General features: G+C 49.6%; 45 protein-coding genes and 3 pseudogenes (1 of these 48 running past the window's edge). 14 read left to right on the top strand and 34 right to left on the bottom strand.

Going from position 1 to position 57671, the window contains the following annotated elements:
* The 5 genes from GK091_RS24320 to GK091_RS24300 all read left to right on the top strand — a co-directional run.
* Positions 1 to 390, top strand: partial view of a hypothetical protein gene (locus GK091_RS24320; protein ID WP_164043133.1) — the final stretch only. Its footprint begins 393 nt before the window's first position; 390 of the gene's 783 nt are visible here — the last part of the coding sequence; the start codon falls outside the window, past its left edge; the stop codon is at positions 388 to 390.
* Between the two features lie 137 nt (positions 391 to 527).
* Positions 528 to 1031, top strand: a complete 504-nt coding sequence (locus GK091_RS24315; RefSeq protein ID WP_164043131.1) for a hypothetical protein — start codon at positions 528 to 530, stop codon at positions 1029 to 1031.
* A gap of 163 nt (positions 1032 to 1194) precedes the next feature.
* Entirely contained in the window at positions 1195 to 1605 is a 411-nt protein-coding gene (locus GK091_RS24310; protein WP_164043129.1) for a hypothetical protein, read from the top strand.
* A 144-nt stretch (positions 1606 to 1749) separates the two neighbouring features.
* On the top strand, positions 1750 to 1998 hold the full coding sequence (locus tag GK091_RS24305; RefSeq protein WP_164043127.1) for a hypothetical protein: 249 nt from the start codon (positions 1750 to 1752) through the stop codon (positions 1996 to 1998).
* A 52-nt stretch (positions 1999 to 2050) separates the two neighbouring features.
* Entirely contained in the window at positions 2051 to 5380 is a 3330-nt protein-coding gene (locus GK091_RS24300; protein ID WP_164043125.1) for a reprolysin-like metallopeptidase, read from the top strand.
* Positions 5381 to 6384: 1004 nt separating this feature from the next.
* On the opposite strand, the gene GK091_RS24295 is transcribed toward GK091_RS24300, so the two are convergent.
* Positions 6385 to 6702, bottom strand: a complete 318-nt coding sequence (locus GK091_RS24295; RefSeq protein WP_164043123.1) for a hypothetical protein — start codon at positions 6700 to 6702, stop codon at positions 6385 to 6387.
* A gap of 199 nt (positions 6703 to 6901) precedes the next feature.
* Entirely contained in the window at positions 6902 to 7630 is a 729-nt protein-coding gene (locus GK091_RS24290; protein WP_164043122.1) for a hypothetical protein, read from the bottom strand.
* Positions 7631 to 8008: 378 nt separating this feature from the next.
* Here GK091_RS24290 and GK091_RS24285 point away from each other — a divergent pair.
* Positions 8009 to 9221 (top strand): annotated as a pseudogene (locus tag GK091_RS24285) (IS3 family transposase).
* Between the two features lie 66 nt (positions 9222 to 9287).
* Here GK091_RS24285 and GK091_RS24280 read toward each other — a convergent pair.
* The 5 genes and pseudogenes from GK091_RS24280 to GK091_RS29895 all read right to left on the bottom strand — a co-directional run.
* On the bottom strand, positions 9288 to 9545 hold the full coding sequence (locus GK091_RS24280) for a hypothetical protein (protein ID WP_164043121.1): 258 nt from the start codon (positions 9543 to 9545) through the stop codon (positions 9288 to 9290).
* Between the two features lie 255 nt (positions 9546 to 9800).
* Positions 9801 to 10055: a hypothetical protein gene (locus GK091_RS24275; protein ID WP_164043119.1), complete on the bottom strand. Its 255-nt coding sequence runs from the start codon at positions 10053 to 10055 to the stop codon at positions 9801 to 9803.
* Positions 10056 to 10361: 306 nt separating this feature from the next.
* Entirely contained in the window at positions 10362 to 10502 is a 141-nt protein-coding gene (locus GK091_RS24270) for a hypothetical protein (RefSeq protein WP_164043117.1), read from the bottom strand.
* A 6-nt stretch (positions 10503 to 10508) separates the two neighbouring features.
* Positions 10509 to 10670, bottom strand: a complete 162-nt coding sequence (locus tag GK091_RS29900; protein WP_262889220.1) for an IS110 family transposase — start codon at positions 10668 to 10670, stop codon at positions 10509 to 10511.
* Between the two features lie 7 nt (positions 10671 to 10677).
* Positions 10678 to 10947, bottom strand: a pseudogene (locus GK091_RS29895) (IS110 family transposase); the annotation flags it as partial.
* A gap of 200 nt (positions 10948 to 11147) precedes the next feature.
* On the opposite strand from GK091_RS29895, the pseudogene GK091_RS24260 reads away from it, so the two are divergent.
* Both GK091_RS24260 and GK091_RS24255 read left to right on the top strand, forming a co-directional pair.
* Positions 11148 to 11387: pseudogene (locus GK091_RS24260) on the top strand (IS110 family transposase); the annotation flags it as partial.
* Positions 11388 to 12108: 721 nt separating this feature from the next.
* On the top strand, positions 12109 to 12396 hold the full coding sequence (locus tag GK091_RS24255; RefSeq protein ID WP_164043113.1) for an antibiotic biosynthesis monooxygenase family protein: 288 nt from the start codon (positions 12109 to 12111) through the stop codon (positions 12394 to 12396).
* Positions 12397 to 12674: 278 nt separating this feature from the next.
* Here GK091_RS24255 and GK091_RS24250 read toward each other — a convergent pair whose 3' ends face one another.
* The 25 genes from GK091_RS24250 to GK091_RS24130 all read right to left on the bottom strand — a co-directional run bounded on the left by GK091_RS24250 (position 12675) and on the right by GK091_RS24130 (position 47672).
* Positions 12675 to 12899: a hypothetical protein gene (locus GK091_RS24250; protein ID WP_164043111.1), complete on the bottom strand. Its 225-nt coding sequence runs from the start codon at positions 12897 to 12899 to the stop codon at positions 12675 to 12677.
* Between the two features lie 340 nt (positions 12900 to 13239).
* Positions 13240 to 13737 carry a hypothetical protein gene (locus GK091_RS24245; protein ID WP_164043109.1) on the bottom strand — a complete coding sequence of 166 codons (498 nt, stop codon included), beginning with the start codon at positions 13735 to 13737 and terminating at the stop codon, positions 13240 to 13242.
* An 881-nt stretch (positions 13738 to 14618) separates the two neighbouring features.
* A complete protein-coding gene (locus tag GK091_RS24240) occupies positions 14619 to 15632 on the bottom strand; it encodes a bestrophin family protein (RefSeq protein WP_164043107.1) in 1014 nt (337 codons plus the stop codon).
* Positions 15633 to 15667: 35 nt separating this feature from the next.
* Positions 15668 to 16840 (bottom strand): PP2C family protein-serine/threonine phosphatase, encoded by a 1173-nt coding sequence (locus GK091_RS24235; protein ID WP_164043105.1) that lies wholly within the window; start codon positions 16838 to 16840, stop codon positions 15668 to 15670.
* Between the two features lie 65 nt (positions 16841 to 16905).
* Positions 16906 to 17790 (bottom strand): sensor histidine kinase, encoded by an 885-nt coding sequence (locus tag GK091_RS24230; protein ID WP_164043103.1) that lies wholly within the window; start codon positions 17788 to 17790, stop codon positions 16906 to 16908.
* Between the two features lie 40 nt (positions 17791 to 17830).
* Positions 17831 to 21619, bottom strand: a complete 3789-nt coding sequence (locus tag GK091_RS24225; protein WP_164043101.1) for a sensor histidine kinase — start codon at positions 21617 to 21619, stop codon at positions 17831 to 17833.
* A gap of 40 nt (positions 21620 to 21659) precedes the next feature.
* Complete coding sequence (locus GK091_RS24220; protein ID WP_164043099.1) at positions 21660 to 24242, bottom strand: HEAT repeat domain-containing protein; 2583 nt, start codon at positions 24240 to 24242, stop codon at positions 21660 to 21662.
* Positions 24243 to 24253: 11 nt separating this feature from the next.
* A complete protein-coding gene (locus GK091_RS24215) occupies positions 24254 to 24820 on the bottom strand; it encodes a GNAT family N-acetyltransferase (RefSeq protein WP_164043097.1) in 567 nt (188 codons plus the stop codon).
* A gap of 45 nt (positions 24821 to 24865) precedes the next feature.
* Positions 24866 to 27499: a TonB-dependent receptor plug domain-containing protein gene (locus GK091_RS24210; RefSeq protein WP_164043094.1), complete on the bottom strand. Its 2634-nt coding sequence runs from the start codon at positions 27497 to 27499 to the stop codon at positions 24866 to 24868.
* A 20-nt stretch (positions 27500 to 27519) separates the two neighbouring features.
* The gene (locus tag GK091_RS24205) at positions 27520 to 30690 is read right to left on the bottom strand and encodes an nSTAND1 domain-containing NTPase (protein WP_164043092.1); all 3171 of its coding nucleotides are present in this window, start codon (positions 30688 to 30690) and stop codon (positions 27520 to 27522) included.
* Positions 30691 to 30723: 33 nt separating this feature from the next.
* Entirely contained in the window at positions 30724 to 31152 is a 429-nt protein-coding gene (locus tag GK091_RS24200) for an ATP-binding protein (RefSeq protein ID WP_212593002.1), read from the bottom strand.
* A 173-nt stretch (positions 31153 to 31325) separates the two neighbouring features.
* Positions 31326 to 31640, bottom strand: coding sequence for an STAS domain-containing protein (locus GK091_RS24195; RefSeq protein ID WP_164043090.1), 315 nt, complete (start codon positions 31638 to 31640; stop codon positions 31326 to 31328).
* Between the two features lie 53 nt (positions 31641 to 31693).
* A complete protein-coding gene (gene glgX, locus GK091_RS24190) occupies positions 31694 to 33814 on the bottom strand; it encodes a glycogen debranching protein GlgX (protein ID WP_212593001.1) in 2121 nt (706 codons plus the stop codon).
* Positions 33811 to 34152 carry an STAS domain-containing protein gene (locus GK091_RS24185; protein WP_164043088.1) on the bottom strand — a complete coding sequence of 114 codons (342 nt, stop codon included), beginning with the start codon at positions 34150 to 34152 and terminating at the stop codon, positions 33811 to 33813. Before GK091_RS24185 ends, glgX begins: the two co-directional genes overlap by 4 nt.
* A 101-nt stretch (positions 34153 to 34253) precedes the next feature.
* Positions 34254 to 36140, bottom strand: coding sequence for an AGE family epimerase/isomerase (locus tag GK091_RS24180; protein WP_164043086.1), 1887 nt, complete (start codon positions 36138 to 36140; stop codon positions 34254 to 34256).
* A 57-nt stretch (positions 36141 to 36197) separates the two neighbouring features.
* The gene (locus GK091_RS24175; protein WP_164043084.1) at positions 36198 to 36614 is read right to left on the bottom strand and encodes a VOC family protein; all 417 of its coding nucleotides are present in this window, start codon (positions 36612 to 36614) and stop codon (positions 36198 to 36200) included.
* A 10-nt stretch (positions 36615 to 36624) separates the two neighbouring features.
* A complete protein-coding gene (locus GK091_RS24170; RefSeq protein ID WP_164043083.1) occupies positions 36625 to 37194 on the bottom strand; it encodes a DJ-1/PfpI family protein in 570 nt (189 codons plus the stop codon).
* A 23-nt stretch (positions 37195 to 37217) separates the two neighbouring features.
* Positions 37218 to 37643, bottom strand: a complete 426-nt coding sequence (locus GK091_RS24165) for a hypothetical protein (protein WP_212593000.1) — start codon at positions 37641 to 37643, stop codon at positions 37218 to 37220.
* A gap of 55 nt (positions 37644 to 37698) precedes the next feature.
* Positions 37699 to 38091 carry a nuclear transport factor 2 family protein gene (locus tag GK091_RS24160; protein ID WP_164043078.1) on the bottom strand — a complete coding sequence of 131 codons (393 nt, stop codon included), beginning with the start codon at positions 38089 to 38091 and terminating at the stop codon, positions 37699 to 37701.
* A 42-nt stretch (positions 38092 to 38133) separates the two neighbouring features.
* Positions 38134 to 38976, bottom strand: coding sequence for an MBL fold metallo-hydrolase (locus tag GK091_RS24155; protein WP_164043077.1), 843 nt, complete (start codon positions 38974 to 38976; stop codon positions 38134 to 38136).
* Between the two features lie 114 nt (positions 38977 to 39090).
* Positions 39091 to 40809, bottom strand: coding sequence for a thiamine pyrophosphate-binding protein (locus GK091_RS24150; protein ID WP_164043075.1), 1719 nt, complete (start codon positions 40807 to 40809; stop codon positions 39091 to 39093).
* Positions 40799 to 41626: a type 1 glutamine amidotransferase domain-containing protein gene (locus tag GK091_RS24145; protein WP_164043073.1), complete on the bottom strand. Its 828-nt coding sequence runs from the start codon at positions 41624 to 41626 to the stop codon at positions 40799 to 40801. Before GK091_RS24145 ends, GK091_RS24150 begins: the two co-directional genes overlap by 11 nt.
* Before the next feature lie 687 nt (positions 41627 to 42313).
* A complete protein-coding gene (locus GK091_RS24140) occupies positions 42314 to 43105 on the bottom strand; it encodes a response regulator (RefSeq protein WP_164043071.1) in 792 nt (263 codons plus the stop codon).
* A gap of 203 nt (positions 43106 to 43308) precedes the next feature.
* Complete coding sequence (locus GK091_RS24135; RefSeq protein ID WP_164043069.1) at positions 43309 to 45102, bottom strand: tetratricopeptide repeat-containing sensor histidine kinase; 1794 nt, start codon at positions 45100 to 45102, stop codon at positions 43309 to 43311.
* Positions 45103 to 45365: 263 nt separating this feature from the next.
* Positions 45366 to 47672 carry a tetratricopeptide repeat protein gene (locus tag GK091_RS24130; protein ID WP_164043067.1) on the bottom strand — a complete coding sequence of 769 codons (2307 nt, stop codon included), beginning with the start codon at positions 47670 to 47672 and terminating at the stop codon, positions 45366 to 45368.
* Between the two features lie 670 nt (positions 47673 to 48342).
* Between GK091_RS24130 and GK091_RS24125 the strand changes: the two genes are divergently transcribed.
* The gene (locus GK091_RS24125) at positions 48343 to 52005 is read left to right on the top strand and encodes an FG-GAP-like repeat-containing protein (protein WP_164043065.1); all 3663 of its coding nucleotides are present in this window, start codon (positions 48343 to 48345) and stop codon (positions 52003 to 52005) included.
* Positions 52006 to 52192: 187 nt separating this feature from the next.
* Here the strand turns inward: GK091_RS24125 and GK091_RS24120 are convergent, their stop codons facing one another.
* Positions 52193 to 52585, bottom strand: coding sequence for a transposase (locus GK091_RS24120; RefSeq protein ID WP_164043063.1), 393 nt, complete (start codon positions 52583 to 52585; stop codon positions 52193 to 52195).
* Positions 52586 to 52857: 272 nt separating this feature from the next.
* Positions 52858 to 53235 carry a DUF3859 domain-containing protein gene (locus tag GK091_RS24115; RefSeq protein WP_164043061.1) on the bottom strand — a complete coding sequence of 126 codons (378 nt, stop codon included), beginning with the start codon at positions 53233 to 53235 and terminating at the stop codon, positions 52858 to 52860.
* A 597-nt stretch (positions 53236 to 53832) separates the two neighbouring features.
* Between GK091_RS24115 and GK091_RS24110 the strand changes: the two genes are divergently transcribed.
* The 5 genes from GK091_RS24110 (at position 53833) to GK091_RS24090 (ending at position 56993) form a co-directional block, all read left to right on the top strand.
* Entirely contained in the window at positions 53833 to 54222 is a 390-nt protein-coding gene (locus GK091_RS24110) for a hypothetical protein (protein WP_164043059.1), read from the top strand.
* Between the two features lie 75 nt (positions 54223 to 54297).
* The gene (locus GK091_RS24105; RefSeq protein WP_164043057.1) at positions 54298 to 54819 is read left to right on the top strand and encodes a hypothetical protein; all 522 of its coding nucleotides are present in this window, start codon (positions 54298 to 54300) and stop codon (positions 54817 to 54819) included.
* Positions 54820 to 55092: 273 nt separating this feature from the next.
* A complete protein-coding gene (locus GK091_RS24100) occupies positions 55093 to 55509 on the top strand; it encodes a DUF6273 domain-containing protein (protein ID WP_262889228.1) in 417 nt (138 codons plus the stop codon).
* Between the two features lie 191 nt (positions 55510 to 55700).
* Entirely contained in the window at positions 55701 to 56009 is a 309-nt protein-coding gene (locus GK091_RS24095; protein ID WP_164043053.1) for a hypothetical protein, read from the top strand.
* An 81-nt stretch (positions 56010 to 56090) separates the two neighbouring features.
* Positions 56091 to 56993: a peroxiredoxin family protein gene (locus tag GK091_RS24090; RefSeq protein WP_164043051.1), complete on the top strand. Its 903-nt coding sequence runs from the start codon at positions 56091 to 56093 to the stop codon at positions 56991 to 56993.
* Positions 56994 to 57671 lie beyond the last annotated feature (678 nt).

Genomic DNA, 57671 nt, shown 5'->3' with positions numbered 1-57671 from the left:
CTGACCGGACCCGGGGAAACGGACCTGTATGAAGGGAGCATTTTGGGTGAAGCCACTGACGCAACCACGGCCACCCATTCTGCAACCGCTGTTGTGGCATTACTTCAGGGTAGCTGGCAGGCAGTGGACGATCCGAAAAGTCGTTTCGTTATCAAAGGCCCAGTCCTGACGACCTACTACGAGGGTCAGCAACGAGTGACCAGCACATTCACGTATGTTGCCGACTGCGGGGGCACTGCCTGCAATGGTAAGGCGGGTACATACGGCTGTTTCACAACGGCCGGCGAATTCGACATCGATTGCCAGGGGATCGTCAATCTTTCGGCCACCGTGCTGGAAGTCACGCAGGGCAGTACTGGTAAAACCATCCGGTACCGTCGACCTCAGTGATCCGCAAAAAACTGATTAGCCGTTGGTTACCGATTTTACACGGTAACCAACGAATGATACCAGTCAAAACTATTCATTCAGACGGGTCTGGCTGGTATTGAGCTCTCACCCTGTTTTTTTAATTAATCCATCTATTTATGAAGAACTATTTTGTTGTGACGTGCTCGCTACTGCTGTTTAGTACCACCGTTACGTTTGCTCAGATGGGTAACGTAGTGAAGGAGACGTCAACGCTTGCCGGCGACAGGAATGATGGTCCAGCCCAAATACCTCAACATCTTGTCTTTGACCGCATGGTCAAACTGGCTGTAGATCAGCCAGTGACTATTGGTAATGCAGCGATTGGAGGAGCGGCTAGCCTAACCTTGAAAAATAACGCATTAGTCATGGAAAGGATAGTTACGGGAATGCTGATGGACATTCCTCATACGGATACGAAGCAGGTGTGGTCGATACCATTTTCTGGTTCGGCCAAAGAACTGGAATTCCTGCCAGATGGGGATTTGGTCGTGCGTGATTCAGCTAACAAGGTTCTTTGGGCATCAACTGTGTCAGCCTCCATCGGCAAACGGCTCGTAATGGACTTCACTGGCAAACTGCAGATTTTTGATAGGGAAGGGCGAGTGCTATGGGAAAAGTGATCTGTGGAAAGACAACGCCAACCACTTACCCGAGTTTATTCATGTAGTCCAGGCTGGGTGATCAGGTGGTTGCCTAACGGACTAATACCGTCGCCGAAGGGTGAAAAATCAGTACTGTTTACCCCGGCCATTTCCCTTGTTTTCACCCTGATTAAGTTCACTCATGAAAAAAGTCACTCTTCTTATTCTGCTGATTTTGGGCGTAACTGTCAACAGTTATTCACAGGCCCCCGCCCCCCACGACTCGTTTGCCGGTAAATGGAAAGCCGCTCTTCCAGTCTCACCTGACGTTGGCCCAAGAGGGGAAGTACAGGAAGCAACTCTTTGGATTGACATAGTCAGAAAGGAAGGAAAACTCACCATCCATCTGGGCTCTGAAAAAATCATTAACGCTAGAGTGCAGGAGGAGCGTGCTAACGAGCTGTTTATTCTCTTTGACACGGCGATCAATCCGGGGTTCGCTACGCAGCAAATTACGGCCAGGGATGTACCAATGACACTGATCAAAGTCGATGATGACAACCTGCAGGTGGACTTTATGGGATCGCAGGTAACGGCCAAACGAGCAAAATAGAAAAATGACCTTTGGCCGCTCTACTGCCAAAATAATAACACTGTTCTTTTTCTCAGTTACCGTTAGCAATATTCAGATTATCAGCCAACTAAGGCGTAAAACTATCCATTAAGCAAAATCCAGGCGATTAAACCCACTCAAGTAATGCAACCAGCTCAAAATCTACCTAATTCGTTGGTTAAGCCTGCCCGCTCGCCCGACTCGTTCAGTCTACCCCAATCCTTTAAAGCCTTACTGGCCCGGTACAAAGCGCGGACGTACAAAACCTACATCGACCAGATCTGTGCCATAGGAGACAAAGACTGGCCTGCCTTTCCGACGGGGGGCGACCCGGTCCGGACCCGTAACGAAATCGATTGTCATTCAGCAATCACAGGCACCACATCGCTTTAGATTACCTGTTTCAGCTTTATAAACTAACATAAACAATTACCCAACTCTGTATATGCGAAACGCTACCAATTATGTTCGTGGCCAACTGAGTGCCCGCCCGATTCTGTCCGCGTTGTTTGTTTGGCTCCTTTTCAGCGGGGGAGTTGCCTTCGCGCAGGATGGCTTCTTTGTTCCCCTCACAACCGCGCAGGCCCGGCTGGCTGCGCCCGGTCTCGAAGCAATTGAAAAGTACGGGATGTACCAGCTCAAAACGTCCGCCCTGCGCGACTATCTGGCGAAAGCACCCCTCGAAAACCGGGTAACCACCACCCCGCTCCGGCTTGCTATACCGCTGCCCGATGGCACCACCGAACTGTTTGTGATGGCGGAATCACCTGTTCTGGCACCAGCCGTAGCCGCGCAGCACCCCGATATTAAAACCTATACCGGAACGGGTACTACGCACCCGGCCTACACAATTCGGCTCAGTTTAACCTCCAGCGGCTTCGATGCCATCGTTTTAGGCGTCAGTAACGGTGCCGTCTATGTAACAAAGGTTACCGGTGACTCCGGCGACCAGCGTTACGCGACGTATTTTGCCCGTGATGTAAAAAAAAGTGATCCCGTCAAACCCTTTGGTAATCTGGGCAAATGCGGTACGTTAGCCCCTGCCGTAGATGCGCTGCCCGGCAGGTCGGCGGCAAACGCCCGCGCAGCCCTCAACAATACCGGGACAACCCTACGCACCTTCCGGCTGGCCGTAGCTGCCACGAAAGGATTTACGAACACCAAAGGAGGAAAAACCGTAGATGGCTCGTTTAATGCGGTGGTTGGCTATGTAAACCGGCTGAACGCGGTATATCGGCGGGAGTTGAGCGTCGCCTTCACGTTAGTGAGCGGCACCAACACCATATTCACCGACCAGTCGGACGGAGGCTACGTTGATGGAGATGGTGGTGGTAAGGCACTCCCCCGCAATCAGGTTGTTTTGGACGACATCATTAAGGACGCCAACTACGATATTGGACACGTACTGGGTTACGGCGGTGGTTCTGGTGAGGGACTTGCGTCTCTAGAAACGGTCTGCATAACGAGTAGAAAAGCGCGGGCCTACACGGGCGTAGGCGACGGCTCGTTTGCCCCCGTCTTCGATGATCAGGCCTTCAACCATGAAGTGGGGCACCAATTCGGTATGACCCATACCTTCAACAGCTCTCTAGGGGCCTGTACCACCCGCGAATCTACGACCTCCGTTGAACCCGGTGCCGGTACGACGATCATGAGCTACGGCTTCACCTGTCCTGCCTCCTCCAACAATCCGGCTTCGAACGATGACTATGAAACTCCAAAGTATCAGCCGTTTCTGAACTTCCATACCGTCAGCTATCAGCAGGCAGTTGCCTACATTGGCACCCTAGCTTGTTTCACCAGCACCCAACTAAACAACGCGGTACCGGTAATCAGTAACTTCCCTTCGAACGTCACCATTCCACGGTCTACACCGTTCTCCTTGTCGGCGACGGCCGCTGATGCCGATGCGGCAGACAAACTAACCTATTCCTGGGAAGGTACGAACATCGGCCTTGAGGTACCTAACAATACCGTACTAGCTAACACGGCAAAGCCCCCCTTTTTTCGAAGCTACGAACCTGTTCCAAACAGCGTCCGTACGTATCCCCGGCTGGAGGCCATCCTAGACGGATCAAACTATGCCAAAGGCGATAAGCTTCCTTCGGTCGGTGTGGCCACGACCCACGTACTCACGGTGCGCGACAACGTGGGGGGCGTAACATTTCAGGGAGTGACCGTAACCATTGATGGTAACTCGGGCCCATTTCTGGAGACGACCAATCTGTCGGGTACGCACCCCGCCAACTCGGTTCAGACCATTAGCTGGAACGTAGCCAACACAACGGCCCCGCCCGTGAACTGTGCTGCTGTAAACATCTTACTATCGACTGATGGCGGGCAAACCTTTCCCATAGTCCTGCTGGCTGATGCGCCGAATACGGGGACTGCCAGTGTCCGGTTTCCGGATGTACGAACGACCCAGGCCCGGATCAAAATAGCAGGCAGCAACACCATTTTCTTCGATATATCGAATGCCAATTTCACGATCGGCGATCCAGTTGTACTCACGGGAGCACCTATTGTTAAAGTGAGCAGCACGGATCCCAGCGCGTCCGAAGGCGGCTCGAACGGCAACGGGCGGCTGGCAACTCCGGGAGGCCGACGGGCGGCTACTGATCCAGGGTTCATCCAGTTCGAGCGCAGTAGCGGACAGGGAACGCTGGTGGTCAACTACACAATTGAAGGTACGGCCACCAACGGGGTTGATTTTACGACGCTTCCCACCTCAATAGTGTTTGCCGAAGGGCAGACAGTTGTGACGGAAGAATTAGATCCATTAGAGGATGACCTCGTTGAGAACGACGAGACCGTTGTTATCACGCTGCTTGACAGCGATAGCTATGATCCGGATCCCGACAATCTGACAACGACCGTCACCATCAAAGACCGCGTCACGACTTCCTTCGCCATCACGGGAGTGACGACGGTAGGTTGTATACCCGTAGTGGGTGACCCCAACCGTCGTTCGCTCACCTTCCTGCCTCAGTACAGTGGAACCAGTGGCCAACCGATTAGTTTCTCGGTCGTGAACGAAATGCTGCCTACCACCGCAGCGGGTCCCTATATGCTGAGTATCTATGTCGACAACCCAACCATCACGCTCAAAGCTACCCAATCGGGCACGACTGGCGAAGCCAGTTTTGTTTATAACTGGCTGGCTGCCTGCGGTACGACTCCGCCCCCGCCTGGCGGAGCCTTCGCCATCACGGGAGTGACGACGGTAGGTTGTATACCCGTAGTGGGTGACCCCAACCGTCGTTCGCTCACCTTCCTGCCTCAGTATAGTGGAACCAGTGGCCAACCGATTAGTTTCTCGGTCGTGAACGAAATGCTGCCTACCACCACAGCGGGTCCCTACGTGCTGAGTATCTATGTCGACAACCCAACCATCACGCTCAAAGCCACGCAATCGGGCACGACTGGCGAAGCCAGTTTTGTTTATAACTGGCTGGCTGCCTGCGGTTTTAAAGCTGACGTTCAGGAAAGAATGGCCAAAGAGATTGGCACTCAAAATTCAATGGTCATTCGGGTACTAGGCAATCCGATTACCGACGGGCGTGTGTATATAGAAATAACGGGAGCAGCCGGCCAGCCGCTACAGCTGCACATTGTAAATACACGGGGTACGGTGGTCAGTTCACACCGAATAGAGCAGTCCGGCTCCATAGAAAGGTATACGTTCGATGTTGGTCGGCAACCCGTCGGAACACTGCTTTTACGGGTCGCCACCCCTACCCAGGCAAATACCATTACATTACTCAAAGCCGAGTAAGGGCTTCCGGATTTATCCGGCCTAATCAGTGGTCTCTTTCAGCCCATGAGCGGCATTAGTTCTAAACGAAAAAGTCCCCGTATGTTGTATATGGGGACTTTTTCGTATGCTACGGAATAGGGTTGACAGTTATTAAAACCACAAAATCCAGGCACAACTAAAAAATTGTCCATTTAAACGCCCATCTCTTGAAGCAGATGTATGAAGACTCTGTCGTCTCAAGCAGGAGGGTTTACTGAGATTGGTTTTTGAAGGTAGCCGTTGAGGGAGAACACATCGTAGATCTTACTGAGGTTACTTCACAGTTGCACCCAACGGCGTGAAAATTCCCAGTAGTACTCGTTATTAACAATGTAGTACATTTTCTATTTTAAGTTGTATTTTTAGGAATTAGTTATCATAATGCCACTTATATAACAAGAAAACAGTAGTGACTCCAACCAAATTGACTTGTTAAAGGTCATTATGGAAAACTGCAATGTATGAAGACTCTGCTGTTGTCGATGTTGCTATGGACTGCGCTTACAGCCTGCCAAAAAGGTGAACTAGATTTGGCCAGTTATGGCCAGCCAAATGAAGTGGCCGCAGTGATTACTAAGCTAGATCTGTCGTCCTTAGCCGATTGTGCTTGTTGTAGTCCTTATCAAATTCAAATTGGTAAGGACACTTTCCAAGCCGATCAACTTCCTGTTTCCTTCGAGACTCTTACCACGACTGTTTGGTTAAAGTACGAGCGCCAGCAATTAAGTGGCATATGTAGTCAAGTTCGAAATCGGATTAGTATCACCTCAATCAGAAATAGGTAATTTAGTATAATTCTTATTTTGGAGCACCCTATAGTATCTGTTGAGTTCAAGATCTAATTCATTAGCATAACATCAGCTTCATTAACATAACATCAGCTATACAACAAAAACGAAAAAAGTACAAAATAAACTCGTCAAAATTGCGAATTGATTTTGTACTCTACGTAGAATAGTTGCTCAATAATTATCTGTATTGAACTACTTTTTTGTTGTTACAAGCACTACCCCATTTTTTCCTCTTTCGCCAAACCGGCTAACTAAATTGTCGGTTGATGCTGGCGACAAAACGGTTATACTTTCAATTTGTTTGGGACTTATTTTGAGCTTGCCTCTATTATCGTCTAGATAACCCTTCTCAACATTATCAACTATCCATAGCGGTGGTCCATCAGCTCCTTTTAGAAATTTACTGGTAGTCGGTGATGGAGGAATAGCATTACTAACCTTACTACAGCTGATAAAGATAAAAGTAAAACAACCCAGTAAGACAGCTAGAATAGCGCGCTTGAGTTTCATAGCGTAGGGGTTTTAGAGATAGACAAGTATAAGGCCTTAAATATCAGAATAATACTGATTCATTAGGCGGCACAATTAAGTAACTTTTATCACTATTCCCAGACTCGTTGCATAACTATTTTTATGTAAAGATATTATAGTAATAAACTACAAATTTGACCTCTCCTAAATTTATAGAAATAAGTCAAATTTGCATTGGTTAATAATTGGCTAACTTACGACTGTCATAAGCGGTAATAAGTGCAATTAATTTAGCTTGTGTCAGGTCTGTCGTTGTTTCAGAAGTGAGTAAGTCAGATGGGGCATCGGGTAACGCTTTTCGCAGTGATTCCTGAGTGAGTTGAATTATCTTTGGCGAGTTACCAACTCGCTTTACATAGAGCTCTTCTGAGATGATGTACCGTCCATCGAATTTCTCATCACTTGGCATTCCCATCGGATACACGGAGCGAGAAATGGGCTGAAGCCTTTCTTGGTACCGACGCAGAAGTTTAGTTTGCCCATCATACACCACCTGATAATAGGCCATTTGCCATATACCTAAATCATTGTGAGAAATACCAATAAACTTGCGCCCTTCTAAGATAAATTCATCAGGCACTACAGGATAGGTTTCTAATGAATCGCTAGTCTGAAAAAAGATAGTTCCTGTGATGAGATTGTAGGATAGTTTACCTGCTAGTTGATGCCCATTTGGAAATTGCAGACTGCCTTGGTGCCAAACATTGGTTCCTAAAAAAGGAGAGCCTAAGTATCGGATCGTTGATATAGCTTTACCTGTATAAGTTGTAGAGACCAAAAAAGTAGTGAATACATTCCCTTTTTGGTCTTGAGACACCACTCCACCCGTGCCTAATTGTCCATAACTGGGGATCAGTAAGGCCATAGCTAGGCTACTCAATACGACTCGACTCAACCATCTTTCCATTGGTTATTAGATTAACTAGATTTAACAACTGTTGCCATCAAAACTGGCTGCTAACTAGGTAGATAATAGGTAAGCAAGGTAAATTCTTTACCAAGAGCATTAGTTAAAAAATAGTTAAAGATATACTTGAAAATATTATATTAAGTCATGCTTAAACCTGTTATATAAGTGGTTTTATGTTAACCTAGGCTGTTTTTATAGTCTGTTGTTGCTGGATTAAGATTCTGATAGATCAGTCTCGCGTCCATGTCACTGTTAAAATAGCTTATCAAATTGTACTCATACCCGTTCTCATGATTATAAACGTTGGACCTGCTACATTTGACTGGACATTAAGTTAAGCATGATCTAACTTAGTGAACCGCCCGGCGGCCCGGCATGAAAACCAGGAGGCAGTACGACGATAAATTTAAAACGATGGCTGTCGAGCTGTCGGTGGTTAAAGGCTCTTTAAAAGCGACCGCTGAAGAGTTAGGCATTACCCCGCACATTCTGACCCGATGGCGTCGAGAGCGATTAACTCCTACCGGCACCACAATCAGTACGCACCCTCAAGTCAGCCAAGAACAGCAGGAAATTTTGCGCCTGAAAAAACAACTCAAGCAAGCCGAGTTAGATCGGATCGCCGAAGCGACGCGATATCCTAAAAAAGGCGGTCAGCATCTTCTCCAAGAACGACCGCGCGGCGGACCGTGGGAAATATTTGAATTCATAAAAGCGCACCGAGCTGAATTCTCCGTTGAGAGGATGTGTCAAGTACTGAACGTGAGTCGGAGCGGGTATTACTTTTGGCTGGAAGAGCGACCCAGTAAAAGGGCACAAGACAACAAGGCCATTACGGAACAGATAAAGGTTTCATTTTCTAATAGTAAAGGTCGGTACGGTAGTCCAAGGATCACGAAGGACCTGACCGAGCAGGGCCTAAAGGTTTCACGACCCCGCGTGGCCAGATTAATGAGAAGAGCGCGTATCAAGAGTGTTATTCAAAAGAGATATGTGGTTAATACGACCGATTCTAAGCATTCGTATCCAGTGGCAAACAATCATCTGAATCGCAATTTCAGTCCGGTCCTACCCTGACGAAGCTGGGTATCTGACCTCACTTACATTCATACTGCTGAGGGCTGTGTCTACCTGACAATCGTTATGGATTTGTATGATCGGAAAGTCATTGGTTGGGCATTGAGCGAGTCAATGAAGGCTGTCGACACCACCATTCCTGCCTGGCGAATGGCTCTCAAGAATAGGCCCATTACTGATGAGTTAATTTTTCATTCTGACCGAGGAGTTCAATATGCCTGTTATGCATTTGCCAAACTGTTGAAAAGCAGCCCGTTGGTCTTGCAAAGTAGGAGTGGAAGAGGAAACTGCCGCGTCGGCGGTCCGATGGGATAACGCGGTGGCGGAAAGTTTTTTCAAGACCCTAAAATCAGAATTGGTTTACCAGCAGGAGTTTACAACCAGAAAAGCGGCCGAGCGGTCAATATTTGAATACATTGAGATCTGGTACAACCGACAACGAAGGCATTCCGTACTGGGATACCTTTCACCCTTTGAATATAGTAGAGTGCATTTTCAATGTGTCGCTTAAGTTTTTGTCCAGCATATTGTTGCAAGTCCATATCAGGCCTGTTAGCATAATGCAACCGGAACTGACTTATGAAGGAATGGCTTGGGGGGTACCCAAAGAGCTATCGGGATCAACTAACTCTTTCAAAACATCTGTAGTGAGGGGAACTCCGTGTTCGTCTACCAGATTGTTTTTGCCTTCCACGATTAGCTCCTTCAGCTCATCTATATTCTTGACAATTCCCTCTTCCCCAACGGGGTCTTGTTCTCCGATCACCTCCTTGAACTCATCTGTTTGATGGATCAATAGATCGGTTGTTGGTTGTGGCAAGGGTTGCTGGTTCATAGATACTTCGAGGAAATAGGATTTTCGTCTGGTGCTTTATTTAACTTCAGGCCGTACGCGATTGTTTACAATTCGATTTCAGTAAGGAAGCTAAACCTAAGTATAAGGACGTGTTGAGAAATTATAGTTGGTGAGCGAATCAAATCCGCTGTAGCATGATCTGCACGTTGACTAAATACAGCCAACTCACCATAGATAATAGCGTATACTCATAATCTTTGACGACTCGAAGAAAGAACGGGGTCGCCCGTGCGATTAGTCCACGCAATGCTCCGTTCGACCACCCAGCGCTTGGCTACAGGCACAAAGCCTCGGGCCGATTCGGGACGTGAAGCTTTCTCGAACCGGGTCGCCGGTGCGATCAATGCTCCACTCAGCTAATGCTTTGGCAAATACCCCGTTGTAAGCCTGATCGCCATAGACCTTCGCCAGCCGCTCCCCAGTCCGCCAGAGTACAGTGCCGATTAAAGGGACAGCCGCTGGACATTCGGCTTCATGCGCGGCATGCACAGCCACCACCCACAGGCGGCCATCGGTGTCGACGACAAACTCTCGCTTTCGCCCGCACGGGCGGCCCCGCATTGACTCGTTTGTTGACGTCCATACCTCGGTATACGCAAATCATTGGATTTAGCTTAACACTTTGAGCATCAATACATAAAACAGACGGATGCGATTCTCTACCGACTCGTTTCTGGTCTAATTGATTTAAAGCAGTATTGATTCGCTCAAAAGTACCATCCTGCTTCAACTGGTCAAACCGGGCCGATTTATACGGTTTATGCAAGCGGTGACACATAGTTTTCGTCATAGTTTTCACCCCCGCTTGACAACGGCATAAATACAATGGATCAGCTTGTTGCGCACCGCGTTCAGGACCAGCATTTTGTTCTTGCCTTCTTTGACTTTGCGCTGGTAGTAGTCCTGCCACTCGCCCTGGACGCGAATCGAGGACATGGCCGCTCAGTGAAAAAGAGAGTTGAGTCGCTTACGAGCATGGTGGCTAGCACCAGGCCTACCCCGTACACTGGTGCCAGACTTGTAGTCGAAGGGGGCAACACCAGCATGGCAGTCGGATGGCCGATGCCGCCATTTTTTTAGGATCAGTAATGGTTTGCATCTCATTCGTGGCGATCACCACCTCGGTGGCTGTAGCCGGACCAATACCGGGAATAGAGGTAATCAGACCAAAAAGCTCTTTAAGCTGATTGTCCCCTTCAACGAGTTGGTCGATATCTTTGTCAACCGCCTTGCGGTCTTTCTCGATGGCGACCAGCGACGCCTGGCAACCCTTCAGAAGTTGTTTTTGAAAGGTAGGGTTGATGAACCCCTGCTGTTCAGCCAAAGGACCTGCCAACTGACTATAAACCGCGATCAGCCGCTGGCGGGCTGCGCTGAACATGGCCAACTGCTGCACAACGGCGCGGGGCAGCTCCCAGAGACGTATCTGATCCTGAAAGCGATACGGGGCCGCCCGAGCGGGCATATTCAGCGATCCGCTGGGCATCAATGCTGTCGGTTTTGCCTCGTTGCAGACCGCCCGCCCTTTTGATTTGCAGACTGCTTTCTAACCAAATGGGAAAACGAACCGGGCCGCCGGGCGGTAGGACCCGAGTGAGTCACCAGGCACAAAAGCGGCTCAAGTCATTATTTCATTTAGGCGCGATGTCGGCTATTCAAGTGAGCGGTGAGCTACAGACGTATTATCAGCGAAAAGTAGCAGAAGGCAAGAACAAGATGTTAGTTCTCAATGCGGTTCTTTATAAACTGATCCATCGAGTGTACGCAGTGGTTAATCGGGGCGAAAAATATGACAAATCTTATTCCCTTTCCCTTGTTTAATCCATAGAAATCGGGGCGCTCAGTTTAGAAAACTGTTTGGTCATTACTTTGCTGCTTGCCGGGCCGCCGGGCGGTCGATACAAAGTTGGCACGACTCTCAACCTTTCTCAATTCCCCAACACGCTCTAAGTTTGTTACTAGGCCTGATAGTAGTGGACTCTTGTATACCGGTAGAATACTTGTTGAGGGTAAGCCGCTGAAAGACGGTCGGCGTTCGAATGCCCTAACGACGGTCGAGCAACTGAAGGAGTTTAGGGATGAGCTATTGATTGGGCTAGATAGACAAATTCAAGCGCTGAACGGTTACTAATTTTCACTTGATCGAATCTAGCTTTTGCTTTTCCGGCTACTATATTATCTCGGGCAAAGCAGGGCAAATTATCAAACAAAAACAGCGTATTAAGAAAATATGGGCAACCATGATGCCTTTCTTGCTTTAAGCATGCTCAGCTCATGATTGCCTGCCGACGGACCTTATCGTTATCATTGGCATTGAGTGGGGCCAGAACGCTCAACTGGTTAACTAAACCTCAGACGACGAAAATGCCCACCGCCAACTAAACGAGCAGTAGATCCCTCCGCTCCGGGACAACCTGGTTACGGAGATAACCTACCCCTTAGTTTCCTGACCCGTACGCCGAATCAGTTGATTGGCTTGTGGATTACCTACTCCCTAAGAATTCACAGTAAAATAGGCGATCTTTCCAAAAACGTTATTCGTATGTACGCTCGCATCGTTCGCGCTTCGCTAACGGCTGAGACAGCCCAGGAAGCGGTTACCTATTTTCAGAATACCGTACTGCCTGCTCTCAAGCAACACGCCGGGTTTGCCTTCGGCCATTGTTTTTACGCGCCAGCGGATCAGCATGTGTTGATGGTATCGGTCTGGGATTCGGAGGAAGCCTGCCCTAGCGCGGAAACCAGTGGTTTACTCGGCCAGGCGGTCAGTCATCTAAGAGAGTACTTCGCCGGCAAACCCACCTTGGACTATTATCAGGTAGCAGTGTAGAGCGGCTTGTCCGACCTATTGTTTTTAGGGGAAGGTTACGGCAAGGGGAACGGCTCAGCCGTTCCCCTTGCCGTAACCTTGTGGGGCACAAAAGTCATCCAGGCTAAGTAGAAACGTTTATTGTAATAGCTGGCAAGAATACACCACCATTTGGGGGCAACTTACTTTGATACTTGAAATTAAGGGAAGCTCTTATTCAATAGACACCTGGTTCGACAAAGCAGTAGGCCCTACAATAGCTCTGATCGTTAAGTCTAAGCTCTCGTAGGACTAGCGCGCTAATTTGTTCGCAGCAGTTTCACCTGCTGACGCTGGGTTAGAGTGCTGACTTGTAAAAGTAAAACCCCGTTGCTGTTCCCTAGCGGTAAGCGAAACCGCTCTAAAGCACCCGCCTGCTCGATCCACTGGGTATGAACTGACTTGCCTTGTAAATCCACCAGATTGAGTTGTACCGGCTGGTCCGTTACGCCACTGATCTCTACCTTGGCGGTGTTGCCTGTCACGGGATTACCAAACACCCGAACGGGTAGACCCGCGTTCGCTTTACCACTACCTACCGCTATAACCGGCTGGATTACACACCGCCAGCCGGTTATAGCGGTAAGTGCTCAGGGTGATAGCTGGATTATCGGTGTATAGATTAAGGCTATACGGGCCTGGATTTGTCGTTGCCACCAGTTCGTTGGCTACAAAGAAGCTGATCGGATTACCGTTCCGTCCCGAATACTGGGGTGTAAACTGTACCTGATACTGACCTCATCGATTAACTGACAATTCACCATAGTCACCCCCGTGATGGCAAAGCCCCCGGGCCGAATCTGCACGCTCAGCGGAGCCGACGAGCTACTGGTGTAGCCATTTAGTGAACAAGTAGCCGAGAGGGTGTAGTTGCCTGGCTGAGTGAGCGTATAGGTGTTGCCGCTGGCTTGACCCGTGCCGCCTAAAACAGTCCACTTGATAACTCCGCCTGTGCAGCCATTGGTCGTGACGGTAATAGACTGGTTGGTCGTGGTGGCCCAAATAGCCGACGGGGTTGGTATTGGGCCCATTAATGCGCATGTAGCGAACAGTCTGCGCGGGGGCCACCGAGGAAACGAAATAGGTCTTGGTGGGGGTCTGAATGAGTATGTTCATCGACGGTACGAACGCCTTCAGACTGTCTTTCAGCGTGTGTCTGACACTGTCGACGACGGCTTGCGTCCGGGTCTGATCCTGGGCACCCAGAACCGGTTCTTTGTGATCCTGGTAGGCCAGACTCAGGGCTGCCAGGCCCAGTAGACCAATCCAGAAATGGAGTCGCCGGAGGATGAAATTCGGCTTATTGGTAAAGAGGAACTTCATACGGAGTAGTTGAGTCAACCCTCGCTTTCTATCGGGTTAAGTGTTAATAAAGGTCTGGCGAAAAAAGGGTTAGCGCCGAACGGTATCGAACCATTTTTGGTGATTTTGGCCCATTTAGGCCTTTTTATTCGTCATCAGGTATTGGGCATCACCGCCTTGTTTTCTTCTAACAGGGGATTGGCTGAAGCTACCTACCGCACTTGGTGAAGGGCCACACCCTTCAGTGCTATACCAGGAGTGGATGCGTGTAGGGACTACAAAAAACGGATTAATGAACGCATCGTAACTCGTTGAGTTGTCATCCGTCCGACCAGGTCATTTAAGGGATGACTACCCCAAAACTGGTGGATACTTATCTATTCTGTTGGGAATTGTCAACGAACGAAATTATTTGTACACGAACGACTACTTGGTAGCCGATTCCCGCCGAGAAGGACACTAATTGGTGCAGCAGTCGCCCTTAAGGCTAATGTCGCCCAGGGCATGCTGCTGCAAACGCAGGGCAGGGAGTCATTGTTGGCCGTACCGATGCCTAGATGCTGATCAGAGGTGTCTCGCCATCCAGTGCACCCAACATAGTCAATCCATAGCGCCCGCTACCCAGAGACCTGTTCACAACTGGGTGATGTTCCATTATTACCTAGTTAGGCCGTCCCGTCGAACCGCAGGTATAAATGACATAGGCCAGATGGTCGGGTGCCCGATTTTGCCAAACGGGTACTCGACCATCTGGCCTGAATTTAGTGAACTCATCACTCAAGTAGCGTACAAATGCGGTCGATGTGTCCGGAAATAGTCGACAGGTTTGGGTCGTAAGAAGAACGATCTGTGCGCGAGTATTTTGATCGTCAGGACGCTCGGTTATTGCAGATCGTCCAACTCTACATCAGGATATTATCGACAGCCTGGATACGCTGGGGTAGTTCGGTTTCGCCGAGCATCTCGCGCAGGTCAATTTCGATATTGCGACAAATGGCGGTCATCGGTACGTCGTTGATGCTGTTTTCAAAGGGATTTTCGCTCGTATCGCCCACTACCTCCATAGTTAGGAAAACCCAAGCAATCAACGTGTAAAAAGGTACTGTCAGCCATATATAGGAGCCACCGATCTTGCTCATCTCGGTAAGTAAGCCGAAGGGTAGCAATACCAGAAACAGCCATACAAAAATATTGCTGAAGAAGGCGTATTGCCGGGGAAACGGAAATGTTTTGATGCGTTCGGCAGCTCCCTGCTGATTATAAAACTCAACCAGCATCTTCTCCATATCGCTGTGGTAGAATTCCGAAATCAGTCCGCGGGTGCGTAGTTCCCGTAATTGGGCCGATTGGCGTTTGATGATCTGGGTAGCCGGATTTTGCCGGTTGACAAAGAAATCTACCTCATCGTCGTGCAGGAACATGCTTAATTCGCTTTCTAACGTACCAGTTGCATGGGCTTTGTGCTGCCCGACCAGGTCAATCCCTACGTTTCTGTCTTCCTGCCAGATGGGTTGTTTCCGTAGCTGTAGGCGCAGGGCATTCAGGTAGGCAATATGCCGGTAGATAAGCAATTGCTGCTGCCGGTACAATTCAACTGACGACTGGCATTCCGGAGCGTCAATGGTACCAACATAGTCCATAACCATAATGCCCCACGCTCGACTGGCGTTGACCATCCCTCCCCAAATGCGTCGGCCTTCCCACAGGCGTTCGTAAGAGGAGTTATTTTTGAAACCAACATAGAAGGCAACAGCCGTGCCAATAGTGGCAATAGGCACGAATGGTATGGCCAGAAACGTCCAGCCAGCCAGTGCATATAATAGGCAGACTCCAGACGAATAGAACAAAAAAAAGAGTATCTGACGCCAGGCAAAGGAGGCTACAATACGAAAAGGAATATGTTTGGCCGTGTACATGATGGACAGAATAAGATAGAAGAAAATAGGTTTTCTTAGCCGGCGTAATGCAGCGTCAGAGCCGTAATGTCGTCGAACTGAGCATGACTGCCGATGAACTCCTGCAAATGACTTAACACCGAATCATTAATCTGTTTAGGAGAGGCAGCCGTGGTTTGGGCAATCAGGATGTCTTTTACCCGCTGCATGCCGAAGCGCTCGCCCGTTTTGTTGTTCGCGTCGGGTACACCATCGGTGTATGTGAAGAGCGTATCGCTGGGCTGTAGGGTAATGGTGTGAGACACGTAATTATAGTCACCGTCGATGCAAAGCGCCATCCCGCCCTGCTTTTTCAGGACTTCTACTTCACCGTTCTTTCGTAAAATAAGCGGGGGTTCATGGCCGGCATCAATGTATTCAATAACGCCGGTTGTCAGGTCCAGAATGCCCAAGAAGGCCGTTACGAACATCATAGACTGGTTATCTGCGCTTAGGAACGAGTTAATCCGGGCTACCTCTTCGCAGATTGTACCGCAATTTTTGTTCGAGAAATGACTTTTAAAGATCGCTTTTGTAATCGCCATAAACAGCGAAGCCGGAATGCCCTTGTCAGATACGTCCCCAATCAGGAAAAACAGCCGGTTGTCGTCCATCAGGAAATAATCAAACAGATCGCCCCCCACAAACTTGGCTGCTTTCAGGAAGCCATGCAGATCAAAATCGGTGCGATTCGGAAAAGCCGGAAACGCTTTGGGCAGCATGGCCTGTTGAATTTCCTGAGCAATGCTGATGTCATTCTGGATGGCAACCAACTGATCGTGATCCTGTTGCGACCGCACCAGCATATCGATGTGAGCAATGGTTTTGTTGATCGTGATTTCCAGGTCCGAGAAGTTGATCGGCTTGGTCACGAAATCAAAGGCTCCCCGGTTCATAGCCGTTCGGATGTTGTCCATGTCGGTATAAGCCGATACCATCACCGCTTTCTGGTAGGGATTGTTCTTCTCGTTCAGTTTGGAGAGGAAAGTCAGCCCGTCCATCTCCGGCATGTTGATGTCAGACAAGATCATCGTAATGTCTCCGTGTTCCTCTAATTTAGCCAGGGCTTCTGCCCCGTTGTTCGCAAAAACAAATTCAAGATCTTTATCCCGAATACGCCGTCTGAACTGCTGCATAATCAGCATTTCCATGTCGCCTTCGTCGTCCACACTTAGTATTTTAATAGCCATGATACTGAAATAGTTGAGAGTTTTTAAGAAGTTAGTTTTGTGATTGTTTACTGACTTTCAGTGGTTTATTTGCTTTCCTGTTTAGCCTCCAGTGGCAAGCTGATCGTGAATTCAGTGAAATTGTTTGCTTCGGATTCGACACTAAGTGTGCCTCCGTGCAGTTCATGGACGATGTTGCGACTCAGCGCCAGGCCTAGGCCCGTTCCAACGCCAACGGGTTTGGTGGTGAAAAACGGAGTGAACAGCTTTTGCTTTACTCCGTCGGGGATCCCCTCCCCGTTATCCCGGATTTTGATTTCCAGATGGTCATCGTATCGTTGTGTAAACAGGCTAATGATAGGCTTGTAGGCGTCGGATTCTCTTTTACGGCGCTCGTCGACGGCATAACAGGCATTGATGACGAGGTTCAGAATAACGCGATTGAACTCGTAGGGAGCTATCATTATCTGTCCAACAGTAGGGTCCAAATCAAAATCCAGTGATACCACAAACGCATTGTCACCTGCTCTGACTCCCTGGTATGCCAGCTTCGTGAACTCCTCGATCAGGGTGTTCAGATCCGTCAGCTCGAACACCGACGAATCGGCGCGGGTCTGGGCCAGCATCCCCTGCATAATTCTCTCGGCCCGTGTTCCGTTTTCCCGAATACGAACAATGTTGCCCTTAAGTATTATCAGCACGGCGTTTAGTTCATCCACTTCGGGATGGTCATTGAACTGGGGCAGAATACTTTCTACTTCCTCAACCAGATCCACTGACAGGCGGGCGTAGTTGATGATAAAATTGAGCGGATTTTTAATTTCATGCAGTATACCGGCTGTTAGCTGACCAATGGAAGCCAGCCGGTCCAATTCGGCCACCCGCTCCCGCAGTGCATCCGTTTCCAGAGAGGTAACAGGTGGCGAATTGGTCAGGCGGCCAGGTTCGGTTATTTGTTTTGGTGTTTCCATGCGGCCAAGTGGTTTTAAAGGATGACGAATAGGGGTAGCGTTAGGTATGTATGATGGGTAACGTGATCAGTACTTCGGTAAACTCGCCCTCTGCTGTTGTGATGTTAATGTGACCCCGGTGGGTTTCAACAATGTCTTTGACCATAAATAGGCCCAGTCCTGTACCCTCGGAGGTTGGTTTCGTCGTAAAGAAAGGACTGAATAATTTCTCGACTTCATTCTGTGACATACCCTTCCCATTGTCATAGAACCGTACCAGTACCTGTTCCCCCTTCTCTTCGGTCTTTATTTGTATTTCGGGGATGAAGTCCTCATGGTGCTTCTTTTTTTCGTGCAGCGTATAGTACGCGTTGCTCATCATGTTTTCAATTACCTGCCCAAATTCATTGGGTAACAACCGGGTTCGGATCGGTTTCTTTTCCAAATTCATGCTCAGTTTAACCTTGAAATCGGCGTAGCGCATGCCCATTTCCTGACACGAAGTCCGGGCTTTACTCTCGATAAAGCTATTGAGATCAGTTTCCAGAAAATCCCGCGATTTTTCCCGGAGCAGTTTCTGCATATCTTTCAAAATGCGGGTAGTGCTATTGCTATGCTCCTGAATCTTGACCAGATTTTTTTGCAAAACGCTCATTTCGTCGAACATGTCATCAACCGCATCGGATGGCAAAACGCCCTTCTGATTTTCGAGAAGGATGATGAGTTCATTGATCAGGCCGTCTGATAACTGCGAGAAATTATTGACGTAGTTGAGCGGGTTCAGAATCCGATCCACGATTCCTTTGGTGAGTTGGCCCACGGAAGCCAGTCTTTCCTGCCGAATCAGTTCATTCTGCGTATTTTTAAGGTCATTCAGTGTATTCTCCAGATCTTCCAGCAGGCGGGTTTTAATGAAAGCGGCAATCAGGTGTTCTTTAAGGCTGCGGATCAGACTTAGGTCCCGCTGGTTGAACGCGTTGAGCCGGGTTGTATTCTCGAGGGTTATGAATCCTTCAATACGTCCTTCGTTCTTGATGACAATGGTAATTAGCGAAAGGGGCGGGGTAAGGTCATCGACTGCGTTGTTCAAGGGTTCGTACTGAACGTTGTCATTACGATAAATGTCTTCGTATTCCTCTACGGCCTGGAGCAGAAACCGTTTCTCGGCCTGCTCCTGCGTTATCTGAACCGCTTCAACATGTGACAGGTCGTGGTTGCTGCGAAGCGCCCTGAACCGAAACGAATCGGTCTTTTTATCGTAAGCCAGAAAGCTGACACTGGTTACGTTCTTGACAATCGAAAACTTCGATGGAATCGTTTGAAACAGCTTGGTAAAGTCAATCTCGGCATTGATCGACTGCACAACAAGGTCGATCTTCTCGAGCTGATCGTTTGTAACGGCCAGTTCTACCGATTGTTTTTCGAGTTCTTCCTTTTGGAAAACAATTTCTTCGGTTCGTTCCTGGATCAGGGTTTCGAGTTCCTGCTTTTCGCGTACCAGCAGGTTCAGCCGCCACCGGATCAACCAGAATAGCAACAGGCCGGCCCCAATCAGTAGCAAAGCAATGCTCCACCAGTGCGCGTACCAAGGTGGCAGGATGGTGAATGTATACTCGGCTTCCTGGCTCGTAATGCCATACAGATTGCGGGCTTTTACTAGGAAGCGGTATGTGCCGGGCGGTAAATTGGTATAATCTTTTTTGTTGTTGGAAGACGTTGAATCGGACCATTCTTTATCGTAATCTTCCAGTTTGTACGAGAAGGTCAGCGCATTCCCAACGGCATAATTGGCCGCTGAGAATTCAAAACTGATGTCATTGCTGCTGTATGGTAACGTGGGGACCTGATCCCTTAGGGTATGCGACTGGCCGGACGTGGGCGTATAACCAGTGTACAGTTTTTTTCCGCCTGTCGTCTGAATCTGGCGAATCAGCGCCTGATACGGGGTGTTGTACCGTTTGATGATGGCAGGGTCATAGCGTACTACGCCATTGCGCCCGCCAAACCACACAATACCGTCTCTGTCAGGATAGATAACGTTGATGGGGGCGGTTGAAATAGGCATGAACGGAGTGGTGAACGTTTGAAACCCATTCCTTTGCTTCTGATACAATGTAACCCGTTTCTCGTCGCCCTCCACGGTCCAGATATTACGCTGGCTATCTTCGAGGAGGGCATTTTTCCAGAAGTCTGTTCCCTTTGCGGATGTTCTGAAGGGATTGTAGGCGAAAAAGCGGTCCTTTTGAGCATCATACCGATAAATACCTTTTTCGTTGTAGACCAGTAAACCCTGCGTTGTGCTGGTAGCCTGGTTGTAGAGCATCGTTGGTAATCCCTGCCGGGATGTATAGTGAACCAACTGCTTGGAAACCGAAACCCACTTGTATAAACCAGTGGTCAGTGTCTCAAACCATAAATTACTGTCTGAATCTTCGGTAATTCCAAAAATTCGTTCGGTTAAGCCTGGAATGGCTTGGTAAACGGGTGTTGTTCGGGGCGAAACCGACAGAATGCCCGGTCCCATTTCGGTACCGACATAAAGCAACCCCGGATGGATAACCGATGCCGTGATGCAAAATGAATAGGTTTGGGTGATATGCTGAGCACGTCCGTTAACCAACTGATAAACTCCCTGACTGGTTGCGACAAACAGCGATCCGGCTGCTTCGGTCAGGGCAAAACAACCGATGCTCAAACCGGGCACTGGGCGTATCACTGCGTTTTCGAGGGTGAACAAGCCATTGGTAGCCGCCAGATAAACAACGTTGTTCACGCGCCGAATGTCCATAACTTCGCCTGTCAGGCGGTTGGATTGATCAAATAGCGTGATAGGGGAGGGGACCTCTATTTCGGCGATTCCATTGTTCAGGGCAAACCACAAATTACCTTCCCGGTCGTAGAAGGCAGCGTTGATGAACTGATCAGTTAACCCTCGAACCTTGCGGATCAGCTCAAATGTCTGCCCTCCCGGAGCTAATAGCACAATCCCGCCCTGCAGGGTGGCAATGGCAATAGAACGATCGCTCAGAACGGTTGCACTCGCTGCCCGGTTACTGGCCAGATAGGCATTCACCACGCTGGAGAAAGGCACGATAAGGTTGTTCTCGAGCTGAAAAAGTCCCTGGCTTTTGGTAATGATGAGTGCTTTTCCACTTGTCAGGGGAAGCATGGACGTTACGCTTTCCAGAGTAGGAACACGGTTCGACTTGCCAACCGGATCAAGCAAACCATTCCGGAAAGTACAAATACCTGCTTTCCGCTGGAATATGTACACGGTTTGATCAATCTGAAACGCCGATTCAACGGCTGATTTCACCATCCACTCCGTCAGTTTCCTGCCATTCCAGCGAAACACAGCACCTTCTTCAATAATTGTATTGTTCTGGGTAGTATCACGCTTGGCAATGAAAAAGATGCCCTCCCTGTTTTCCACTACGGTCACTACTTCCCCAAAGGAGAAAGATACCCGATTACTCAGACTGACAAAACGAGGATTACCGATACTGTCGAGCCGCAGGTAGCCAAACTCGCCATTACCGCCAACATAGATTGTTCCATCTTTGGCCGTCAGCAGGGCCGACACTTTGGTGATATTCTGAGTGGGGATCGTTTTCCAGTTCAGTCCGTCGTATTCCAGCACCCCCGCAAAGTTGCCAATGTACATGACGCCCCGATGATCCTGAGTAATGGTAAAATTCTGACTATGGGCGTCGTACTCGTCAGATAAATACAGAGCGGTTGGCGGTACACCCCGAACAGCATCCGTGTTGACAGTCTGGCCATAAGCTCCCCAACTGCTCAGAAAGCAGTGGAGTATGAACCAGCAACCTGTCAACAAAAATGGTTTCATAAGCGTACAACGAGTGAATCAGTAGGTGGCCAGCGCGTGGTTAGGTTTCAGTTTGGGCAAATTGGGTCGTAGCGGCCTCACTTCTTACCAGCTCATCCTGCTGGATCAGCAGGTTATCCAGCGTCAGTCCCTTGGCAATGCGGTCGGCTGTCTGGTAATGGGTCTTGTCTGCGAGCGGGTAGAGGGCGGTGTGCAACGCTGCAAAGCGGACGGGGTTCCGTACATGCAGTACATAAAACGCAGTTTCGGAAATCAATCTGTTCGCCGAAGCCGCACTGGCGACCAGAATGGTCGTTGGATCAGTATGAAAGTCGTTGAGGAGTTCCCGGATGGCAATTGCTTTGAGCCGGGGTGTTATTTTATTGAAATCCTTATTGATAATGTCGTGTAGCCGGGCTTCCGTCGACAGCCGCTGCTGCGGATAATAAACGGCACACCGGCTCAGCTTCTGCGCCAGCGGTACATCGGCAAACAAAGGGACTATTTTACGTTTGAACTCATCGGGCAGCGTCGTATTGAGCAGTTCGATCAGGTAACCTTGCAACTCATTATTCGGCTCGGTAATGAGCCTGCCGATAACGTCGAAACGATCATCGCCGTACAGAACCGCCAGTAAATGAAAAATCTTGGGTACCACGAGTTGCTTTTCGGCCTCCAGTGACTGAATCAGGGCCGATTGTCGGGAATAGTCGCCCAGGTCCAGGCGCGCAGCACCCAGCCAGACGAGGAAACCCAGCTGCTCGTCGAGCTGCAACAGGATATGGGAGCGTTCGGTTACGGTGGCCCGGTGTCTCATTTTGTGCAGCCCTTCGAACACGTTGTCGCGAACGGCCTGCACCGGATGATTGATGCGCGCGCGCAGAAAACGCAGGGCTGTCTCTCCACCAATTTCATTAACAAGCCGGACAACGTGCGCCTGAACATCGGGAGACTGATCGGTATTATTGAAAAAACGGGTCAGCACAGGCACCACCGGTTCACCGATACTGACCAGGGCCGTCATGGCGGTGTTTCGGTATTGTTCCAGTACCAGGTGATCGAGCAGACGCGCCCAGAGTTCGGGTTTGCGCAGGTTTCCTGCCGCCAGTAGTGCTGCTTTTCGTACGACGGGGTGTTCGTCCTGCAAGAGCGTCAGGAGGTGCGTATAGGCATAGTAGCGTCCCGAGTGGCCTAATTCAAGTGCTGCCCGCAGGCGATCTTCGGGTGAGTCGGAGTGGGCGAGCTGTACCATCAGATCAAAGGACTGATTGCTACTCAAGCGCCGGCTGTTCTCCGAAATAGCGGCCTTGGGCGAGCGCGTTGCTAGCGTTTGCAGGAGCGCGGCTGATTTAGCCACGGCTTTTTGGAGCATGTCGCGGTATTCGGTCCGGACCTGGAAGGCAACGTAGGTCCATACGCCAATGACAATCAGAAACAGGTAGCTCAGGTGCACGAGCGTGATGGCACTGAACTTGGTCAGAATCAACAGCAGAACCCCCGCTAGCGTATTCCCCAGTGCCTTGGGGCCGCCTTCGATCCGACTCTGCAACCGCGTACGTTCTATGGATGGAATTGGCTGAAAGAGCACCTGATAAGCCGGGTCGTTGATAGACTTCCGAACCGAACTCATGAAGAATCGGCTCAGCGTGACAAACGCCACAAAGAGCGACGTTGTGCCGTAGAGCGACCCATAAACCGCCGTTACGACGTAACTGAACAGGAGGGTTAATGGAAGTAAGATAATGCCGGTTCGGATGGAATAGGTACTGATCAGCCGATTGTACAGAAACGATTTGATCGCGGCTTCGACGATGGCACAGAACCCGAAGAAAATACCCAGAAAACCGGCCATGATCTCTTTGTCTGGAAAAACTTCTTTCAGTTCCACCGTGAACATGAATTCGACGTATACCAACCCAAAGACGGGTAAGAGGGCCAGTAGGTAGAGCAACCGGTAATACGGAGGATCAACGAGGGGTTCGGAATCGGCGATGGCTTCTCCCGACGTTTGTGCCTGGCTGGGTACCGCCGTGAACTGGCTGTGGCAGCGTTTCATGATAACCGTCAGCAAACCGGCGCAGACGAATAGGGAAATCAGCGAGATAAAAAGCAATTTTTCGGTGGAAACGAAACGAAGCAGAATAGGAACCGAAAAATAGCTCAGGACCGATGAGATCACGTCGCCCATGCTGATGAAACTGAACAGGCGTTTGGCCTGCTGCAGGTTAAAAATGCGGGAAGCTGTGGCCCAGAATGTGATGCCGTTGATGAATACGAATACGCGGTTCCACAGGAATAGTACGAAATAAAGCCACTTGGTATGCATCTGGCTAGGGGCCATCAACATACTTGCCACCGTGACCACCAGAAAAGCCAGCAGCGTTCTATTTAGCTGCACAAAGGATATGGTTCGCTGGAGGAGCCGCACTGCCAGACCCAGTCCATAAATGAGCACCCCGCCCGCAATGAATGCTATTGGCAACTCGCTGCGGGTGAAGCTGGTTAAGAACAGCGATGTTGTACAGGTATAAAATACAGCCACCGCTACTCCCATAAACAGCGAGTAGGTTACAAACAGGAGCACGGTCTTTCCTTCGCCCGGCTGTATGTTCATTAATTTGTAGACTGTATCGCGTTGGGTCATAGTAGTCTTCTCTACAAATGGCGGTGCATGAAAAACAGCGGGCGATTAGGCATTTCGGGTGTGCGGGGTAATTCGCAGACGTATGAAAAGTTCAGCTTCTTGAGGGTCTCCAGGCGACTTATCTGCGGTTGCGCCAGAATCACATCTACCCCCTTGTCGATGGCCATACCTATTCTGGCCTGGTCGAGGAGTCTGGCCAGCCCCCGTCCACGAAAGCGTGGGTCAACAACCAGCCGGTTGATGGAAGCAATGGCTTTATGAGTATACAGTGACCAGTGACTGTTGGGCAGCAGTGATGCATAGGGAACACTGTCCAGCGTGTCGTGAAAGCTCATTCGTGCCGCGGCTACGACCACATTTTTTCGGGTTACAACCCAGTGCTGCGCCGTTTGGTCGATGGGTTCAATCCAGGTTCGCCGGTCGAAAAATGTAGCATCTACGCCCGGTTCGTCATGCCAGGCCCGTATCCGAAGTGCGCCAATGTCATAAATGTACTCGGGAAAGGAAGCTTCGGCAATGCAATAAGGATCATCGAGCATTACTGATTTTGTAAGAGGAGGAAAGACTGAAATATTCATGGTTACTTACTGGCTAAGGACTAATACCGGTGTTAGATAAGCGCGCTAGCGGGACGAATCACTCAGTTTAAATGTGTACAAAAGGGCGATCGACACTTGTCGACGAGCCTGCGGAAAACGCGATGCGTAAGTCGTGTTGTCGGCTTCCCGAATGCCGGGCACGAAATATTCGTTGTTGAGTAGATTGGCTGCTGATAGCTGCACAGACAATCCATTCACCAGGTTGCTGTACGTAAGGTTTGAATTCAGAAGCAGGAAGGGGTCAAAACGCTGAGTCGGATTATTACTGCCCGATGTACCCATTCCACTCTTACGCGCACTGACGTAATTTCCCGAGAGGTATAGGCTCAGTTTGGGCAGAAACTGGTAATGACCACCCGCATTGATCATGTAATCGGCAATATCGCTGACTCGTTTGTTGCTCTCGGGATCGATGGGGTTGGTGTACGTGAAATTCCACCAGGCATTAAGCCGGTTGACTCTGTAGTTGCCTTCGCCCTGAATCCCCCAGATCCGGCGACGGCCAATGGCCTGAAACTGCTGCGTTGTGCGCCCCCCTTCGAGTGGTACGATGGCTACGCCAACCGCATCGCTGTAGTCGGCCATGTAGCTTACTACGTTCATAGACACCTGTTTGGTTACCTGATAATAGGCACTGAACTCAATGTTTCGTACCCGTTCGGGCAACAGATTTGGATTCGTTAGTGTACGGGTTGAAGTGGTCGCGTATTTCTGCAGAAAGGACGCGTCTTTGAAGGCTTCGGCATAAATGCCTTTGAACACATACTTGCCCGGACTGTAAATAACTGCCAGTCTGGGATTGGCCACGGTGCCGTAGCCACCATTTGTCCGGATACGGTTGTTGTCGACCCGTAATCCACCGACTACTTTCAGCTCTTTACGCGGGCGATACGTTACCTGCGAGTAAAGACTGAGGTCGAGCGTCTGGAAGTTATTTCCTCCCAACACCGCCCCCGAACCAGTGGCTACTAAGCCGGTTTCGTCGGGCAGAGGCTTTGATGAGGTGATATAATTGCCCTGGATCAGACCGCTCCTGAATTCGAGCCCGCTGTTTACTTCCACATTGGAAACGGGTGTCCAGAAAAGGCGCAGCTCGTTTCGTAACTGGGTGGATATACGGTAATAATAGGTAATAATCGATTTAGGAACCGAATCTTTAGCCAGTTCCAGAAGGCCCAGTTTGCCATTGTAATAGCCGTTGTAGGTTACCAGACTGGAATTACCGTTGATCTCGTGGAGCAGATACGACGTGATATTGGTCAGTTGAAATTTATCGCTGATGTATTTACTATACGTAATTGAAAACGCTCGGTTGTTCGTGACCCAGCGCGGATTTTTGGCGGCTGATAATGTTGATCGGTTCGTATACCACGGGGTGGCTCCTTCGTCGGTTTTCCAGTTTAATAACGAAATGGTCAGGTCTTTAAATTCTACCTTTGCCCGTACTGACCAGTCGAACGATGAATCGTTGAACCGCACAGGCTGGTCGTTCAGCGTTTTGCCGAATAGATTGTTGTCGATGTTGGCAGCCCGCTCAGCACCCTGCTGGGTCAGGCGGATACCGGTAGCTACGCCGGCAGGATCGTAATTGACCGTAAACAGATTGCTGTTCGGGTACTGACCCAACAGGTTGGTTTTGTCTACATATTGCTTGGTTGCGTCAGCTCCTGTAATATCCAGTTGGCCAGTATAGTCGGCGGCAGTCCGGGAATTGAAGTTCCATTCGGGGTATTTCGATAAGTCTATCTCATCGGAGCGATAAAGCCGGGTTGTTACCGATATGGCTACGTCGGGCGTTTTTGCTGTCAGCACGCCATCGAAATAAGTGGTATTCAACGCACCCGTGCGCGCCTGCCCCGTAAAAGCTAGCTGCCGGGCCGGACCGGACAAGTTTCGAAAACTTTTGGTAATAATGTTGATGACACCGGCGAATGCATTGGCTCCGTACATGGTTGAGGCCGGTCCATAAATCACCTCTACCCGGTCAATATCCGACAGGGCGTATTGTTGCGAGATGGGAATATTACTCGACGCCAGATCGTTCTCTTCAACGCCGTCGATGAGCATCAGCGTCCGGTCGTTGGAGGTCGAGCGGTAGCCCCGCTGGTAGAAGTTGGAATAGCCGGGACCATTCCCCTTTATGACGTCGAAGCCGGGCAGATCGTGCAGAACCTGTTCGAGACTCTGGTAGCCCCGCTGGACAAAATCCCTGCTCGAAATCACCATAACCGTAGCCGGCACATACAACAGGTTTTCGGCCTTTTTCGACACCGAAGTAACCTGAATAATCTCCTCCTGCGAATCCCGCACCTGCTGGAACAGGGTCTTATACCGTGGTGAGGCCAGATAATCGGGTTCAAATTTAGGATTCAGAGCCAATAGCTGGCTGATGGCCTGTGCGCTCTGTTGCATTGAATCAATAGCCAGGTAGCTCATAGACAGAATCTTGAGTGCCTGTACGCGGCCATTGACGGTAAAGCTGCCACTTTGGGAACAGGGCAACAGCAAGGAGAACACATCATCGAAGTTTCCCGTAGCATACCGCTTTTCGGCCTGCGGAACGGCCACCGACTCATCGCAGCTCATCTGGGCAGTGGCTATTTGGCCAGTAGCAACCAGTAGCAGTGACGCTAGGACCAGGCAGATGCGGTTGACCATGTTCATAAGCCGTTGATGCGCTAGTAATCCGTTTTAAATTTTTCGTAGGGAATATCGTTCCCGATGTATTTGCTCCACTCCTCTGGGGTCATGTTTCGCTTGATTTTTTTGGTCAGGCTGGCATACAGTTCGGTTACGTCAATGTCGTGGATGCGTACCGTTTTATCGGCTCCGCAGGCAACCAGATACTTGTTGTCGCTGCTAAACCGAATGGACATAACCCACGAATCAAAGGCATTGATAACAATGGGCTGCTGCTGTTGTGACAGCGTGTTATAATCCCAGATATGAATCGACCAGTCGGCGCTGCAAGTAGCCAGTAGTTTACCGTGGGGTGAGAAGGTAATATCGTTCACGGTAGACGTGTGCCGACTGGACAATAACTGGCCAGTTTCTTCCGGTTCATTGCCCGCTATTGTCCAGGCAACAACCAATCCTGATGCACTCCCGGTTATGAGCCGGTCACCACTGGGGTTAAAAGCCAGTGCCGTCAGGCGGTTACCAAATTCCCGGCGGGTAAAAACCACAGGTTGATTTTTCAGGTTGGCCAGGTCAAAACTGACCATTCGCCCGTTTGACGATCCGCAAAATAACCGCTTGCCATCGGGGCTGAGCCGGCCACAGTGAAGTGGCATGGCAGCCCGCACATGCTGGACCGAGTCAAGACCGGTTGCGGTTGGTTTCCAGCTACGAATGTGCCCATCTGCCCCAATGGATATCAGCATCCCAAAATCGGCTGTGGTGAGTAGGGCGCTTATGGGGCCGGTATGGGCTTTTATGATCGTGGGCCTTGTTTCGGTTGTGTTTAACGACCAGCTGTAGAGCAGTCCACTTTCACTGGCTCCGTAAACGTTCCTGGCGTGTTTGTCGAACGCAACCGCCCGGATTCCGTCGGGATTTTTGCTGCGGGTCATCAGGGAGCGGGGGGGCTGGGCCAGATTACCGAATGTCCATAGTTTAACCGTACCATCATCGCTTCCTGAAGCAATGATTACCTCATTGGGAGAGGACGACAGCGCCAGCGCGCGCACAATGTCGGTATGCCGTCGTAACGGTGGCCGGACATCAGCGGCTTTGGAAAGGGCATTGAAAATTTCCGGATTGTCCACTTCCCCGCCGTTTTTAAGATTGAGCGTATACGCTTCCAGAGCCAGGAGAGCCGGTAAATCATCCTGCGCGTTTTCAGCCATTTGATACGATTGCACCGCCACCGAGCGAGCAATGGCTTTGCCCCGTTGCTGCTCGGCGTAACTCTGTGCTTTCTGGGCAATGAGTTTCTGTTTTTCAGCCGCAACCTGAGCAAGCTGAGCCAGATCTTTCTGCTTCTCTGCGTTACGCTGGGCCTCCTGAGCAATCTGCTTCTGCGATTCGGCAACGACCTGAGCCGCCTGAGCCCGATCTTTCTGTTTCTCCGCGTTGATTTGGGCCTCTTCGGCAATCTGCTTCTGCGACTCCGCTTTACTTTTTTCGACTACGGCTATGTTCCGCTGTTCATCGGTCAGTTTCTTCTGTTGCTCGGTAATGATTTCCTGCTGTTCGGCAATTTTCTTTTGTGTGATGGCCTCGCGGGTCTGTGCTTCGGCCAGGCTACGCTGATCAAGGGCCACTTTTCGTTCCTTGATAGCCTGGTTTTCGCTCTGCTGGGCATTGGTACGCAACACCATCGAAACAATCAGGAATACTAAAGAAACAAGCGCACCGATGCCCAGGAAAATGGCGGATGACCGGGCACGTCGCAATTCTTTTCGCTGGCGTTCTTCTTTATTCTGAATCTCGAAATCATACTGTTGCCGGCTATAGTCCAGAAAATTGGTAGCCCGTTCGAGGTAAGGGTCATAGCGGTTGGCCCAAGCCTGAGTAGGTCGGTTTTCGGCCAGCCACTTCAGCCCAATCTGCAATTCCGGATTGGTCCATAAACCAACTTGCCCCTGTTGGTAGAGCATAGCCGAACTGCTGACCTGCTGGTAAAATTTGGCCGAATCGGTTTCTTCCCTTACCCAGCTTTGCAGCCGATCCCACAAGTTGATGATGCGTTCATGCGATACGTCGATAATCAGGCTTGAGTCAGCATTGACCGATAGGGGAGGAGTTAAAAAAGCGACGCCCGGCTCGCGAAACCGGTTCAGCACGTCAATCAGCAAGGACACCGGCGTACCCGCTACCTGGCTGATTGTGCCGATGGATGCCGGACTGATAAACCCTTCGTCCCCTTCGCTCACGACAATCAGCGCCTTGAACAGCTTTTCGGTTGCCAGCTGACTTTTTTCGTCGGGCAGATCGCCATATACCGCTTCTGCGTGCAGCGTGATGGCCCGCTGCATGGTTCCAATGGCCTCATAGTCGGCAATACCAATTGGGCTGTCCGTTTTGTGGTTCTTCTGCCAGTGATTCCAGGTACGCATGAGTGCATGCTGTAAAATGGGTAACCGGTCGGCTTTAGCCCCAATATCGTTCAGCAGGCGGGTTGTCAGTTCGTCGGTAATACAGGCTCCCATCACGCTGGCCGGCGTTTCGATGGCTTGCCGAATCTCGTCCCGGTTCATTTTTGGCAACAGGTAGTAGCCGTGGTTGATGGCTTCTGTTAGCCCTACGTAGTTGGTGCACTGGTCGAGATAATCCGATCGCATCGCTAGAATCACGTAGACCGAGTAGTCCTGGCGTTGACTCAACCGAATAATCAGGTTAATAAAGCCCGTGATTTCGTCCTGATTTGTCTCCTGTTGCTGGTAGCGAAACAACTCCTCAAATTGGTCGATAATGAGCAGCAGATTAGTATTCTCGCACAAGCCAACGATTGATTCGGAATCGGTACGAATCAGTTTTTCGACCGAATCGATCGAAAAATGCGTTGCAAACGACTGGTTATGCTCACTCAGACTTTGGTGCAAAGCTTGCGCAAAGTTGCGGTAGGGAGTGGCTTCCGGGTTAAAAAAAACAATCTGCCACCGCTTGAAGGCCGCCTTGGTTACCGGCCCGTTTACGAGCTGAGCAATCAAACCCGCCTTAATCAGCGATGACTTGCCACTTCCCGACGAACCGATGATAGCCAGAAACCGTGAGTCGAGTAGTTTTTCTTTCAGGTCACGAATCTGATTGTCCCGCCCAAAGAACAAATAGGAGTCTGCTCGGTCGAAACTTCTCAACCCGGGGAAGGGATTCGTATAAGCGACTTTAGTAGTGGCGTCAATCATAGTCGTGACCTGGATAATCGGATGGCAAGCCTGCTACGCGTCGTCGGTTTTCATGATGAAAATATTCCGGTTCCGATGGTTAGCCAGTTCATACTTAAATTCGTCAACCCCATTGACTGTCAAGTGGATACCCATTCCACCGATGGGCCTTTCTTCAAGGGGCATGTTAAAAAAGTCTTCGCCGGGTTTTTCCCGTGCCAATGGGTCGAACGGAGCGGCATCGTCCTCCAGCGTGATAAGTAGCTGCCCATCAGTATGCTCGGTCAGCACATCAATTGGTCCGCTGATACCAGCTTTCTCGTAGCCGTGCATGATAATATTGCTGGCAATCTCGTCGACCGCCAGCATCAGGTTATACGTTGCTTTTTTAGACAATCCCGCTTGCTGGGATGCTTCCTTTACTACCTGCCGGATAGACTCGAGTGAGTCGGGGATGCCCGGAAACGTGTTGCGCTCCATCATTACGGAATTGAAAAGTTACACAAGCCCGGAGGAGGGCAGTGGAAGTTTATTCACTAAACTGTGGCTTGTTGGACTGGCCATCCAGTCACTTTTTTCGTTGATTGGTACCTGCCCTTGCCCCTGCTACAGTCAGGCGAATACGCTTCCACTGGACCCAACCCGAACGGTTTGGCCTATAAGTACTGATCCACAATGTTAACGCTATGCTGAAGCCCCGTTTTCTCGATGGTTTCAACGATGGATTCCTGCGGATTCACGATGTAAATCGCCAGATTGCTACCCATTTTTTGCTTGGCGAAGATCAGCACCCGCAGACCTGCCGATGAAATGAATGTGAGGTTTTCGACGAACAGAACTAGCTCATCGGGCGACTCAGCGGCCATTTTTTCGATCTCTTTTTGAAACTCGCGGGCTGACAGCGAATCGACTTCGCCCATTAAGGTAATCTTGGCAATTTTTTTGGTTTCTGCCAGTATTGAAAAACTCATAGTGACGCTGATTTTAGGGTTGAACAATCAAAATAGAAAACAACGCAGGTAGTTCACCTGCCGATCAGAATAACGACGCTGCGCGACCCAACCAGGAACTCATGTTGATTCTCGAGGATAGGCTCACTACCCGGCACAAAACAATCTCCGGGGGATGGCATGTCGGTGTTGGCGAACAAATACCATTTCTTTTCGGGTGGAAGACCGGGTAATTCGAAGTGCAGGCCACCCCAGTACATGTTCATGGCCACGTAGATCATATCGTCTTTGATGACCCCTTGCTTGGCGTGGTCGCCACAGAGCATGAACGCAAACGTGCGACTCGATTCAGACCGATCGCATGACCAGGCTTTGGTTCCGTGAAAACTAATGTCGGGGTAACCGCTCCCTACGTAATCCCAGTATTGAAAATGCGTTGAACTCCGCAGTACCGGATGCTGCCGCCGAAAGTTGATTATGCGCTGACTAAACGTATATAAATCCGCGTTGGTCTCCTGTTGCGACCAGTCGAACCAGTTCAGCTCGTTGTCCTGGCAGTACGTATTGTTGTTCCCTTTCTGGGTGCGGCCTACCTCATCGCCCATCAGCACCATTGGAACACCCTGGCTGACGAGCAGAATAGCCAAAGCATTTTTGACCTGCTTATGGCGCAGAAAATTAATGGCCGGATCGTCGGTTTCGCCCTCGTGACCGCAATTCCAGGAGTTGTTGTCATTCGCCCCGTCATTGTTGTTTTCGCCATTCGCTTCGTTGTGTTTTTCGTTGTACGCAAACATGTCGTACAGCGAAAAACCATCGTGGCAGCTCACAAAGTTGATACTAGCCGTTGGTCCGCGCATGCTGTACAAATCGGGCGAACCCATGATGCGCTGAATCATATCGCCCACCTCGCCTGCATCTCCCTTCAGAAACTTACGCAGGTTGTCGCGGTATTTACCGTTCCATTCCGCCCAGCGTCCGTAAGCTGGGAAAGAGCCAACCTGATACAACCCACCCGCATCCCAGGCTTCGGCAATAAGCTTGCACTTGGCTAAAACGGGATCGTAGGCCAGCGATTCGAGCAGGGGAGGATTGCTGAGTGGAGCACCGTTCTGCGCCCGGCCCAGAATAGCTGCCAGGTCGAAACGAAAGCCGTCAATGTGGTACTCCGAGGCCCAGTAGCGCAGGCAGTCAAGCACCATATTCCGCACCACCGGGTTGTTACAGTTGAGCGTGTTACCCGTACCGGAGAAGTTGAAGTAATACCCCTCTGGCGTCAGCATGTAATAGGTTTTGTTGTCAAGCCCCCGGAACGAGATGGTCGGGCCACGCTGATCCCCCTCGGCGGTGTGATTGAACACTACATCGAGCATGACTTCGATGCCATTTTTGTGCAACTCTTTGATGAGTGTTTTCAGCTCATCGACCTGCATGCCAAATTTCCCGGTAGCTGCATAACCCGCTTTAGGCGAGAAGAAATTAACCGTGCTGTAGCCCCAGTAGTTGACCAGTGTCTCGCCCGTTACGGGGTTCTGACGACTATTTTCCCACTCATCGAATTCGTAGATTGGCAGCAACTCCACGCAGTTTACTCCCAGTTCTTTCAGATAAGGTATCTTAGACCGAATGGCACTAAACGTACCCCGGTTCTTGAGACCTGACGATTCGTGCTGTGTAAATCCACGAACGTGCATTTCGTAGATTATCAGATCTTCAATGGGTGTTTCAAGCGGGTGGTCTTGTTCCCAGTCAAAATCCTCGAAAGCCAGTCGTGACCGATACTGGTACACATTATCCCAATCGGGTTTGACCATCCAGGTATCCCGCCCACCAAGTACTTTAGCGTAGGGATCGCTCAGGATAGCTGTTTTATCGAAGCGTAACCCCGCGCTAGGGTTAAAGGGACCGTCCATGCGGTAGCCATATTCAAGCCGCTCATAGTTGAGGTCGAACACGGTCATGCAATACACGTTTCCGACTCTGAACTCGTCGGGAAACGGGATTTCGGCGAAGGGTAGCGCTTCACCCCGCTCAAAAAGCACCAGTGTGCAGGCGGTTGATCCGCTAGAGAAAATGCTGAAGTTAACCCCACCCGCCACCATGGTTGCCCCAAACGGCAGTGCATGGCCGCGCCGGAATTTAATGCCCTCGTGTTCGTGGGTCGGGTAATAGTCAATTCGGTTGTCAACCATCATCGGGCGGTTTTAAGGGTATTCAACCCCTCTTCGAGAGTATCGGTTGTCAGAAAGTAGGTCAAAAAGCCAGTATCGGACATAACATCCAGAATTTCTTCGGACGTACCTGCCAGTACCACTTTGCCATCTTTTGCTTTCACCTGCCGGTAAACCATCAGCAGCACCCGCAAACCGGCACTGGACAAAAACTCAACGTCGGTCAGATTCATAACGACCAAACTTTGCCCCTGAATGGCCGCCAGGGCGGTGCGTTCAAACTCAGATGCTGTTTTACTGTCGATGCTGCCGCTTGCTGTAATGACGGTGATTTCACCGACCGTGCTGGACGTTACATTCATGCCTGTAAGGATGTTTAGTTAATGAGTTGATGAGGGGGTCAGTTGGCCGGTCAGTGACAAAGCGCTGTACTGACCGGCCAACTGACCCCCTCAGGGTTTTGTTATACCGGTGTAATTAACACTTTTACCCGTACCTGCTTCTCCGAATCGGGTAGTTTCACCGTCAGGGCCTCTGCATCGAAATTCGTGTAGGGTTCATCGTCAATGAAACACTCCGTGATTATAATGCTGCCTTTGGGCAGAATATCGGGCGACACGTACAGGATGTTATCCTTGAACGAATCCGGATACGGCTTGAAGTAGAAATAGGTTGGTTGTTTGGTAATCAGCAAATTTGTGTACACCGTGGAGAGGTAGCACAACTCGGTACTGTGGTAGGCACTCATGGAGTGGCTGCCTTTGAAGCGTTCGTTACCCAACAGATACGGCATCCCATTGGAGAATACGTTGAAGTAGACCCCACCATCGTCGGTGTCGAGGAAGAACGCGTTGTAGAACGAAGCCGATTCCCGTGCCTGCTTTTCGTATTCCTTATCGTCGAGCAAGCCGTACATGATCATATAGGCCAGAATAGCCTGCTCCTGCTGCCACCATGCTTTGCGGTCGTGCCACACAAACTGGTGGCGTTTGCTGCCAGGTTGCAGCGTCCGCTCAACCACATCGTACCAGCCACCCCGCTGCTGGTCGGACCCCGCGGCAGGCATAAGTTCGGCGATTTTTTTGGCGAAATCGAGGTATTCCTGCTTTGGCGTCAGCGATTGCATCCGCATTAGGTTCCAGGCGATTTTGAGGTTGTGACCAACTACCGCCCGGTTTTGCTGCCAGCCCCAACTCTGGTCCTTGCTCCAGTCTTCCATGAATTTCTCCTGAACAAACGGGCTGTTTTCGTAGTCGGGGAAATACTTAGTAATGGTATCGAATGTATACTCCAGAAAGTCAGCGTATTTCTTTTCACCCGTGGCCAGATAAAGATTGATTAGGTAAGCCGGCGCGTGGTCACCAACGGAGTTCCAGTTCTTACGGGCGCGGTTGTGCGCCAGCGATTCATCGCGGGGATCGAGGCCGATGGGGTCAATGTGGGAGAAGTAACCGTCACCTTCTTTATCCTTGTAGTACATCTCGAAAAGATCAATGGTCTTTTCAATGTCGAACAGGATCTTCTTGTCGCCGGTAATGCGAAAGGTTTGTGTGGGACCGGCAAGGGCATAAATCTGCTCATACATTGGGATCGAGTAGTAATCGTCGCCAAATTCGGAGGTGAGCAGTTTGGTTTCTTTGGCTCCGTCGAGTTTCAGGCCGTGATACCAGTAGATGAGGTCGTCATCCTGGTCGAAGAACCGCATATGTTCGCGGAGGTATTCGGTTCCCTTTTCGGCCCCTTCCAGATACGCGTCGTTACCGGTGAGCATATAGGCCGAAGCAAACCCGTAAATCAATCGGGAAATGGTATCGGTCTCCTGCAGATAGTCACCTTTTTTTGCACCTGCCAGGTGCAGCATGGTACGGTACTTCCTATAGTCGATGGGTTCTTCGGGGTAGTTGAACTGCCATTTGAGGTAGCTCGACGCGATGGAGCTTATTTGATGAATCCACCAGTCCTGGCTTTCCTGGCGGTATTCCAGCGGGTGCTGACCTGGAAAAATGATCCATTGAACCTCAAAGATGGGTTCGTGGTCTTCGATGCCGGGGTAAAACGAACCGTAGGCATGAAGGTACTGCCCTTTCTGCGACAGCATCTCGACCATCACACCTGATGCATCCTGATAGGGTTCGTTGAGGTTCCGCACCGACCGGGCGAAGGTAGACGTGATCAGGTACAATTTGAATTGACGCCCGTCGGATGTTTCAAGAATGAACGCTCGTTCGGCCTTGATGAAGTCAACCACGTAACCCGAAATGGTATCAGAAAACGTAAAGTCTATTTTCATGCTGGCTCCCTTAGTAGGTTGCCCCTTGTCGCCAGTGGCGGTGAGTGAGTCGGTTTCCATGAATACGTTTGGTTTTAAGGTATGAAGTCGTGAGCTGCAGAAGCGGGATGGGGTCGGTTAATCCGTGTAGCCTTCGCTGATTTCCACAATGTTGCCATCGGGGTCTTTGATCCAGACCGTTTTCCAGCCGGGAATGAAATCGCTAAAATCCAGTGGTCCCAGGGTGGTTTCAGCCGCGCTGCCAATCGTTTTTATAGCCGCTTCGATGTCGGGTACCTGAAAGGCGAGGTGCCGAACGCCGGTGTAATGTGGCCCATCGGCAACGGCATCGGGTGTTCCGGCAGGGCGCTCCCCTTCGGCACGAAACAGTTCGAGATAAATGGACTGGCTGTTTTTCAGGAACACAATTTCATTGTCCTCACCCAGCGGAATGACCCGCGAGCGGAAAAACCCAAAATAGGTTGTGTAAAACTCCTCCGTCCGGGCGAGGTCGTTGCAGGATAAGGCAACGTGCGAAAAAATCATAGTGTCCATAAGGATCTGGCTATCGTTCGGCGAGGATTTCGATAATTTTTTTGGCGAACCAGTGTGCATGGCCACCCGACCGACCCGTTACCAAATCACCGTCTACCACCACATCGTCATTGGTGTAGATGGCTCCGTAAGCTTTGGCGTCGCCGATAAGGTTATTGTGGCAAACCAGCGGTCTGCCTTTCACCAGTTCGGTAGCGGGGGCCACTAGCCACAGACCATGACAGATAATACCTTTCAGGATCGACTTTTCGGCGAACGCGCGTTTCAGAAACTCCGTGGCCGGTGGAATCTTCTCGACATCATCGGTATAGCGCAGCCGGTCGGAGACCATACCCGAGGGAACGATAATAGCATCGTAACTCCGTAGCTCGTCATCGCTCATATTCTCGAAACTTTCCCAGCATTCCATGGGCACTTTATACTCGTGACCGTGAAAGGTGATGCGCTCATTGCCCCACAGACGCGTCAGAAAATGCAGGTCTGCTCCTTCCTCAGGGAAGCGGTACTTGTAGTAAAAAATTTCGTTTTCGAAGTAGTCACTTTCGAGAAGAACTCCGATTTTTTTGCCGCTCAGTTTCATGACGGAATGGGGGTTTATGGCGATCAGAGACTGGCTGAACCTTCGCGGGGAACGAAATCATCGACCACATACTTGGTCAGGATGGGCGACCCATTGGGACCAGCTATCAACGTCCAGGTCTGGTAGGCATCGGCATCAATGCGTTTGCTAGTTGCTTCGGGCGCGTTCCATACACTGGCTTCCCAGTGCACGACCACGTCGACCGTTGCGGTGTCGCCATCGATGGTGGCATCAGCTTTGGTAACGGTATGCACTTCATCGAAGAACGTACGGATTACGCGTTGGTACCAGCTTTCAAAACCGGCGTATCCGTAAACGGTCACCTCCGGGAATACACACTCCAGCTCACTATCGGCCAGCAGCGGCAGTATCTCGACCATCGGCACGTGAACGTCTAGTTTGCGATACCACTCGGCAACAAATTCCTGTATAGATTCCTGAGTCAACATTATTTCTTGCATTAAAATGGGGAACTAGTGAGGTCAACTAAGTTTCGGAACCGGATTAGGCCAGCGATCCATCGGGGTGCTGAACCATACCGGCAAAGTGAATGGCAATGCGGCCGTCGCGCAGCACCCAGCTATCGGCAAAGCGCATGGTGGCGTCGCCATCTTTGGTATGCATGGTAATCTGCTCCGTAATCATGAGCGTTTGCGGATCTTCCGTTTCTCCCCAGAACACAATGTCAGTTTCCAGACCATCAATGCCTAGAATGCCCTGCATGTGCTCCCGGATACCGTCGCGACCCTTATAAACAATCGGTTTTTTCATGAAACTGCTGATGAGCAGCGCATCGTCGGTATATTGATCGAGCAGGGCCTCAATATTTTTATCGAGAATATGCTGGATATGCTCGCGGTACATCTGGCCAAGCGGGCTATCGGGTACGTTTGTCATGAGTTGGAAAAATGAAAAATGTAGGAGGTGCCTAGGCAAAAGTTACATCTGAAAGAGCATTACATCCGACATAACGAGGGTCAGAGGCAGGCGATAATCCGGGTATTTTTCTTTGATCCGGCTGATCATCTCTTCTCCTTTCAAACCGGATAATACCTGTTCCTTGGCAAATTCCAGGTAGGTAATCATAGTCTCGAAGATGGATGCATCCGTTGGATCGCCATGACCGGGGACTACGAGGGTGTAGTTCTTAGTCTGAAAATCGTGGAGGACACCAATCCATTTGTCAAAGCAGTACTCACCCTCAGCCGACTTCTCACCGAAGTAAGCGTATGCATCATGGTAAACCAGATCCTGAGGCAACAGGATGCTGTGTTCGGGTAGTTCGACAACCAGATTGGTGGGTGCTTCCGTATCCGTAATTTTAATGAGGTTCAGGGACAGTCCATCGAACGTCATTGATCCCGGTTCGAGTGACTCTGTAGGAATTACCTTTTCGGATGGAATCAGGAGTGCTGCTTTCTCCCCGTGAATGTTACGATGATAGTCAAGCACGAAATCAGCCATCTGATTAATCCGGTCGATGACTTCCGGTAAGGCGTAGATGGGATAGTCCCGAAACGTTGCGGCCCCAAACCAATGGTCGGGATGATAGTGCGATACAATAACCCGGTCCAACGGTTTGCCAATACTATCGATATAGGTGCGCAGTTCGTCAGCGTGTGGCTTGAGTTGCAGCGTATCAATCAACAGCAGTTTGTTGGGTGTTTCAATCAGTTGAGCATTGACAAGTTCACCGTCTTCGGGTGCCTGAACACAGTGGATGGTGAACGTATCCCGTTCTATTTTCTTGACTGACAGGTAAGTAAGCGTTGGGGTAGGCATGGTTGCATTAGGCTAGAAAAGAGTAGGAAATAGGCAGTACGCAGAAAAAACGCCTGTTTAACGTAAGCTACCGGGTTGGCAGAAAAAAGAATAGCGAACAGCGAACGGATCGCTTTACTGCGAACAGTTTGTCTTCACCCAGTCAGACTGGTGATTGCCTTCCAGGACGAGGTCGATCAGAAACGGTTTGTCATCGGATAGCATCCGGTCAATGGCAGGGCCAATCTCTTCGAGCTTCTCAACGCGCACGGCCTCAACGCCCATCGACTGGGCGAGCAGGTCGAACCGGATGGCTGGGTAGGAGAGATCGAACGATAGCGGGTAATTGTGCGCATCGATGGTACGTTCCTTCCAATACACATCAATGTTGAGTTGCAGCAATTTGTACGAACCATTGTTACAAACCACAAACTTGGCACCCGCATTGTGGCGCACCGCCGACCACAGCGCCTGAATCGTATACATACTGCCCCCGTCGCCCGAGAAGCCAATGACGGTTTTGTCGGGATGAACGAGCTTAACGCCAATGGCACCCGGAAACCCTACCCCCAGAGAACCGCCCCGTGTGGTAAAATAAGAGCCTGGTTTACGCGGTGGAATGGCGTGCTGCACGGCGGGTGAGTTCGTCAGCGCTTCGTCAAAAATCAGCACGTCGGCAGGGACTTTTTGCGCGAGTACTTCAGCGAACTGCGCCATTTTCAACGGCCTAGACACCTCCGCTTCGCCTGCTTCAACCTCGGAGGTCGGTTGTGTAGCAACGGAAGCGGTCTTTTTGGATTCTTTGGCGGCCTTCAGTCGTTTTTCGCCAGCAGCCTTCTGGGCATACGTCCGCTGCGTTTCGATGGCTGTTGCCAGGGCTTCGAGTGACAGTTTAGGATCGCTCACCACACCCAGGTCAACGTGGTGATTTTTGGCAATCTCATAGGCGTTGAGGTCAATGTGAATCACCTTCGCGCCGGGCTGGTAGATGTCTTCCAGGCGAGGAAAAACCTCCGGTACCATATACGTTCCGACAATCAGGTTCGCATCGCCCTTGCTGGTAATGGGGTGACTGAACGCACCGAACATATGGCCGGTTGTGCCCTGATACAGCGGATGAGTGTTATCCATGAACACATCGCCAAAATCAACGCCATAAACCTCTGCTCCCAGCAATTCGGCAACTTTCGTCAGCGCATCATTCGCTCCGGAGTAAGTTACTCCGTCGCCCGCAAAAATGACCGGTTTTTCGGCGGCCAACAGCATTGAGGCTGCCTGGGTAATCTGCTCTGCCGACGGAACAACCTGTGTTGACGGGAAACTTGTTGGTACAACTTCTTCTTCGTTCAGAGCATCCAGAACATCCATTGGCAGGCAAACATAAACCGGTCCCATGGGTGCCGTAGCGGCAATTTTAATAGCCCGACGAATGGTGCGTAACAAGGATTTTGGCGACAGAACCAGCGTGGCGTACTTGGTTACGGGGGCCATCATGGCAACAAGGTCGTTGGCCATCTGAGCGTCCATATTCATGTAATCCAGACCCGCATCGGCCCCGATTACTACCAATGGAGCATGGCCCCTTTTAGCCTGATAGAGTGCGCCCACAGCGTTGCCAATCCCAGGTGAACTATGCAGTTGCACCAGGGTTGGCCGTTGAGTTGCCCGGGCATATCCATCGGCCATCATTACGGCCACACTTTCCTGAAGCGTCAGGATATATTTCATGTCGGGGTACTCAGCCACGGCATCCAGGAAGCCCTGTTCTACCGTGCCGGGGTTACCAAACATGTGGTTCATGCCATCAGCCAGAAACTGTTCGATAACCTTCTGATTACCTGTCTTACCACCCATAACGCTTCAATCCATTATCGAGGACGTTAACAAACTGATCGCCAAACTCGAACGCGCATTGCAGCGAACGGGCCGTGATGAACGGATAATCGACAATTACGGACGTTTCCTTGCCAAAGTTGCCATGGTACTGTCCTTCCGGTCCAACCGCATCACTCAGTATGTATTCCAGGGTGTATGGTGGTGGTCCCATGTTGAGGTCGGTGTGCAGAAAGCCCGTACCGTCATGATAATCGTACTCAATGCAGTGGCCTGTTACGTGCTTCCCTTTAATGATTGATTTCCGCTCGTTAAAATCACGCGCAAAGACCAAGGGAGCGACGCCGTAGCAGATGGCGGCAACGGGCATGTCTTTCTTGTAGAAAGCCAGAATAATGTCGTGGACCCGCTGGTTATTGACCATGTCGATAATGGGACCGCTGCCACCAACGAGTAGTAAAGCCGCGTACTCGGTGGTGAGCTCCTCCTGGGCCACTTTCAGATCGCTGAAGTATTTTTCGAAGGTACGCAGGAAATCAGGGATGGAGAAGTAAGGACGTTCCGGCACCACTTCCGACATGTTTCTGCGTTCCTCCAGGCGGTTTGTTGCCTCGAACTCCTGTACCATTTTGGCGGCTAGTGGCGTCGTTACACACAGACCTAGCGGAGGATCTACGAAGGTTGTATCGTAGCTGGGTGGTAAGGCCTCCGCTTTCTTGCCCGTTGGGGTCATGAATTCAACCGTGTAACCAGCTTCCTCCAACTTGGTGAGGGGGCCAACTAATTCAATGCCCCAGTATCCATATTCTGATAGGATAGCCAGAATCTTTTTAGACATGTGTATGCGTATTTTTAGTTATAAGCAAAGAGAACAATTCGTACTAAGACAGGTAAAGCGTATTAGACCTATATAGTGGGAGAACTATAGTATTGATCAGCGTAAAACGCCGATGGGTGTTATGAACGTGATAGTCTTATTGCGGATAAAGAGGTACTTGCAACAAGTCGTCGTCGTTTACAAAAGGACTTGACTCGATGGTGAATCAAAACTATCCACTACGATTGTTGAATAAAAAAACTTGGCGTGAATGACGGGTCAAATGGAGCGAACGACCAGATTTTGTGTGCGAGCTACCAAAGCGATTTTTGACGAAAATAAGAATGAGTCAGGAATTCATTTTGGGCTTCTCGATGTGCCCTTTGCCGTGCAGTTAGCCCGTTGGAACAGGCCGTTGACTCGTAGCCTCAGTGCACTGATTTTCTATTGATTCTGTTGTCGAATCGTTTGTATATTCCTGATTAACAATAATATAGCTCAAAGGCGAAGCTAGGTCTGTTCCCAGTCCGGTTGCTTAGCCGTGAAAATGACTAGTAGATTTTACTGAGAATTGAATCGCGAATCCCCCCATTGTCTCTGATGCGAACGAGGGTAATCATGGCTTTTTTATTGAGAATGGTACGTATTAATACGGTGGGCTCGTAGGTAGAATCACCCGTGTAGAAGGCTTTTTTCAGGTAGTCCCTATTAGATTCGAAAGTTTTGTAGAAATTCCTCTTTATAGACCCGCCCTAAAGGAATATTTTGTCCGGAAACCTGAACTTCGTTATCACTGAATGCCTCTACATTCGGCAAATTAACAGCGAAGGAGCGGTGTACCCGCACTAATTTCATATTCGACAGCCGCTGTAGTAACACACCCAGAGACAGCCGCAATACGAATTTGCGCGTTCGGGTCACCACCGTCGTGTATTTATCGTCGGCCTCAACGTAGAGCACATCTTCCTGGCGTAACCGGATAAACTGGTAGTTCTGTTTGAGAAAAATGTAATCGTCGACCTGTAAAATCATTTCTCCATCCCGGGCCGACAGGGGCAGCGTAACGGGCGGCTGTTGATCAACCGCTTGGCCAGCCGGCAATGCGGGATAAAAATTACTTAGGGCGATTTCGATGGCAATCCGCAGGCTGTCAGTCGTTACGGGTTTGGTCAAATAAGCCGCAGGATGGGTTTGTTTCGCTTGCTCAATGGTGGCCTGATCGGTCAGGGCTGATAGGTAAATGATAGGGACGGCACGCTGGTTATTTAATTGTCGGGCCGTGTCGATGCCATTCCAGTCGCCCCGTAAATTGATGTCGCATAGTATAACATCAATAGGGAACTGCGGTTGCATGAACAAGGCCAGCGCTTGCCGTCCAGTGGTGGCTGTTCCGGCAACGAGGTAGCCTTCTGCTTCCAGTCTTATACTAAGTTCGAGGGCTAGAATAGCTTCGTCTTCAACGATTAAGACAGAAAAAGGATTTGTTCTATTGGTTGGCATGGTAGTAAAAAAAAGAAACCGTCAATAGGTCACCAATGCCTCAATAGGTTTCATCACAAATATGACAATTATTACATAAATCTACATTCGTGACGATCTTTACCTATCAAATTTGAGTCAGTTAGTGTCAATGTTAGGAGAAAGAATACTTGATAAATCAGTTTTTCGCTAAAACTACTGCGCAACAAGATAGACGTTAGTGATTATGCACTCAGCCTGGCCACTGGAATCTGTAATCGGAACAGGGTTCCATCCCGCTTACTAATCTCATAGGTACCTTCCAGTTGCTGGCTGAGGAGTGTGATCAGGCGTTTACCGAATGAATGCTGGTGGCTAAGTTGCTGCCATTCCCGCTCGTCAATACCTGGTCCATTGTCCTGCACCTCAAGGATAATTCCTTTGCGAAGCGGATTTGGATTTGAACACAGGCAGATACGTAGGGCGGGTTGCTGAATGGTGGCGTAGGCATACTTCAGCGCATTTGTTGCTAGTTCATTGATGATCAATCCCAGCGGTAGGGCAACATCGATATCCAAATCAACAAATTCTACGTCCATCTGAAGGTTAAACTGACCAGTTTGGTAACCATATGCTTTCAGTAGGTTGTGTATCAGATCATCTACGTATTCCCGCATGTCAATAGTTGTTGTTTGATCAGACTGATACAGGCGCTGGTGAATGAGCGACATGGCCTCAACCCGTTGCTGACCGGTCTTCATGGCCTGAACCAGTTCGTCATTATTGCCACGTGTTGTTTGCAAAAAAAGTAAGCCGGATATGATAGCGAGGTTATTTTTGATTCGGTGGTGCATCTCCTTTAGCATCAGGGAGATCCGCTCCGATTGCTGCTGTATTTTTTGCGTACTGTGGTGGGCCCTTCTGTAATAAACGAACAAGGTGCCGAGCAAAACGACCAACAGGCCAATGCCACCGACGGCCAGCCAGGTGCGGTATGTCTGGTCTGTATTTGCTTCGGCTAGCCGTTGGATTTCTAACTCTTTCTCGCGGTTCTGAAAACGGGCTTCGAGTTCGACAACCTGGCGACTTTTGGTAGCGTTAAAAACGCTGTCGTGGTTAAAAACCTGCTGTTTGTAATAAAATAAGGCTTTCCGGAAGTCACCCCGTTCTTCCCATATCCGGCTCAGGTGACCGTTAATTTCGTCCAGCAGGGAGTGTTTCGCCGTGCCTGTCTGCTCTACCCAGGCCAGCGCCCGCCGACAACAGGTTTCTGCCTGGTCGAGTTTATGCTGAGGAATCAACGCGTAGGGAAAACTGACATACGCATAGCCCGCCAGATAGGGGTCTCCGTTGGGTTGATTGGCGAACGCAAGTACCTGGTCAAAAGCCTTTTCTGACTGAACGTACTGCCCCATGTTTTTGTACAGCAGGGCGGCATTGTACAAGGCCGTGTAGTATGCGGTCCAGTCTTTTTGCTGTTTGTAATAGGAGAGAATCATCTGCTGATGAGCGAGAGCCTGGCCAAACTCTTTTCGATTTGCCTCAAGATTGGCCAAATCCCCATAGCCCTGCATCTCCAGATCACGGTAGCCTTTGCGTTTGGCAATTGCCATTGCGTCGTTTATGTATTGTAATGCCAGTTTCCGGTCATTCAGCCGGTCGTAACAGAATCCAACGAATGATAATGTGCGGACATAGTGTCTCTGATTTGGGTTAGACCGAAAAATCTCCAGCGCCTGCTGATAATAGTTGATTGCTTTGTTGTAATCTCCAGTGGATTCATACCAGTAACCAATGGATCGGTAGCCTAATCCTATTTCCTTAGCATTATCGATACGTTGTGCCAGCGTAAGTGATTGCTGGTAGGCCTGCCTGGCGTCAATAAATTGGCCGGCTTCAACTAATGAATCGCCCCGCTCCCGAAGCACCCACGCTTTAAGGGTATCAGAAACCGTGACCGGTAAGGCGCCCTGCGCTATCGACCGAACCGGTAGTAAAGTTAAAATAGCAAGTAGCCAACGAATGTATTTTTCTCTCATAGAATGGCAAATGGAAACCAGTACCGTCTACAAAAGCGTCTGGCTACACGTAAGATGCGTCAAAAGTGTGTCAACATGTTCGCTATGACCCTGGCCCATCCAGCAGTACTTTTCACCCAGTTGGTCGACCGTGTTTGTAAACTAGTAATCCAGTATTCTGGTTGGGCAATGCTTGGAAGAACTTATGAATAAAGGAATTTTTTTACCAGTATACTTATGTGCTGTATGTATTTAAGTGACTGATTTATAATTAATAGTACCGCTTAATTAACTTGTTCAACGAAACTCTCGACTGGGGCAAGTGGTAGCGTGATCGTTACCTGTGTAAACTCCCCTTCAACAGAATCAATGGTCATTTGCCCCTGTAGGTACTCGATCAAATCTCTGCTCATGTATAAACCCAGGCCGGTTCCTTTGGCAGTAGGTTTTGTTGTGAAGAAGGGGCTAAATAACTGGGTCATTTCTTTAGCGGCTATACCCCGCCCATTGTCCCTGAACAATATCTGTACCTGGCCATCGATGATCTGCGTAGTAACCTCAATGGTGGGTACAAAGTCCGCTGTCCGCCGACTTTTCTCCAGTAACGAGTAACAGGAATTGTCGACCAGACTAGTCAACACCTGACGAAACTCAAGGGATAATACACTCACTTTTAGCGGTTGTTTGTCTAAATAAAAGACCAGCTTTACGGGCAAAGGGGGCGAATAACCGCTCAGAACGGTTTGTAACGATGCGTTGATATGCTGCTCCAGCAGTTGATTGACATCGGTCACAGCGAACGTGGCTGTTTTTTCCTTCAGCAGTTTTTGCATATCCTTCAGAATACGGGCTGTGCTGTTACCGTGCTCGTTGATTTTTTCCAGGTTCTGGTTCAACATCTTGGTTGTGTCTTCCAGGTCATCCTGATCGTTTTGATCGAACGAAGGCAGGTGTTTTTCGATGACTTCCAACAGTTCCTTAAGCAGGTCTTTGGCACCGAGCGAAAAATTGTTAATGTAATTTAGGGGGTTCAGAATTCGGTCAACAATTCCTTTGGTCAGCTTACCCATAGTAGCCATTTTTTCGGCCTGAACCAATTGGCGTTGCGTGGCTTTTAGTTTAGTAAGGGTTGTTTCCAGCTGCTCTTTCTGGTGTTCCAATTGTTCCTTCTGCAACTGTAGTAAACTTTTCTGTTCCTCGAGCAAGGTATTTGCTTTGTGTTTGGTACGGTAAGCGTAGAATGACACAGCCGCCAGCATGACCATCAGGGCGAGACCGGTTATCAGTGCCCATTGTTTGGCACGGGCAATAGCATTCTTTTTTTCCTGTTCCGCCCGAACAACCTGTTCTTTCTTGTCAAACTCGTAGTTCATACTAAGTTCGGTGGCTTTCTGGATGTTTTCTTTACCCCGAACCGAATCGGCAATAGCGGCCGCTTGCTTGTTAGCAGCCAGAGCCAAGCGGTAATTACCGGTTTCCTCGTAGCACTCCGACAATTCCTTATAAATATCACCCGTTTGTGCATCGTAGATGTCGGCCTCATCGAGTACCGCAAAGCTTTTTTCGTAATATGGGATGGCTGCAGCATACTTTTTTTGCATTTTCAGAATAGATCCCATTGCCGAATAAGCCTGGTGGATATTAAGGGGCTGCTGGGAAGAGTTGGCGATCACTATAGCCTGCTTGTTCAATGCTTCAGCTTCGACAAACTTTTTTTGTTCAGCTAAATTGAGCGAAGCGGTCGACAAATTAGTGGCCTCAATGCCATCGTCACCCATCTGTTTGCCAAGATTTGCTGCTTTTGTCGCGAATTCGTAGGATTTCTGATTAGCATGTAAATTCCTGTAGATCTCTGCCAGACTGGTATAGGAATATAACTCGATGTTGTTCATTCCTTCCTGTTTAGCCAACTGGATTGCTTTATGATAGCGTTGTTCAGCCGCTTTCCAGTCACGCATTCCCTTGTACAGATTGCCCATATTGAGTAAGCAGAATGCCTGAGAACGAACATTATTCTCTGCTTCAGCCAGCGTGAGTGCTTTCTGCTCATAGCGCAGTGCCTGCGGGCGGTTCGAGAGCATGTCATAAGCGATTCCTGTACTCAGATAGGCACTGCCTAATCCTTTTTTATAATTATTGCGTTCCGCGATCGCAATATTCTTCTCAAAGAAAGTGATGGCACTGTCGTATTTGCTTTGCATTCCATACATCGTTCCATACGCACTGTACACATCGATCAGATGAGCAGAGTCACCCAAAGAGCCATACATAGCTCCCGCTATTTTTAGGTTTTCTTTAACAATCGAATAATCACCTTTGTAGCTACTGCAATAGGCCAATCGTAGTCTGGCCAGCGCTTCTCCCTGCTTATAGTTGATCTGCTTCGCACGCTGAATGTTTTTCAGACTCAGATTTATTGCTGAATCAATATTTACGCTAACTAACAGCGTAATCTTCGCGTTGATCAGGTTTATCCTGGCTGTGTCAGTGGTGGCCTGACCAATCAGCCGATTCAAGCTATCTATTTTGGACGTCTGGGCCTGTGCGAATACAGCGAATAGAGAAAAGGCTAAAAAGATGAGGGGCTTCATAAAATACCGAATTGATACTGTCAGGCCAGATTTCAGTAATACAGGGAAATTATTGGTCATCTTTTAATTCACAGTTGAATCAGTTCGCAACCGACTGGTAGATGCAAAATAGTTTGACTAGAAGCAAGTTAACGCTTAAAATTTAATCAGACATTAACGAAGTGAATACCCGTTACATCGATTTTGTCTTGCTGGTATCGGGTTCTACTATACGGTCTCACAATGTAAATGAGTAGCTATACTTTTTGCGTATACCAATCCTGAATCGACACCCAAAGTTTACTCGTTCACACCCAAAGTTTATTCGTTCACGCCATACCTATAAGTAGACGAAGTAGTTCCAGTAATATTGGCCTTGTTTATCAATCAAGAACGCCGACCTGATCCAACGTAAACAAAAAGTAAGCGAGTAGCGAATTATCATGTGTACGGTCACGGCCACGATGCCTGGCTTACTGTATTTATTTGGCAATGGCTTACAGTCCGGTGTTGACAGTGATCAGTACATACCTTATCTGATTAGACCGCAGGGTGATGCACCGGGTGAAATTCGTTCTTAGTCTTTTTTACCGCGTTACCGACTAACGTCGTGGCCCGGCCAAAAATTTATTCGAAACCTATTGCTCCTTTTTTTTCAACCAGTACCAGTTAACGCACAAACAGCTCACTTATGATCTACTTTTTATCAAAAACAAAAATTACCTTTCTAGCCGGGCTGCTTACCCTTTTCTGGGTTATGCTGGCTACTACTGTCCTGGGGCAGGGCTTCATTGAGCGAACGGGAGATTTTGGTCTGAACCCGTTCTTCAACTACAATTTTTACCCTAATCCTCCCGGCGCTTCTCCCTCACTGGCTGACCTGGATGGCGACGGTGATCTGGAACTGGTAGTCGTGAACTTTGAGGGAAGCGTTTCCTACAACATAAATACTGGTGGGTCACCAGGGGATGAATCGTTTATTTATTATCGAAGTCCCAGCCCCTTCACGAGCCTTCCGGACTCTTATTCTCCTGTAAGTTCTTCGCCAATTAGCTCTTTAGCTGGCGTAGTACCGAGTGATGTATATAATCCCTCTTTTGACTCATCGGTCAACCTTAAGTTCTCGTTCGGGGATTTGGATGGTGATGGTGATCTGGATGGTATATCCGGCAACGAAGAAGGTAAAATTCTCATTTTCATCAATAGTGGTAGTCGAAATAACCCCCTCTTTCCCCCGCCGGGCAGTGCTCCTATCGGGCCGGGTGATCCTCCCCGCGGTAATTCGGTAGTGACTTTAGCGGATCCGGCGGCTGGTATCAACTACGCGGGTGAAGGTGTTTCTTTCGTCAATCTGGCCGATTTTGATGGCGATCGGGACCTGGATCTGCTGGTGCTGACCAGCAAAGCGTTCCACTACCTGCGCAATACAGGGACGACAACAAACGCAGTCTTCGAAGAAGTTACCGGTTCTGGAAATCCGTTTAACGGGTTTACTCCGGATGCCGGACATGGTAATCCGGTCGTAGGCGACATTGATGGTGACGGCGATCTGGATGTTGCCGTCTCCGGAACATCCATTGCTTTTTATCGCAATGTAGGAACAACTACGGCTCCTGTTTACGTGCGGATTAATAACGCGGCTAACCCGTTTAACGGCATTACGTTCAGCGCTGACGATGTACCCCGCATTGAATTGGGCGATATGGATAGGGACAATGACCTGGATTTGGCAGGGGGCGTAAAATCCGGTAAAATCCGGTATTTTGAAAATGGAGTTCAGGTATATGGCCAGCCAACTCCCGCCAGCCAGACTGTTTGTGTAGGTAGTCCGGTCAGCGTGACCGTAGGAGCCCGGGGCGACGGCTTCTATAGCGATGCTACTCAGACAACAAGTCTTCGTTACCAATGGTATCGTAATACACAAACTACGGCTACCCCCGTTCCCGGACAAACATCGGCTACGCTGAGTTTAACGAACGTTCAACCAGGAGATGCAGGCCTGTACTATGTTCAGGTAACAGGTAGTGCCCGCTACACTGGTGAAGAATTAAGTGTGTTCAGCGATGGATTCTCTCTGACAGTTCGGCAAGGGATCGGTATCACGCAGCAACCACCCAGTTCTTCGGTTGTGTTGACAGGTGCCAACGTGAGTGTACCCGTATCGGTAAGCGGTGCAGTTACAGGCTACCAATGGTATCGAAACGGAGCTATTGTTACCGGTCAAACATCAGCCACGCTGACGTTAACCAGTGTAACGTCTGCCCAGGCGGGTTCCTACTCGCTGGTAGCAACCAGTTCCTGTAACAGTGTTACCTCATCGGCCTTTTCACTTACCGTGTTGAACCCAGCCTCGGTGAGCGGGACCAAGACTGTTTCGGGCAGCTTCGTTCCCGGCGGCACAGCGACCTATACGATTGTACTCCGGAACGCAGGTCTGGGTATTCAGAATAACAATCCAGGCAACGAATTTACCGATGTGTTGCCCGCAGGTTTGACTGTATCTTCTGTGTCATCGAGTGCGGGCCAGATTGCTTTCAATGCAAACACTGTGACCTGGAATGGATCAATCGCCAGCAACAGCCAGGTGACCATCACCATCACGGCCCTCATTGCCAACGGTACCAACGGGCAGAGTATCGCCAACCAGGGCAGTATCAGCTTTGACGGGGACGCGAATAACACCAACGAAAGCACGGTGCTGACCGATGATCCGACAGTGGAGGGCAGTGCCAATCCCACCACGTTTGTGGTAAACTGTCCGGCCTCCACCGTCACGCTCAGCAATGACGGTCCCCTGACCTGCGCCAAGACCAGTGTTGTCCTGACGGCTACGGGCGGCCTCACCGGGAGTACGTATGGCTTCAGCCTGGGAGCTACTCAAAGTAGTGGTGCTACCAGTAATACGGCGACGGTGAGCATGGGTGGGTTGTACAGCGTAACCGTCACAGCACCGACGGGCTGTACGGCCACCGGCCAGACTACGGTGGGCACGAGCACCACCTTGGCGGCTCCCACCCTAGCGGCTAATGCCCAGACCACCACCAACCAGCCCATCTCGGTGACGGCTTCGGGCTGCGCGGGTGGCACGATCAACTGGAATCCGCAGGGTGGCACAGGTACGGCCAATGGCTCAATGTATACCTTCACCCAGCCGGGCAACTACACTATCACGGCGGCTTGCGTGGTGAATGCCTGCACCAGCCCTCCGTCAGCACCGTTATCGGTAAGCATCTTGCCGGGTGGGTTTGCCATAGGCAGCGTTACGATGGTTAACTGTCAACTGTTCGATGAAGCAAAAGGAGGTTATCAGGTCACGTTCACCCCTCAGTACAGTGGTCAGAATACGAACCCCATTTCATTCTCGGTCGTTAACGAAAAGACAGCCACTACCGATCCTGCTCCGTACACGCTACGTCTGTACACCGATAACCCAGTAATTATTCTGGTAGCTACGCAGGCTGGCACCGGCGAGACCCGATATAGCTACAATTGGTTTGCTTCCTGCCAGTCCGGAAATAGCCCAAATCGCCCACCTGTAACTACTGGTGTACCGAACCAGACTATCTCACAGGGGCAGGCTTACCAGTTAGAACTGAAAACTTATTTTTCTGATCCTGACCAGCAGCCACTCGCCTTTTCGGTACAGGGCTTACCGGCTGGACTTAGTTTAACGGGTAGTGTGATTAGCGGTACTCCATCAGTAACGGGCGTGTCGACCATAAACGTCAGCGCCGTTGATCCTGGTGGATTGTCTGTCGGTAGCAGTTTCCAATTGACGGTTAGCCCCGCCCCTGGCTTGCCAACAAGCTTTGCTATTGTCGACGTAAGTACGGTGCGTTGTGAAGTGCTACGCCCCGATAAACGCCGGATTACGTTTACTCCTCAGTACAGCGGAGTGGATGGTACACCCATCAGCTTCTCCGTCGTAAACGAGAAACTGCCAACCACCGATGCCGGTCCGTATAGTTTGGACCTTTATACCGACAACCCTGTTATCACGCTGAGTGCCCAACAGGGAGCTACAATAGCCAGGTACACATATAACTGGCTGACGGTCTGTAACACGGTTTCTGCCCGGTTGGGTGTTCAAGAAGCTGGCACCGAATTACAGGTACGGGTGTTCGGTAATCCGGTTGAAGGCAAATCTGCGGAGATCGAAATTAATGGTGCCGCCAGTCAGTCCGTACAGCTGAATTTGGTAGACAGTCAGGGCCGGGTAGTGCATCAGTATCAAATTGACGAAGCTGGCCCATCCGAACGGGTAAGTGTACCCGTTGGTAACAGTAAAGGTATATTGCTATTACAGGTGAGCACCCCCACCCAGCGGCAGCAGGTCAAGCTACTAAAGTTTTAATTCAGTCTTACTCGTGACAAGTCTCGAAGCCCGGATCTGATTAGTTCGGGCTTCTACTTTTCTGATTGTTCATCACCTGGCTCCGTGTGCAGAACTGGACCTGCTACATTTGACTGGACATTAAGTTAAGTGTGATCTAACTTAGTGTGCAATGAAAACCAGCAGAAGACAGTGGACTTGCTAGCTTTCACTGGACAAAAAAGCCAAGAAATAGTTGTCCAGTGAAAGCTAGCAAGTTCACTTTTATGAATCCAAATATTTCCCACGGTCCGCCGCGCGGTCGTTCTTGGAGAAGATGCTGACCGCCTTTTTTAGGATATCGCGTCGCTTCGGCGATCCGATCTAACTCGGCTTGCTTGAGTTGTTTTTTCAGGCGCAAAATTTCCTGCTGTTCTTGGCTGACTTGAGGGTGCGTACTGATTGTGGTGCCGGTAGGAGTTAATCGCTCTCGACGCCATCGGGTCAGAATGTGCGGGGTAATGCCTAACTCTTCAGCGGTCGCTTTTAAAGAGCCTTTGGCCACCGACAGCTCGACGGCCATCGTTTTAAATTTATCGTCGTACTGCCTCCTGGTTTTCATGGTTCACTAAGTTAGATCATGCTTAACTTAATGTCCAGTCAAATGTAGCAGGTCCACACATTATAGCAGCTTCCTTGAATGGCTATTGAGTTCTTCTCTTGTCCTGTCTTGATGGTAAGATGGGTAAAGGAAGCCAACCAGACCATCCAGCTAAGTATGTAGGAAATCATATTATGTTGAAGTTTGAGTGATTCAATTAGAAAGATTAACTACAAATCTAATAAAACAACTACATAAATAGTTGACCGTTGTATAAGTGACGATTATGTTAATCAAAGCAGTAGCGAACCATATAATTCAAACGACTTTTCAAGCAAGACTTTACCGGATTGTTCGATTTGGAAGACCCATTCTCCGGCTATCATTTCCCAGGTATGTTCAGTTCGATAGTAATCAAAGTTTAGTCCATTGGTTGACCTATACTTTTCTTCAATCGTCTCTTTATATGCCTTTCCTGTAGTTGGATTTACGAGCATAGGGTGTATAATACGGCACAAAAAAGCATCTTGGTTACTCTTTAAGCTATAGGCAATGCCAAAAACCAAACCCCTTTTTAACTTCACTCTATCGACTTTCTCACTAAAAATTAAATCGTCCGCTCCGAAATAATAGCCGGTCGGGCTAAGGCGGAAATTAGTAACAGACTTCATAGTAGGTCTACAAATCCCGTAATTGATCAGGTGAGCACTACTTCCCATAGTATAAAAGCGGCCTACTTCTGTTCTATAATCTGTTGTATGTTAGCTAAAGTACGAAATGACAACCTAACCCCGTTTCATTAAACATGAGTCATCCCGAAGTTTGAGGGGTTGTCTATAAAGCGAAAACCTTCCGAATTTAGTGGTGCGAACTACTAACCGGAAGGTTTTCTTATGTCCCAGGACTCCATAAAAGTCGGTAACTCGACCGACGATGTCAAGCAAGAGGCCCATTATTTCTAAGACCGGCTACAAACCTTCATTCAGCCTCTGGCCGAGCGGCTGGATCGGCTCGTTGATCGACGCTTGGTAAGCACCTTTGAAGCCCTACTGGGGTGCATCATCCGGTTTCGACACAACACTCTGGGACTGCTGTTGAGTGAGTTAGGCGGCAAATTACTGGGCGAGCAACACGCTCCGGCGGGGATTAAACGTATTAGTAATCTGCTCCGCAGTACGGCTTGGAGCCACACCCTAATTGAGGAGTTCCTCCTGGAAAAAGCTTAAGGGGTAGCCCGCCAATTGCTGGATCAGCACCAAGTTGGGGTTTTGCTCTGGGACGAAAGTGTAGTCGAAAAGCCCGAAAGTATTCGCTCCGAAGGCTTATGTGCGGTTCGTAGCAGCAAAGCCAAACGGCTCAAACGCATCAAACCGGGTTTCTTTAATCCGCCCGGAGGTCGGCCTGTACATGTGCCTGGCTTCGAGTGGATAGGCTTGTTGTTGGCAGGTCGGAAGACTCATCCTATGGTAGCCTTCTTCCGTTGGTACACCACACGGGGGGAGCACGCCCAAGACCGCTTAACGTTGCAAACCAATTTGTTGACTAAGGCCGTTGAGGTTTTTGGGCGTACGCTGTGGCATGTGTTTGATCGGGGCTATGCGGGTAAACGCTGGCTGGGCGAGTTGATCGGCCAAGCGGTGCCGTTTGTGGTGCGCTGACCCAAACGCTACCAACTTATTGATGAGAAAGGGCCGCGTAACGCCTGGAAGATTGCTCGGGGCAAGCCGGCTCAGGTGCGCCGTCAAGTCTGGGATGCCCACCAGCAACAGTGGCGTAAGAGTGCAGTGCTGGCCTTACCAGTTACTCACCCAACTTATCCTGAGCAGGCCTTATGGCTGGTTGTCTCCCGGATTGGTAAGGGTAAAGAACCGTGGTATTTGCTCACTAATCAGCCCTGTGAGGACGCTGACCAACTTTGGTCGGTAGTGCTGGCCTATGCCCGACGGTGCGGTTCCCCGCCGGGACAAATTGAGGCCTGCTGGCGCTTTTCCCAAAGTGAGTTAGCCATCCAGTCGCCCCGGCTGTGGTTCTGGCTCAACCGGCTCAAGTTGATGATGATGGTTGCCTTGATGTATGCTTTCCTGCTCCAACTGCTAGCGGTGGACCAGACGGGTTATCGCTTAGCCTTGCTACGCCGATGGTGCCATCGAACGGGAAAGCGGTGCCAGTCTGCACTGACACCGCTTTATCGGCTTCGGGCCGCTTTAGCTGCTTTGCTTACCACTTACCAAATCATCCTCCAAACTTCGGGATGACTCATGTTTATAGGATAGTGTCCCAGGTAGGAGCCATAACTGAGAATAAGTAACCCAACGTTTTAATGCTATTTAGAGTAGAGGGCTAGCCAAACCGGCATGTTAAGAATGATAAAACACGACCTAATTACCTTCGGCCAGTATACCTGGCAGGTGCTAGCCATTGAAAAGGGGCAAAGAGCGCTGATTATTACGCAAGACATAGTGGATCTGCGATGGTATCACCATCAGTTTGTCAATGTAACCTGGGCAAATTCGAACTAAAGGCATTACCTGAATGAGGAACTCTATCCTTCATTCGGCCCTGAGGAGCAGGCCCAAATTATGCAGGTTACCAACCGGAATGCCAACAACCCGTGGTTCAATACTGCAGGAGGGCCAGACACCGCCGATCACCTATTCTTACTAAGCTTGCAAGAGGTTTGCCAGTATTTTGGCGACAGCCAGGCCAAGCTGAGTACTAAAGGGGGGCAAACTTGGCTTGTTGACGACCAAAATAACGGAAATCGACAAGCTCGCTACGGTACGGACTTCCACGGGTGGCGACTTTGTTCGCCGGGCTATTACGGACGCACGGGTGCCAGTATCACCAAACATGGCCATGTTTATGTGCGTGGCAACGGCGTCTTCGGCCAGCCCAGAGACGGTGGCGGTGTTCGTCCAGCCTTATGGCTACGGCTGGAGGATTAATGCTTATGATGGTGTGCAATACAACTCCTTTTAATTAACTCACAAGACGCCGAATAAATGAAGGGGCCACAAGATTATTCCTTTGTCTCAATTGGGAGCATTTTGTGAGATCTTATTCTAGAAATCAAAATTTTGGTAGATTGACTACTAGATAAGCACTTAACTAACAGGCCTCATCTAGTCAAATCATCATGAAAATCTCCGTCTGGTTGGTAGGTCTGGTTTTTACGTTGATGGCATGCCACCATAGGGCTGATCAGACCGAAACGGTTCGGTTCTTGCCAATCCAACTCATCGAAGGCTATGGCCCCTTTCATCCAGGCTTTTCGCCAATCGACAATGCCAGCAAAGACTCACCTCTGTGGGCTAAAACCTACAGTAAGGTCAAAGGAATACCAGCTCACTGGAGTAATACTCAAGTTTGTCACATTTGGTTGAATACCCGTCAATTCATTTATCAACAAGTCTTGGCGGGGCATATCAGCCAGCTCGATTATTAGGGGTTACAAAAGGTCTGGAACTGGTCACCGGATACCACGAAGCTCTCTAAAGCACCCATTACGTGCTATCTATACATCCTGATGGGGTTTGATGAAACTACCCAAAGATGGTCTGTCAAGGTTGACGCCAATAACAATCTTGACTTCGCCGATGAGATGACCCTCTATCCTGAACGAATGGCTATTAACGATCCCTATCGCTATAAAAAAGCCATTTCAGTTCAGTATGAAGTCTATCAGCAAGGGCGAATTCGACCCATGAAGATACCCATGGTCTTGAAAATGTATGGAAGTCAATTACTCTACAATTTTCCTCAATATGCGGCTGTCTTTATAAAGCAGGGGAGCAAAGACTATAACTTACTGGTATCTTCGGGCTTTACCAGACCCGATTTTGAGGTGTCTAACTTAATCGATCCGTCCACGAGTTTGATCGCGCAAAAGGTTGCCCCCAAAGACGAAATTGTGATAGATGATATTATCAAAATTGATGGAGTAAGCTACAAGAATAAAGGCGTCGATGTCTATAACAATTGGTTAGAGCTAGAGCCTGTCAGCTCATTAGAAAGACCTTATTCATTGCAAGTGGGTTATCCATTCAGACCCTTTCTAGCCAAAGCGTTTGCTAGTGGTCAATTGATTGATTTAGATCAGTATCGAGGCCAATATGTTTATGTTGATTTTTGGGCTCCCTGGTGTAAAGGATGCGTGACCGATATACCTGCCTTGAAGAAGGTGTATCAAAACGTCGACAAGAAAAAGGTAGTTTTCATCGGTGTGGTGAAAGACTCACCCGAGCGTTTAGCTAACTTCCTGGCGAAGCAACCTTTGGCTTGGCCTCAAATTATCTCAGATAGTACGAACAATCTGATTGAGAGCTACCATATTGGGGGTTTGCCTACTTCGATCCTGATTGATCCCAAGGGCATTATTATTGGCAGGAATTTACGGCCCCACGAACTAAGCTTAGCTCTCAATAAGTAGGGGTAGCAGATCGTAGGTTACGGATGGACGTTGCCCCATTTGTCAAATCAAGTTGTCTTTCGAAGTGCCCAAATTAGTAAGCATATGTATAAAGGCTTCTTTATCTCAGGAGGGAGCGTTTTAAAAGACGGTGACTTTGGTCGTACCATGCTACTATTTTACTAGCTGGCTAACGCAATTCCTCGCCTACCCAACGCACTCTCCCCTACGATTGGCTACTGCTTTTGAGGAGACGACGCGCCATGAAACACAGGAGCTCAACGTGATCCGATCCGGAATGAGTGGCCAGGGGGCGTAGCGTTTCGTATTGGCAAACCGGCAAGGGGTAGTAGACGCTTAGCACCTAAGAACAAAAAAAGCCGTATCCAACAGGGACACGGCTTTCCATCAAGGTAACTAATCCAACTTACTTTGGTCTAGAAACTAATGTAAGACCCTACTCAATAGCTACCTGATTCGATAAGGCGATAGGCCTTGCAAAAGCCAGATTGTTCGATCTAAACTCTTGTCGGGCAATCGCGTTAACTTTAATTGGTCCGCAGTAGTTTCACCTGCTGACGTTGGGTAGGCGTACTTACTTGTAAGAGCAAGACCCCGGTACTAGCTCCCAGCGGTAAGCTCACCCGCTCGACAGCACCCGCCGGTTCGATTCGCTGGCCGTAAACTGACTTGCCCTGC

This window comes from Spirosoma agri, assembly GCF_010747415.1.
In the GTDB taxonomy this organism is placed as follows: Bacteria; Bacteroidota; Bacteroidia; order Cytophagales; family Spirosomataceae; genus Spirosoma; species Spirosoma agri.
The sequence above is the reverse complement of the archived record's forward strand: the minus strand, read 5'-3'. Positions and strand labels throughout refer to the sequence as shown.

Bases quoted from the DNA above. Each gene is read 5' to 3' on its own strand.
- GK091_RS24215 (WP_164043097.1), bottom strand. From the start codon at position 24,820: ATGAATATTTCAGTCTTTCCTCCTCTTACAAAATCAGTAATGCTCGAT.
- GK091_RS24125 (WP_164043065.1), top strand. From the start codon at position 48,343: ATGATCTACTTTTTATCAAAAACAAAAATTACCTTTCTAGCCGGGCTG.
- GK091_RS24145 (WP_164043073.1), bottom strand. From the start codon at position 41,626: ATGTCTAAAAAGATTCTGGCTATCCTATCAGAATATGGATACTGGGGC.
- GK091_RS24115 (WP_164043061.1), bottom strand. From the start codon at position 53,235: ATGAAGTCTGTTACTAATTTCCGCCTTAGCCCGACCGGCTATTATTTC.
- GK091_RS24255 (WP_164043113.1), top strand. From the start codon at position 12,109: ATGTACGCTCGCATCGTTCGCGCTTCGCTAACGGCTGAGACAGCCCAG.
- GK091_RS24305 (WP_164043127.1), top strand. From the start codon at position 1,750: ATGCAACCAGCTCAAAATCTACCTAATTCGTTGGTTAAGCCTGCCCGC.
- GK091_RS24120 (WP_164043063.1), bottom strand. From the start codon at position 52,585: ATGAAAACCAGGAGGCAGTACGACGATAAATTTAAAACGATGGCCGTC.
- GK091_RS24315 (WP_164043131.1), top strand. From the start codon at position 528: ATGAAGAACTATTTTGTTGTGACGTGCTCGCTACTGCTGTTTAGTACC.
- GK091_RS24240 (WP_164043107.1), bottom strand. From the start codon at position 15,632: ATGTACACGGCCAAACATATTCCTTTTCGTATTGTAGCCTCCTTTGCC.
- GK091_RS24295 (WP_164043123.1), bottom strand. From the start codon at position 6,702: ATGAAACTCAAGCGCGCTATTCTAGCTGTCTTACTGGGTTGTTTTACT.
- GK091_RS24170 (WP_164043083.1), bottom strand. From the start codon at position 37,194: ATGAAACTGAGCGGCAAAAAAATCGGAGTTCTTCTCGAAAGTGACTAC.
- GK091_RS24310 (WP_164043129.1), top strand. From the start codon at position 1,195: ATGAAAAAAGTCACTCTTCTTATTCTGCTGATTTTGGGCGTAACTGTC.
- GK091_RS29900 (WP_262889220.1), bottom strand. From the start codon at position 10,670: ATGAGATGCAAACCATTACTGATCCTAAAAAAATGGCGGCATCGGCCA.
- GK091_RS24160 (WP_164043078.1), bottom strand. From the start codon at position 38,091: ATGACAAACGTACCCGATAGCCCGCTTGGCCAGATGTACCGCGAGCAT.
- GK091_RS24155 (WP_164043077.1), bottom strand. From the start codon at position 38,976: ATGCCTACCCCAACGCTTACTTACCTGTCAGTCAAGAAAATAGAACGG.
- GK091_RS24270 (WP_164043117.1), bottom strand. From the start codon at position 10,502: ATGTCCTCGATTCGCGTCCAGGGCGAGTGGCAGGACTACTACCAGCGC.
- GK091_RS24195 (WP_164043090.1), bottom strand. From the start codon at position 31,640: ATGAGTTTTTCAATACTGGCAGAAACCAAAAAAATTGCCAAGATTACC.
- GK091_RS24245 (WP_164043109.1), bottom strand. From the start codon at position 13,737: ATGAAGTTCCTCTTTACCAATAAGCCGAATTTCATCCTCCGGCGACTC.
- GK091_RS24230 (WP_164043103.1), bottom strand. From the start codon at position 17,790: ATGGAAACACCAAAACAAATAACCGAACCTGGCCGCCTGACCAATTCG.
- GK091_RS24220 (WP_164043099.1), bottom strand. From the start codon at position 24,242: ATGACCCAACGCGATACAGTCTACAAATTAATGAACATACAGCCGGGC.
- GK091_RS24205 (WP_164043092.1), bottom strand. From the start codon at position 30,690: ATGATTGACGCCACTACTAAAGTCGCTTATACGAATCCCTTCCCCGGG.
- GK091_RS24165 (WP_212593000.1), bottom strand. From the start codon at position 37,643: ATGTTGACTCAGGAATCTATACAGGAATTTGTTGCCGAGTGGTATCGC.
- GK091_RS24150 (WP_164043075.1), bottom strand. From the start codon at position 40,809: ATGGGTGGTAAGACAGGTAATCAGAAGGTTATCGAACAGTTTCTGGCT.
- GK091_RS24280 (WP_164043121.1), bottom strand. From the start codon at position 9,545: ATGAACCAGCAACCCTTGCCACAACCAACAACCGATCTATTGATCCAT.
- GK091_RS24140 (WP_164043071.1), bottom strand. From the start codon at position 43,105: ATGCCAACCAATAGAACAAATCCTTTTTCTGTCTTAATCGTTGAAGAC.
- GK091_RS24180 (WP_164043086.1), bottom strand. From the start codon at position 36,140: ATGGAAACCGACTCACTCACCGCCACTGGCGACAAGGGGCAACCTACT.
- GK091_RS24290 (WP_164043122.1), bottom strand. From the start codon at position 7,630: ATGGAAAGATGGTTGAGTCGAGTCGTATTGAGTAGCCTAGCTATGGCC.
- GK091_RS24185 (WP_164043088.1), bottom strand. From the start codon at position 34,152: ATGAATGTAACGTCCAGCACGGTCGGTGAAATCACCGTCATTACAGCA.
- GK091_RS24135 (WP_164043069.1), bottom strand. From the start codon at position 45,102: ATGAGAGAAAAATACATTCGTTGGCTACTTGCTATTTTAACTTTACTA.
- GK091_RS24175 (WP_164043084.1), bottom strand. From the start codon at position 36,614: ATGGACACTATGATTTTTTCGCACGTTGCCTTATCCTGCAACGACCTC.
- glgX (WP_212593001.1), bottom strand. From the start codon at position 33,814: ATGATGGTTGACAACCGAATTGACTATTACCCGACCCACGAACACGAG.
- GK091_RS24095 (WP_164043053.1), top strand. From the start codon at position 55,701: ATGAAAATCTCCGTCTGGTTGGTAGGTCTGGTTTTTACGTTGATGGCA.
- GK091_RS24210 (WP_164043094.1), bottom strand. From the start codon at position 27,499: ATGGTCAACCGCATCTGCCTGGTCCTAGCGTCACTGCTACTGGTTGCT.
- GK091_RS24090 (WP_164043051.1), top strand. From the start codon at position 56,091: ATGGGGTTTGATGAAACTACCCAAAGATGGTCTGTCAAGGTTGACGCC.
- GK091_RS24200 (WP_212593002.1), bottom strand. From the start codon at position 31,152: ATGATGGAGCGCAACACGTTTCCGGGCATCCCCGACTCACTCGAGTCT.
- GK091_RS24300 (WP_164043125.1), top strand. From the start codon at position 2,051: ATGCGAAACGCTACCAATTATGTTCGTGGCCAACTGAGTGCCCGCCCG.
- GK091_RS24225 (WP_164043101.1), bottom strand. From the start codon at position 21,619: ATGAAACCATTTTTGTTGACAGGTTGCTGGTTCATACTCCACTGCTTT.
- GK091_RS24130 (WP_164043067.1), bottom strand. From the start codon at position 47,672: ATGAAGCCCCTCATCTTTTTAGCCTTTTCTCTATTCGCTGTATTCGCA.
- GK091_RS24235 (WP_164043105.1), bottom strand. From the start codon at position 16,840: ATGGCTATTAAAATACTAAGTGTGGACGACGAAGGCGACATGGAAATG.